Consider the following 57671-nt stretch of genomic DNA (forward strand, 5'->3'; position numbering starts at 1 on the left):
CTCTCGTCAGCGAGGGCATCCTGGAGCTTTACGAGGGACCACTGACAGGGAACGGCGCGGTGAAGACACAATGATCCACCAACGAAAAAGGCCCCGAGCAAATAGTGCTCGGGGCCTTTTTCTGGAATCTGGTAGGACCAGGCGGATTTGAACCGCCGACCTCCACGATGTCAACGTGGCGCTCTAACCAACTGAGCTATGGTCCTGCTGTATAACGCTAACTGCGGCTACTGACTGGTAGGACCAGGCGGATTTGAACCGCCGACCTCCACGATGTCAACGTGGCGCTCTAACCAACTGAGCTATGGTCCTGCAAAGATCAGCCTTGCTATTACTGCATGTGCCACTACTACCTGTACCACTACAACAGGCACCGGCACGAAATGTGGCAGAACTGCATAATGGTAGGACCAGGCGGATTTGAACCGCCGACCTCCACGATGTCAACGTGGCGCTCTAACCAACTGAGCTATGGTCCTACACTGTCCAGAGGAACGAATTACCCTTGAGCAACCTTCCTTTACTGGACCGGTCTGGGCGACACCTTGAAGGGCCTCATCCCCGACAACGGATGCGAATTCTACGGGATCGTCAGAATAATGCAAGCCCTTGAGTTCACCGAATGATTTTTTCTGATGGAGCGTGCTCGGCCATGCGCTTTGCCCTCCCCCAACATGAACCACGAGCACCGGGTGAAGACCATCGCCAACCGCTGTCGAGTTCGTTTACGATCACCAGATATCGCTTAGGGAACGCCTGAGATGAATCAGCAACAGCGTCAGGATGCCATCATCGACCTGGTCAGCCGCCAGGGGTACGCCAGCATCGAGCAGTTGACCGACCACTTTGGCGTGACACCGCAGACGATCCGGCGCGATCTCAATGCACTGGCTGAAACGGGACGCATCAGGCGTGTTCATGGTGGCGCCGGCCTGGAATCCAGCACCGTCAACACCGCCTACGCCACCCGCAAGACGCTTAACCTGGATGCCAAGCGACGGATCGCCGCCAGCGTCGCCCGCCAGGTACCTCATCACGCCTCGCTGTTCATCAACATCGGAACCAGCAACGAACTGATCGCTGAAGCGCTGCTGGAGCATCAGGGACTGGAAGTCATCACCAACAACCTGAACGTGGCGTCCATCCTCCACCACAAGGAAGATTTCAAGGTAATCGTGGCTGGCGGCCAGGTTCGCCCGCGGGATGGGGGAATCATCGGCGAAGCCACCATCGACTTCATCCATCAGTTCAAGGTCGACATCGGCCTCATCGGTATCAGCGGGATAGACGAGGATGGCTCACTGCTGGAGTTCGACTATCAGGAAGTGCGCGTCGCCCAGGCCATTATCCAGAATTCACGTCAGGTATTTCTTGCCGCTGACCACTCGAAATTCCGCCGCAACCCCGTGGTGCGGCAAGGCAACGTCGCACAACTCGATGCGTTGTTCACCGACCGTCAGCCACCAGAGCCCATTGCCCGCCTTCTCAGGACACATGACGTGGCCCTGCACATCGCGTGACTCGCCTGTCTCCGCGGCCTGAGGCGAGCCTCCATGGTCGTTTTTCGCGCATGCATTTGTTCGTTAGCCAACATCTGTCTATGCTTATTTTCGAATCCGAAACCCTCTGAACCGTTACCGCCTCTGGCCAAGCGTACGTTCATCCACCACGCTGAAGTCGTCATTCGCGTTTCAGGAAACCTTGCCCATGCAACGCCCCTACATTCTTGCCTTCGACCAAGGGACCACCAGCTGTCGCGCGATCCTGTTCGACCAGGCGACCCGTATCGTTGGCATCGCCCAGAAAGAGTTCACCCAACACTACCCACAGGCGGGCCGTGTTGAGCACGACGCGATGGAAATCTGGGGCTGCCAGATGGGGGTGGCCCGGGAGGTGCTGGAAACCCAAGGGGTCAAACCCAGTGAGGTCGCGGCTATCGGCATCACCAACCAGCGTGAGACTACCCTGGTCTGGGACCGACACACCGGCAAGCCGATCCATAACGCCATTGTGTGGCAGGACCGGCGCACCGCTCCCTTGTGCGATGCGCTCAAGGACAAGGGGCTTGAACAACATATTCGTGACACCACCGGGCTGGTGGTGGACGCCTACTTCTCCGGCACCAAGATCCGCTGGATACTCGATCAGGTCGACGGTGCCCAGCAGCGAGCAGAAGCCGGCGACCTCCTGTTCGGCACCATGGACAGCTGGCTTTTGTGGAATCTCACCCGTGGCGAACAGCATGTCACCGATGTCTCCAACGCATCACGCACCATGCTGTTCAATATTCACTCCCTGGAATGGGATGCTCGCCTGCTGGAGGCTCTCGATATTCCGCTGGCCATGCTGCCGCAGGTCAGATCATCCAGCGAGGTCTATGGCACCACCGCCAAGGAAATGTTCGGCGGGGCGCAGATCCCCATCGCCGGTATTGCCGGGGATCAGCAAGCGGCGCTGTTCGGTCAGGCCTGCTTCGAAAAAGGCATGGTCAAGAACACCTACGGCACCGGCTGCTTTTTGCTGATGAATACCGGCGATACCCCCGTACCGTCGCCGTCAGGCCTGCTGACCACTGTGGCCTGGAGCCTGGACGGTAAGGTCACCTATGCCCTGGAGGGCTCGATTTTCATCGCCGGCGCCGCCATTCAGTGGCTGCGGGACGAACTCAAGATGATCGACGCGGCAGAAGACTCCGAATACTACGCCAGCAAGGTCGAGGATGCCGACGGCGTCTATGTGGTACCGGCCTTCGCGGGTCTCGGCGCCCCCTACTGGGACATGTACGCCCGAGGCGCCATCTTCGGCCTGACCAGAGGCTCGAGCAAGGAACATATCACTCGCGCCACCCTCGATGCGCTGGCCTACCAGACCCGCGACATCATCGATGCCATGCAGGCCGACTCGGGCATCACCCTGAAGGCACTCAGGGTCGACGGAGGCGCGGTGGCCAATAACGTCATGATGCAGTTCCAGGCGGACATGCTCGCGGTCAACGTGGAGCGTCCCCAGGTCATCGAGAGCACGGCGCTCGGCGCCGCTTATCTGGCCGGCATTGCGGTCGGGCACTGGAGCCTGGAGCAGCTGGCCCACAGTGGCGATATCGAACGCACCTTCTGCCCGGCGATGGCCGAAGAGGAACGCGAGCGGCGCTACAAGGGTTGGAAGAAGGCCGTGCGGCGGACCATGAACTGGGAGCGCGACGACACCTGACACCTCCAGGGAGGCGGACTCATGCAGCTGCGTGATACCCATGTGCAACGACTCAAGACCAAGCACTTCGATGTAGTGATCGTCGGGGGCGGCATCAATGGTGCCGCCAGCGCGGCCGCCCTGGCAGGCAAGGGCGTCAAGGTCGCCCTTATCGACCGGGGCGACTTCTCCGGCGAAACCAGCCAGCATTCCTCCAATCTGGTCTGGGGCGGCATCAAGTACATGGAAAGCTATGACTTTGCCCTGGTCAGAAAACTCTGCAAGAGCCGCAACCATCTGATTCGCAGCTTTCCCTCGACAGTGCAGGAGATTCGCTTTCTGACCACCGTCGACAAGGGCTTCCGGCATCACCCACGCACACTATGGCTCGGCACCTGGCTGTACTGGCTGATGGGCAATGCCTTCACCCGGCTACCGCGCTATCTCAACCCCAAAGGCATCAAGGCCAGGGAGCCGATCGTCGATACCGGCAATGCCGTGGGTGGATTCGAGTACTCTGACGCCTATCTACACGACAATGACGCCCGCTTTGTCTTCAACTTCGTGCGCACCGCCCTGGACTATGGTGCTGCCGCTGCCAATTATGTCGAGTCCAGGGGTGCCAGCCGCCAGGGCGGGCACTGGGTGGTCGATGGCTGGGACCATCAGGCGCAGACCTCACTGCGCATCAATGCCAGCGTGTTGATCAACGCCTCGGGCCCCTGGGTGGATGACCACAACCAACGCAGTGGCCAGGTCACCGAGCACCACCACGCCTACTCAAAGGGCATCCACCTGATCGTGCCGCGGCTGACCGATCACCATCGAGTGCTGGCCTTCTTCGCCGACGATGGCCGGCTATTCTTCGCTATTCCCATGGGCCCCCGTACCTGCATTGGTACCACCGATACTCGAGAGCAACGCCCGGAAGTCGCCGTCACTGACCAGGACGTCAGCTTCGTTCTCGACAACATCAACAAGCGTCTGACGCTGGAGCGTCCACTGACGCGCAGCGACGTCATTGCCAGCCGTTGTGGCGTGCGCCCGCTGGCGGTGAAGGCCAGTGCCGACGGCCAACGGGATTTTCTGCAAATGTCACGCAAGCACGCCATCGACACCTCAGGCGAGGATCGTCATATCAGTATCTTTGGCGGAAAACTCACCGACTGTGTGAACGTCGGCGAAGACATCGTCGCGGAAGTCGCCGCCCTGGGCGTCACCATCCCTGACCCGGATGCACGCTGGTATGGAGAACCCCACGCGGATGATCGACGGGAGTTCATGCACCAGGCACGCCTGCTCGAACTGGACACGATGACGCCGGCCTCATCCAGCGAGGCACTGAGCACGCGACTGTGGCGCCGCTACGGCCTGAGCGCCTTTGGCATGCTTGATCAGATCCGCAGAGATCGCCGACAAGGGGAACTGCTGATAGCGGGCACCGAGTACCTTCGCTGCGAGCTGGAACATGCCGCCAGCAAGGAGATGATCACCCGGATGGACGATTTCCTGCGCCGTCGCTCGAAGATTGCGCTAGTGGTGGACCACGAAAGCCTGCGCGACGCCCCCGGCCTTGAAGAGGCCGCGCGCATTCTTTTCGGCGACGACGCCGAGCAGCAGCTACAGGAATACTTCCACACCCACCGCCCTGCCCCCCGCAAGCTCGCCTGAGCCCACGATGGCGTCAACTCGCGGTGAGGGCTCAGCCCGAAAGCTGGTGGTCCCGGCCACTGACCCTGCCGCTATCCACGCTGCGCTGTCGAAGCCCTGTCGAAGCCCTAGCGAAAAGACGGCTCTCGTGGCCCTATCGTCCAGCGCTACATCTCGTTAGTCTGATCAACGATCTCCCGTTTACCACCACGTCGAAGGACCGCCGAATGGTTGAGTTGATCGCTGATGTCATACTGGTGTCTGTCGTGACGGTGCTCGCAGCTGCGACCCTGATCGCCAGAATCCCCACCCACTGGTGGTGGCTTAGAGCCTGCGAATTTCCGCGCCTGCAGCTAGGCCTCGCCGCTCTGCTGTGCGCCCTGGCAAGCCCCCTGGCCAGCCCGCTATTGACGCCTTGGTTGATGATCGTCGCCTTGGTGGTGGCGATCATACAGGCGGGATACGTGCTGCCCTGGACACCGCTCTGGCCGGTACAAGTGAAATCGGCGGAAGACGATGTCGCTGACCGCTGCCTGACGCTGATGGTCGCCAACGTGCTGACACCCAATCGCAACAGTGATGGGCTGCTCAAGCTGGTCAGGGACCACGAGCCGGACATGCTGCTGACGCTAGAATCGGATGACTGGTGGGGCAGCCAACTGGATGAGGGGCTCGCTGACAGCTACCCCCACGCTGTTCGCGTCCCCCTGGACAACCTCTACGGCATGCACCTGTACTCTCGCCGCCCGTTGCACGACACCAAGGTCAAATGGCTGATACAGGATGACATCCCCTCCATCCACTGTGGCGTCGAGCTGCCCAGTGGCGAGCAGATACGCTTCCACGCGCTGCATCCGCGCCCCCCGGCCCCCAGCGAGAGCGAAGAGTCGCTATGGAGAGACGCCGAACTGATGCTGGTGGCCAAGCTGATCCATCAGGACCCCGTTCCGACACTGGTCGCCGGTGACCTTAACGATGTTGCCTGGTCCCGCAGCACGCGACTGTTTTGCCGCGTCAGTGGGATGCTGGACCCCCGCCGCGGGCGCGGGCTGTTCGCCAGTTTCCATGCCAACATACCGCTGCTGCGCTGGCCGCTGGACCATGTCTTCGTCAGCGAGCATTTCACCCTGGCGCATATGGAGCGACTTCCCGCCTTCGGCTCGGACCATTTTCCGATTCTTGCTCGGCTCTGCTACCGACCGGCCAGGGCAGACGAACACGACACCCCCGAAGCGGCACCGGCGGAGTTTCGTGATGCCCGGGATACCGTGGAAGAAGCCAAGGAGCGGGACGAGCCTAGCTGACGTCAGCGACCAACGCGGCGAAGCCCTGACCGTGCAGGGCTTCGCCAAAGGCATCAACGGGTCTCGTCGCCGCCACTCGACAACGCTATTCGGGAATGCCCCCTTGGGTAAGGGCGACCGGATCAAGCAGGCGCTGCAGCTCCTCACGTCCCAGCTCGGTTTCTTCCTCGGCGACGTCAATGATCGGGCGCCCGGCCTGGTACGCCTTCTTGGCAATCGCCGCCGCGGCGTTATAGCCGATCACCGAATTCAATGCCGTCACCAGGATGGGATTGCGCGCCAGCGGCTCGCTCAGGTTGTCTTCGCGCACCTTGAAGCTGGCAATCGCCTTGTCTGCCAGCAGTACCGAGGTTTGGGTCATCAGGGTAATGGCCGTCAGCAGGTTGTTGGCGACCAGCGGAAGCATCACGTTCAACTGGAAGTTTCCGCTCTGCCCGGCCACGGTCACCGCCGCATCAAGCCCAATCACCTGGGCTGCCGCCTGGGCCGCCGACTCGGGAATCACTGGATTGACCTTGCCTGGCATGATCGAACTGCCCGGCTGCAGGGCCTCAAGCTCGATCTCGCCAAGCCCAGCAAGCGGTCCAGAATTCATCCAACGCAGATCATTGGCTATCTTCATCACCACGCAGGCCAACCCCTTGAGCTGTCCTGACAGTTCGACGGCAGCATCCTGTGACCCCAGACTGGCAAAGAAGCTGTCGTTGGGACTCAGCGTCAGTCCGGTCAGGCGTGACAACTCTTCCGCCATGCGCTGTGCAAATTCGGGATGGGCATTGATGCCCGTGCCCACGGCGGTCCCCCCTTGGGCAAGGCGACATAGCCGAATCAGGGCACTGTCGAGGCGTTCGATGGCCTGGCCTACCTGACTGGACCAGCCCCCCAGCTCCTGACTCAGGCGCAGCGGCATGGCGTCCATCAAGTGGGTGCGCCCGGTCTTGACCACACCGTCGAGCTCGTTGGCACGCCGATCAATCGTGTCACGCAAGTGCACCAGTGCCGGGCGCAAGCGGCCCGTGACCTCAAGGGCAGCCGATAGATGCAGCGCCGTCGGGATGACATCGTTGCTCGACTGGCCCATGTTGACGTGATCGTTGGGCCCCACTTGAAGGTCATCACGACTGGCCAGGTGGGCGATGACCTCATTGACGTTCATATTGCTGGAGGTGCCAGAGCCGGTCTGAAACACATCGATCGGAAACTGGTCGTCGTGGCGTCCCTCGATGATCTCATCGGCCGCCTCGATAATGGCCTGCCCTCGCGCATCATCCAGCAGGCCGAGGGCCACATTGACCACGGCGGCGGATCGCTTGATCCGTGCAATGGCATGAATGAAGGCGACGGGCATGGCCTGCCCGGATACGGGAAAGTTATTGACCGCACGCTGGGTCTGGGCGCCGTAGAGAGCACCGGCGGGAACCTCCAGTTCCCCCATGCTGTCGCGTTCGATACGTGTCTGCGTCATGGATCACTCCTGATCGATAGTGGCAAGGGTCACGGTCTTCTCCCCCTTCCTTCACCATGGTGGCGCCAAGGCCTGCTTGCAAGCGTCATCTCGCTGTCACTGTGCCCTGTCATCGTTGTGCCCATGCGCTGGCGGCAAAATGCCCGGTCCGGTCGGCTTAAAACACATGCACTGTGCCACTTCACGTTTTCCCGCACCTATCGCCAGACTCAGCCCACACACATGTTGCGATGCACAAAACGCTCTGCTATTGTGCACTGCAACAGAAGACACCCAGGCAGCGACCTACAGGGCAACTCCCACGGTCCGGCCTAGCGTGAGTTCGATAACCCAGGAGGTTCTGATGATGCGCACTTTTGACGCCAAAGCACTGTTCAACAACGAGCAAGTCGAGACTCTGTTCTTCGGTCCGGCTCGCGCCTACGCCAACCTGACTGTCGACTTCGCCGAGAAGCTCGCCAGCGCTCAGCTGGACGCTGCCAAGGCTTACGCCGAGACCGGTCTGGCCCAGGCACGCGCCTTCACTTCCGTCAAGGATGCAGAAGGCCTGCGTTCCTACATGGAAGGCCAGCAGAAGGTCGCCAAGGACCTGACCGAGCGCATGAAAGGCGACGCCGAGAAGGTCGTGGCCCTGCAGCAGGACTTCGTTTCCAAGAGCCAGAAGCTGGCCGAAGACAACGTCAAGGCAGCCACTGACACTGCTACCAAGGCGACCGCCAACGCCAAGTAATTCGGCAACGGCACTCGCCTGAACGACGCCAGTCGTTCATCAGCGGCCCCCGATCTCCATCGGGGGCCGTCTTGTATCTGCTGGATCTGCAGGAAGCGTCAAGGCGCTGTCTACCGACACTGCTACCAAGGCGACCGCCAACGCCAAGTAATTCGGCAACGGCACTCGCCTGAACGACGCCAGTCATTCATCAGCGGCCCCCAATCTCCATCGGGGCCGTCTTGTATCTGCAGGATCTGCAGGATCTGCAGGAAGCGTCAAGGCGCTGTCTACCGACACTGCTACCAAGGCGACCGCCAACGCCAAGTAATTCGGCAACGGCACTCGCCTGAACGACGCCAGTCGTTCATCAGCGGCCCCCGATCTCCATCGGGGGCCGCTTTGCGTTAAGCTGATGGGGCACAGGGCCTACTGACATGAAAAGGAGACCTCGCCATGAAGGCATTCCCCCTGCTGTCACGCGCAACCCCACTGTGGGCCGTCATGCTGCTGGCCGCCCTGCTGACCGGGTGCCAGGGCATCAGTACGACGGGCACGACTCGCGCCCCAGACGTGATCGAGATCGGCGAGCCGGATGTGACAGTGGAGCAGCCAGGCCCGAGGGATGACCAGCCCACCGCCGACCAGGCTCGGGTCCCGCGTGAGATTCCTTTCCCTGCGGACGTCTACGCCAAGCTTCCCAAGAGCGGCAGTGCGGTGCTGTCGGGTCGCCTCACGCTCAACACCGACGCCGGACCGGTGATCGGTGCCAACGAGACCGTCTCGCTCGCTCCCATCACCAAGTATTCCGCCGAAGCGGCGGCCCAGGCGCTGGCAGGCCGTGCGGTGGAACGCGCAGATCCGCGGGCGCGGGAGTACACCCACACCACGCGCACTGACGGCAATGGCTACTTTCAGCTGCGAGACCTTCCCCCTGGCGACTTCTACGCCTCCGGGACGGTGGTGGACCCCGCCACCGGCATGCGCCAGATCGTGATCAAGGAAGTCTCGCTAAGCAACGGCGGGCACAGTGAAGTGCAGTTGAGTCGGTAAGTCGACGGCGGCAACCCGGTTGCCGCCTCTACCAATCCAGAGCGCGCTTGACGAAAGGGATCGTCAGCTTGCGTTGCGCCGATAAAGAGGCGCTATCCAGCACGTCAAGACAGCGAAACAACTCGCCAAGCTCGCGGGGACCACGGTGCAGAATATAGCGCGCGACTTCGCCGGGCATTTCCATGCCCCTCACCCGGGCTCGCAATGTCAGAGCGCTCATGCGGTCCTCGTCGGACAAGGGTCGCAGGTGGAAGGTCATGCCCCAGGTCAGCCGTGACGCAAGATCCGGCAGCTGGACATCAAGCTGCCGGGGGGGCCTGTCCGCCGCAATCACCAGCCGCTTGCCGCTGTCACGCAGGCGATTGAAGGCATGAAATAACGCCTCTTCCCAGCGCTTGCGCCCGACCACTCTGTCCAGATCGTCGATGGCCAGCAGGTCGAGCCGCTCGATATCCTCCAGCATCAATGGAGGAAAGTGCCCGAGTTCTTCCAGGGGCAGATACAGCGTCCTGAAATCCCGGCCCGAAGCCTCATGGCACGCCGCCTGGAGCAAGTGGCTGCGCCCGACCCCCTCGCCGCCCCACAGATACAGAAACGACTCCCCATCGTCCTCGAACTGCTGACGCAGGCATTCGACCACGGGGCTGTTACCCCCCGCGTGATAGTTCTCGAAGGTGGCATCATCACGCAGCCCAAGCCCCAGGGGCAGCTGTGCAGGAGACCGGCTCATCGCACGTCCTCGTCGGCATTGGCTGCGGGCTGGCGAGCGCCGTCACGTCCCTGCTGATGGGCATCGTACAACGACGAGTTCTTGTAGGTTTCATGCAGGTAGCGCAGCACGACCATCACCATGGCGGCCACCGGCAAGGCCAGCAGCACCCCGGTAAAGCCAAACAGCTGGCCACCGGCAAGCACCGCGAAGATGACCGCCACAGGATGTAGACCGATCTTGTCGCCCAACAGCTTTGGCTGCAGCAGCGTACTCTCTACCAGCTGCCCGAAACCGAACACCAGCGCCACCCCCAACAGAATCAACCAGTCGCCGAACTGGAAAAATGCCACCACGCCAGCCACCGTGATGCCGACGATGACGCCCAGGTACGGAACGATACTGGCCAGCCCCGACAACAGGCCGATCAACAGGCCAAAACGCACACCCAGAAGGGTCAGGCCTACCGCGTAGATCACCCCCAGGCACAGCATGACGATCAACTGCCCGCGCAGAAACGCCGCCAGCACCTCGTCACACTCCTTGGCCAAGCGCACGGCGGTGGGCTCCCACTGTCGCGGAAGCAGGCGCCGCACCTTGCCTACCAGCACGTCCCAGTCCAACAGCAGGTAGAAGGTCACCACCGGTATCAAGGCCAGGTTGGCCAGCCACCCGGCCAACACCAAGCCGGAGCGAGACACCTGTGCCAGCACACTGGCGGCCAGGGTGCCGGTTTCTTTCCAATTGGCCAGCAGCGCCTGGCGCAGCTGATCGAAGTCGGTGCTCAGGTCGAGACCGGTCCAGGATTGGAGCTGAGGCAGTACCGTGCTCTGAACCCAGTTCAGGATCGCCGGCAGAGCCTCGGCCAACTGACCAATCTGCCGCCCGAGCAGCGGCACTACCAGCAGCAGGGTCAATCCCACCAGCAGGGTCAGCAGCACAAACACGACCGCCACCGACCACTGCCGCGACAACCCGCGATCTTCCAGGCGATCGGCAATCGGGTCCCCCAGATAGGCCAGCACCATGCTGACAAAGAACGGCGCCAGCACCGGTTCGATACTCACAAAAAACCACAGTACGGCAGCTGCGACGGCGACGACGATCCACCACTGCTTGTTCATTCGCTGTTCCCCAAGAGACCACGTTTCCATGTGATGACGGGCCGGCCATGCATCATGGCTGCGACGGACGGTGCACAGTGCTACAATCCTCGCCCCCAACGTGCCCATTGTCTCACGTTCGCCCGGTGGTGCGCACCACGCCCGCGGGTCGACCGACTCCACAGGATCTGTCATGACCGACTCCTCCTCTTCCAAGAAAGCCTCGCTCAGCTACAAGGATGCCGGCGTAGATATCGACGCTGGCAACGCTCTGGTTGACCGCATCAAGGGTGTGGCCAAACGCACCACTCGCCCCGAGGTGATGGGCGGTCTCGGTGGCTTCGGCGCACTGTGCCAGCTGCCCACCGGCTACCGCGAGCCTGTTCTTGTGTCCGGCACCGACGGCGTCGGCACCAAGCTGAGACTGGCCATGGACCTCGGTCGCCACGACACCATCGGCATTGACCTGGTCGCCATGTGTGTCAACGACCTGGTGGTGGCGGGAGCAGAACCCCTGCTGTTTCTCGACTATTACGCCACCGGCAAGCTTGACGTCGACATTGCTGCCGACGTGGTGACGGGCATCGGCGCCGGCTGTGAGCAGGCGGGCTGTGCCCTGGTGGGTGGTGAAACCGCCGAGATGCCAGGCATGTATGAAGGCAGCGACTACGACCTGGCCGGCTTCTGCGTGGGCGTCGTGGAGAAGGACGAGATCATCGACGGCTCCAAGGTCGGCGCGGGTGATGTCCTGCTTGGCTTGACCTCCTCTGGCCCGCACTCCAACGGTTACTCACTGATCCGCAAGATTCTGGAAGTGTCTGGAGCCAAGCTCGACACCGACATCGACGGTCAGCCGCTGGGTGATGCCCTGATGGCCCCCACCCGGATCTACGTCAAGCCGCTGCTGGAGCTGCTGCGTCATGACGACTATCAGGTCCATGCGCTGTCGCATGTTACCGGCGGTGGCCTGCTCGAGAACTTGCCCCGCGTGCTGCCGGAGCACCTGACGGCCCATGTCGACACCAGCCGCTGGCAGCGCCCCGCCGTGTTTGACTGGCTGCAGCAGCAGGGCAACGTCGACGAACATGAAATGCACCGCGTGTTGAACTGCGGCATTGGCATGGTTCTGGTGGTGCCTGAGGCACAGGCCGACCAGATCAGAGCCCATCTGCAGGCCCAGGGTGAAGGCGTGCACCGTATCGGTGTCATCGCCGAGCGCCAGGGTGATGAGGAGCAGGTACAGCTGGAGCAGTCCGGGTCATGAGTCACGGCGTCAACGATGGAGAGCTGAACGGTTTCACTCCCGAGCAGGCCTCCCTGCCCAGAGTCGTCGTGCTGATTTCTGGCGGCGGCAGCAATCTTCAGGCACTGATCGATGCGCAGACCCACGATGAGCTGGGCGGCGAGATCGTCGCAGTCGTCTCCAATGTTGCCGATGCCCATGGTCTCAAGCGGGCTCGGGACGCAGGCATCGACGCCGTCGCGCTGCCCCATCGCGAGTACGAAAGCCGCGATGCCTTTGATGGTGCGCTGATCAAGGTGATCGAGCGGCATGAGCCTGACCTGGTGGTACTGGCAGGCTTCATGCGAATCCTGACGCCGCGCTTTGTGCAGCGCTTCCTGGGCCGGATGCTCAATATCCATCCCTCCCTGCTGCCTGCCTATCAGGGACTGCACACCCATGCTCGCGCGCTGGCCGACGGCGTTGCCGAGCACGGCTGCAGCGTGCACTTCGTGACCGAAGAGCTGGACGGTGGACCGGTGGCTATCCAGGCGGCGGTCAAGGTGCAGGCCGATGATGATGAAGCCAGGCTGAAAGAGCGTGTGCTCAGCCGTGAACACCTGATCTTCCCAATCGCGGTACGCTGGTTCCTGGAGGGGCGGCTACGCCTCGAGGGCGACATTGCCACCATCGACGGCCAGCCTCTGCCGCCAGGGGGCATGCGCCTGTCTCATGAGGATGCCGCCGAAGAGCTGGATGAGGATGAGTAACAGCGCCACGCCATAAGCTTGCCGGACGCCAACTCCGTCAGCACCCACGCTGTCTGGCGCCACGAGCTGCAGTCGAAAAAGCCCGCTGACATGGTCAGCGGGCTTTTTTCGCTACTCAGCGCTGATACGGGCCAGCGCTCTTCAGCCATCAGGTACGCGGCAGGGTGACGCCGCGCTGTCCCATGTACTTGCCGCCACGATCCGCGTAGGAGGTGGCACACACCTCGTCGGACTCGAGGAACAGCATCTGCGCCACGCCTTCGTTGGCGTAGATCTTGGCCGGCAGGTTGGTGGTGTTGGAGAATTCCAGGGTCACGTGGCCTTCCCACTCGGGCTCCAGCGGGGTCACGTTGACGATAATGCCACAGCGGGCGTAGGTCGACTTGCCCAGGCAGATGGTCAACACGCTGCGCGGGATGCGGAAGTATTCAACGGTGCGCGCCAGCGCGAAGGAGTTCGGCGGAATCACGCAGACGTCACCCTTGACGTCGACAAAGCTCTTTTCGTCAAAAGCCTTGGGATCGACCACCGCCGAGTGAATATTGGTGAACACCTTGAATTCATCGGCGCAGCGAACGTCATAGCCGTAGCTCGAGGTCCCATAGGAGATGACCCGCCGTTCGTTGACGTAGCGAACCTGGTCGGCCTCGAAGGGCTCGATCATGCCCTCGTTTTCGGCCATGCGGCGGATCCATTTGTCGGACTTGATGCTCATGGGACTTCCTGCTGGGTGCTCAAAGAGTGGACGCGTTCGGTGGGGCCACATGATAGCGGCCCCCCGATGCCACGTCACGATGCAATAGTCACGCCTGCCCTGTGAGTGCTTGACCCGGGTCAGCGCCACCAGGCTACGTTCGTGTCGCTGGGACTGATGCTCTAGTCGCTGAAGCTGATGCTCGGGCCATCATCACCGCCCTGGGCACCAACCTGCTCTGCCACCTGGCGAGCCATCTCACGGAAGGACGTCGCGACCTCGCCTTCAGGCTCTGCCACCACGCTCGGCCGCCCACTGTCCACCTGCTCGCGAATCGTCAGGGAAAGTGGCAGCCGGCCCAGCACTCGGGTGTCGTACTCTGCGGCGATCCGTTCGCCACCGCCTTCACCAAAGACCGGCTCGCTATGGCCACACTGACTGCAGGTATGCAGGCTCATGTTCTCGACAACGCCTAGCACCGGCACCTTGACCTTGCGGAACATCTCGATGCCCTTGCGCGCGTCGAGCAGGGCAATGTCCTGGGGCGTGGTGACGATCACGGCGCCATCGACGGGCACCTTCTGCGCCAGTGTCAGCTGGATGTCGCCGGTGCCCGGGGGCATGTCGATGAACAGGTAATCCAGTTCGTTCCAGCGGGTCTGGTTGAGCATCTGCTGAAAGGCGCCAGCCACCATAGGTCCGCGCCAGACCATCGGCTCGCGCACATCCACCATAAAGGCCATGGACATCGCCTGGAGCCCGTGAGCTTCGAGGGGCAGGAACTGGTTTTCCCCACTCGCCTGTGGCCGCACACCCTCACCGACACCCAGCATCTGGGCCTGGCTCGGTCCATAGATGTCGGCATCGAGAACGCCGACACGATAGCCCTCGGCGGCCATGGCCAGCGCCAGATTGACGGTCACTGTCGACTTGCCGACGCCACCCTTGCCGGATGCCACGGCGACGATATGCTTGACCCCTTCGATCACGTCTCGCTCCTGTTACCAGATGGGTGCGGATAGCCCGCCGGGCCAGTATAGAGGCAGCGACGGGTGAGGTTAAGCCGGATCACGCATGAATGGCGTCCACTACGCAACGAGCGAGCCCGTAGGCTCGCTCGTTGCGGGTACTGCGCTCCATCGTTGTTACTGACGGCTATCCTCGGCGGCGTCATCTCCTGTTACCGCGGAAGCGGCGTCACGCACCTTCTCGGCGGCCTGGCGGGCGACATCCTTTACGGTTTCCACTGCACCGGCGGCGCCTGCCGCGACTTCATCCGTCCACCCGTTGGTGGACGCTTCATCCGTTTCGGAGGTCTGCTCGCTCGCGGCGGTGCTGTCTCCTGCATCCGAGTCCGTGCTCTCTTCAGCGCCCGAAGCCGCGCTCTCTTCAGCGCCCGAAGCCGCGCTCTCTTCAGCGCCCGAAGCCGCGCTCTCCTCACCACCCGAGGCCGTGCTCTCCTCAGCACCCGAGGCCGTGCCTTCTTCACCAGCACCGGCACCAGCGCTCTGCTGCGAGGACTGCTCCTCGTCGCTGGAGGGCTTGCCCGTGGCTTCAGCCGACGCCACATCCTCGTCGTCCGCCGCGCTTTCATTAGAGCCTTGCTCGCTGGCGGCTGCCGCGCTCTCACCGGACGACTCGGTGTCGCTCTGGCTGGCCGGATCGGCAGCCGAGCCGGTGGATGAGGCGCTATCGTCGCCATTGACCGAGGCCCCATCAGCGACGGAAGTCGGACGCTGGCCATCCCCCTGGCCGCTGCGGATGACCTCGACCGACCCAGTGCTACCTCCGTTCTGCGCGGCGGAGCTGGAGTGACCGGCCGCCTCAGCGGTAGCACGATCCAGGTTTTCCAGCTCGATGCGCCAAGTATCCAGCTGTCCATTGAGGCGCGCCAAGCGCTGGCGGCGCTCTTCGGCTCGCGCTTCGAGCTCCTTGACCTTGGCAAACAGTTCGTCGCGACGGGCCACCGCCTCTTCAGCGCGGGCCTCGGCCTGACGTACGCGGGCCTCGGACTGCTCGCGCTCTTCGGCGTTCTCGGCAAGAATCTGTTCGAGGCGGGACTGAGCCTGCTCGGCTTGCTGCTGAGCCTCCTGCTGCTCGGTCTCCAGCCGTGCCACCTGCTGCTCGAGATCGCCCACAGACGTCTGTTTTTCCTCGATGCTGCTGCTCAGGTCGGCAAGCCGCTTTTCGGCGTCATCGATGTCACTGGTCAGCGACTCTGACTCGGCCTTGAGGGTATCTCGCTGTTCGATCAGTGACTGCTGCTCGCTCTGGGCTTCTTCCAGCCGGTTGCGAGCGGCCACCAGGTCGGATTCCAATGCGGCTTGGGTGGCTTCCAATTCCTTGAGGTCCGCTTCCACCTGGGCGGCCTGTTCCTCGGCGCTGGCGCGAGCAGAGCGGGCGGCCTGCTCCTGTTCCTTCAGCGTCGCCAGCTGTCCGCGCAACTCCTCAAGCGAGGTCTCCGCTTCCTGCCACTGCGCCACCTGGCTTTCCAGCTCGTCACGCTGAGCGGACAGGGTCTCTTGGCTCTCTTCCAAGCCTGCTACCTGCTCGCGCAGGGTCTGAACGCGAGACTCGCTCGCTTCTAGCTCCTTGGAGAGCGCGGTGCGAGCCTCATTATTGGAGCTGGCACTCAACTGGGCACCGATGGCCCAGATCAAGCTCACACCCGCTACCGCTGCAATGCCCTTCACCCGATGATCCGAGAACAAGCCAGAGCCACCTGAAGAGGCGGGTGCAGGCTGAGTCTCGCTACCACGGCCATGTTGCTCGGTATTATTGTCCTTGTCGGGGTTGATCTCTTCCATTCGGGGTCTCCCTGGGGGTGCAATGATTCGCGTCCGTTATCTCTTATCGCGCCACGCCACACGCCTGCGCCGTGGCAGCGATCCATTCTTGTGCCGTTACTCTTGCGTCGCGCTGTCCTTCGCAATGCCCTTCGCCATATTCTTCAACAGGCCCTTCGCGATGCCCGCCGGGACCCTGGTCCAGCTAGTCACAGCATACTGCCAGTGGGCTACAACGTCAGGGGCAGCCATTGGCGAAAGTAGGCCTTAGCAAGCATTATCAAACACTACTCCTGGGCCTGCCTCCTGCGGGCTGTGACCGCCACCGCCTGTCTCGGCTTTGACTGCTGGCCGGCCCTGCGGTTCCCCCTGTTGCGTCCTCTAGCGATGGCTCGCCCAAGCATGGCGACTAGCCATCCGGTCTGGCACGCAGGGCCTTGACCTTGCCGCGTTGCTTCTTGCCCTCGAGCCGACGTCGTTTGGCCGCCTTGCTCGGCTTGGTCGGCCGCCTCGCCTTGGGCACTACCAGACCTTGCTGCAACAGCGACTGCAGGCGTGCCAGTGCCGCCGCTCGATTGGCTTCCTGGGTGCGTTCGGACTGCGCCTTGATGATGACCACACCGTCCTGGGTGATGCGGTGGTCGTTAAGCGCCAGCAGTCGCTCCTTGACGTCGTCAGGTAGCGTCGAACTGGCGATGTCGAATCTCAGATGGATCGCTGACGCTACCTTGTTGACGTTCTGACCACCGGCGCCCTGGGCACGTATCGCGGTCATCACGATATCGCTGTAGGGGATCGACAGGCGTCGACTCAATTGCATGCTCTGCACCTCCTTCGTCCATGCCGGTGCCGTCGTGGCGGTGGGTTCACCGCGCGTTTGACGCTAATGGTGCGTCCGAGCGTATCATGCCTTATCCCTCAAGGACGATTTGGGCCCATGACCGCACCACGCTGGTATCAACACGCCATGTTCACCCTGCTGCCCCGACTGGCTTTGTTCATGTGGCGGGTCTTGAGCCAATTCCTGCATAACCGGGGGATGCTGCTGGCAGGCGGTGTTGGCTTCAATATCCTGCTGTCGACCATTCCACTGTTTGCCCTGATGGTGGTCGCCATGGCCCAGGTGGTGGACGAAGATCAGCTGATCAATGTCATCACCCTGCAGGCGCGCCACATTGCCCCGACCCACGCCGAGGTCATGCTGGAGTCCGTGCGTGCGCTGCTCGACTCGCGGGATGCGATCGGGATCTACGGTATCCCGGTGCTGCTGCTGTTCAGTTCCTTTGCCTTTCGCATGCTGGAAGACGCGTTGGCACTGATCTTCCGCAAACCCGACGTCAAGGACAGCCGCAGCCTGTGGGTCTCCTTTCTGCTGCCCTATGCGTTCATGCTGGTACTCAGCGCTGCGCTGCTGGCGTTGGCCATGGCAGTCAGCCTGGCCAACACCTTGAACGGTCTCTGGATGGCGATCAATGGCAAGGAACTGCCGCTGGCATCTCTGTCGGACACCGCCCTCAACCTGACCAGCTTTCTCGGGGTTTTCCTGCTGTTCAGCGCCATCTACAAGGTTCTGCCGGTGGTGCGAATATCGCTCAGGCGGGCGCTGGCGGGCGGGTTTGCCGCCGCCTTGATGTGGGAAGGCGTCAGGATCGCGCTGGTCTACTATTTCGCTAACCTGTCGCTGGTCAGTGCCGTTTATGGCCCGCTGGCCACGCTGATCGTGGTCCTCTTGAGCCTGGAGATAGGCGCCGTCATTCTCCTTTTAGGCGCCCAGGTCATCGCCGAACTCGAACACAACTGCCGGCTCGGACTGGCATGGCACCAGGATCCACGCCGGCGTCTGGCCACCGCGTCAGCGGTCAATGCCGATGGGTCTCCTTGCCCTTCAGGCGACGAATCAGCCCCATCAGACCCCGGCCGCTGACCATGCCCAGCAGATAGATCACCACGACCAGCAAGGCCATCGGCATCGCGATCGTCCAGCCAAGCAGATTCACCTGCACCATGTCGATGTTCTGCACCACAACAATGGCCACCAGGGCCAGAATCACCACCTTCACCACCAGCCAAACCTTGTCCATTGCTTGAGCACTCCTTGTGCCAATTTTCACTCAATGACATCGTCGCCACGCCGGCCGGACGCGGCAGACAGCCTCCAGGGGGAACGCGGCCCAAGGCACAGGCGACATACCGGGCCAACCGTGCAAAACATGGGCACGCTGGTCGAAACTGTCAAGTTGCGGCGCCAACACGCCTCATCCCGCCCACGTTAGCCCGCCAAGCTCCCTGCTCCGCGCCGCTCAGAAGGTCGACAGGCCGGTGGCTTCCATCACACGATAGCGCCACGCTGCCAGCCGACCACTGGCGTCCCGCTCGCTCCAGGCGCGGCTTGCCCGGTGATGGGGAGGCGACTCCCAGCGCAGGTCGAACCATTGCCCCAGGGCATCGATCACCGGCAGCTCCCGACCTGTTACCTCGACACTGCTTTCGAGATTAAGGTTATCCAGGTTGCGCCGGGTCAGATTGGCGGAGCCAAGGATGACCGCATCGCGTGCAGACGGATCAGCCGTCGCCTCCTTGCGTAGCAGCACGACCTTGCTGTGACATTGTTCTCCCGACGTCAGACACCAACGCACCTGAACCCCCGAGGCCAGCAGTTCCTCGGCAACGGGCTGGTTGGGCAACCCACCCTTGCTGAAACCGAATGCCTCGCGGTTGGGGTCCAGCAGCACCCTCACCGTGGCGCCCCGTGACGCGGCGCGTTTCAGTCCCGCGATCACCTCACGATGGGCCAGGTAGAAGGCGGCAAGATCGAGCCTGTCGCCTGGGGAAGCCTCTTCGATACGCGCCAGCACGGCGTCACGGATGGCTCCCTCAGTCAGCAGTCTTGCCTCGGCGCCTGACGACTGGCGACGGTCAGCGTTGCCTGGTCCTGTCTCTCGACTATCGGGCAAGGCCACCTCAACGCCGGACCATGACGCCACCTCAGCCTCCGAGGCGATCACATCCCCGGCCAATGCACCATCGATACGTAGCGCTACATTGGAATGCAGGCTACTGGCGTCATGGGGATTTGCCGTGGAAATCAGCGTCGACCAGCCTCGGGGCGTATCGACCGTCAGTGTCTTGCGATGGTTGGCACGGAAGTTGAGCAGCGCCAGATAGCTTCGTAGCGTCACCGGCTCGCCGCCAAACGCATTGGGCAACCAGCCTCCTTCACTATCGTTGCCGAGACGATGCAGGCCGAGATGCCAGAGTCCGGACCACAGCGGGTTGGAGGCGCGCAGTCTATCGAGCCGAGTCATGACCAGCTCTACCCCGGCGTCTTCCAGGCGCTGGTAGAGCGCCACCTGCTGCCCCCCGTAAAGGGTATTGAGAGGATCGGTGATCACCACGATACGCGGCGCGGGATCACGCTGTCGTGCCGCTATCAACGCGTCCGTCAGACGTTCGGCGATAGGCCTGAAACGTGCGCTTCTCGCCCCCGCCTGGCCCTCCAGGCGATTGAACAGGAACATGTCCATCACGATCAGGCGGCGGGCCTCGCCGATCATCGACACCGCCTCGTCGAAGATCTGCTGATCCAGCTGCTGTTGTCCCCGCCGGTCGTACCAGGTGCGATCGGCAAGCAACGACACCCGCTCGACCGAGCGCATCGGCCACGCCTTGCCCACGTCGCTGGGCAGCGGCTTGACGCTTTGCCAGATGGCCATGCCTAGCCATGCCAGCAACACCACCAGCAGGCTTCCTTTCAGTGCTTTACCCAGCCATCCCATGGCGCTTCCTTTTCGTTGGTCGAGTGGCGCCGATGATAGCGTAAAACCCCGCGCAACAACGGAAGCGCCCGGCACGAAGCCGGGCGCGGTCCCTGAGTCACACCAGCGGGCGTACCCCGCGGCGGCCTCAACTCATGGCCAGGATCCCACCGCACAGGGCAATGACGGCACCCAGCGCGCGCAGCAGGCGCTGTTCGCGCGCGGCCAGCCAGCCACCCAGCGAGCGTGCCAGCAAGGTAATCGCCAACGTCGAGATCGAGAATCCAATGACATAGCCCACCACAGACGCGGCGGCCGGCATCTCGGCGCCGTGGGCGATGCCGTGCAGCGCCATCACCGCCACCACCAGCACACCGCCTAACGCTGTCGGTAAACGCAGCAGCGCCGCTGTCATCACACCAGCCACCAGCACCGACATGGCGATGCCGCTCTCGACACCCGGAAGCAGCGACGGAGAGACCCAGCCCGCCAGGGCGATACCAGCACCCACCAGCATACCCACCAGCGCCAGCAGCGGCGTCAGTCGACGCATGCTGGCGCCCTGCCCAAGACTCCACAGGCCGATGGCTGCCATGGCCAGCAAGTGGTCAAGCCCAAGCCAGGGATGCATCAAACCGCTGGCAAGACCACCGTGCTCTACCCCATGACCGGGATGTGCAAACACCACCGGCGCGGCCAGGCTCAAACCCAGGGCGGCCACCGCCGGAACAACATGAGACGCAGTGATGCGCTGTGTCATGACAAACTCCTTGCAGACAAAAGACGCCACGCCAGGCGCGGCCTTATTCCCTTGCGGAACGCTCAGGCTTGGACCGCCTCGGTACGACGATCGGGCAGCATGCCCCGCTCGAGTATAAAACTGATAATGGTCTCTAGACCGACCCCGTCGTACAGGTTGGCAAAGACAAATGGTCGATCTCCTCGCATCTTGCGTGAATCACGCTCCATAACGTCCAGAGAAGCATGCACCTGCTCAGCGATGTCGATCTTGTTGATGATCAAGAGATCGGACTTGGTAATCCCGGGACCACCCTTGCGCGGAATCTTGTCCCCCGCCGACACATCGATGACGTACAGCGTGAGGTCAGACAGCTCCGGGCTGAAGGTCGCCGAGAGGTTATCGCCTCCGGACTCCACCAGTACCAGCTCGAGCCCCGGATGACGCTGATGGAGATCATCGATGGCCGCCAGATTCATCGAGGCATCCTCACGTATCGCGGTATGCGGACAGCCACCGGTCTCGACCCCGAGAATGCGATCGGGCGACAGCGCCTCATTGCGGGTCAGGAAGTCCGCATCTTCCTTGGTGTAGATATCATTGGTCACCACGGCGATATCGTAATGATCTCGTAGCGCTCGACAGAGTTGCCTGAGCAACGCGGTCTTGCCGGACCCCACTGGACCGCCGACACCGACGCGTAGACATTGGGAGGGAGTCGTAGTGCTGATCATGGCCTTCTCCTGGCGGTCGTGTCTGGCCCACGCTCGGGGCCAGGATGATGGTAAGGACGACGTTCGGTCATGACGTCGATACCTTGTCTTTCATGTCGTCAAGCCATAGCGCTGGGCAAGGGCTTGCTTAGCTGCGAAACAGGCGCGAGTACTGGGTCTCGTGCAGGCTGCTGGCAAGCGCGACGCCAGGCAATGCCGGACCGAGCTCGTCATCTCGCAGCGCCTCGGCGCGCTCCACCGCGTGGACCAGCGCCGGACGCAGCCGTTCTACTATTCGCTGTGCTGCGGTATGCCCCAGGGGCAGTGCCTTGCAGGCCGCTGCCAGCTGGTTCTCAAGCCAGGCCCAGGCAAACCCCAGCATGGCGCTGTGCGGCAGCACCTGGCGCTGCACCGACAGCGCCGCAAAGGCGGTCACATAGCCTGGCGCAGCAGGCAACGCTGTCGCGGGCAGCAGGCCAAGATTGCCCATCAGGCGTGTCAAGGAAGCCCCCAGCTGGCGATCTTCCTCCAACAGCTCACGGGTCTCGCGGACTGCGGCGAGCCAGCGGTCCCACTCTGCAACGAGGGACGCGTCGCCTGCCTGCCAGGCCGTCATCTGGCGCATCAGCACCGGCAGTTCACACATCGCCAGGCCATCCTCCAGCACCCCCTCCAACCAGTCACCCAGGCTGGACTCGTCGGTGACCCAACCCAGCTCAAACGCGCTTTCCAGTCCCTGGGACCAGGCGAAGGCCCCAATCGGTAAGGCTGGGCTGACGAGCTGCAACAGGCCCAGCAGCGCCAAGTCGCCTAGCGCAAGGTCCGGTGAGGAAGCCGTCGCCATTGCGGACATCAGACCGGCTCCCTGGACGGGTCCTGAGACTGGCCGGAAGGCGCCTGCGAGTGCGCATGGGAGTGATCGTGCGAGTGATCGTGCGAATGCTGGTGCGAGTGCCCGTGCGAGTGCCCGTGCGAATGCCCATGGGAATGCTGGTGCGAGTGCCCGTGCGAGTGCCCATGGGAATGTCCGCCCATGGTGTAGGCGCCCGGCTCCGGATCGAAGGGGGCCTGGTGTCGCTCGAGGATGGCGCCCAGCCGCTCGGCGAGCTCTTCCAGCACATGATCGGGGGCAATCCGCACGTAGCGGCACTCCTGCCCCTGGAAAACGCCGCATCCGATGCCCAGCGTCACATGCCGGTTTCCCAGGTGATAGCACAGTCGCGCCAGGGCCAGGTCCGATTGCGGTCCAGGCAGAATCCAGGCACTCACTACCGGTTCTGGGGCCGCCACTACCCTCACGCACACGCCATCGTCGCTGGACAGTCCGTCACCATGGCGCAGCACCGGTCCGCGCTCCAGGAACAGTCCAGCTCCGCGCCCGCTATCCAAGGTGACCCTCAGGCGTCCCTTGATACGATCGTCATAGGCCAGGGTCAGCGTGTCTTCGGCTTGGTCCTCCGCCAGCGGGCCAAGACGCTGTGTCAATGACAGCAACGTGCTCATCGATATCTCCTAAAATGTAGTGCGGCCGCGACTTGCGGTTCTCCCTATTTCCACCACCTCACCCCACGGGCAGCCCTAGGGTTTGTGCGAAAAGTCGACGAGCGCAGGCACTTTTCTGACACGCCCTAGAACAGGTGGTAGCGCTGTGCAAGGGGCAGTACGTCCAGCGGCTCGCAGGTCAAAAGCTCGCCATCACAGGTCACCTCATAGGTCTGGGCGTCAACCTTGAGGTCGGGGCAGCGATCATTCAGTTTCATGTCGCGCTTGCGGATGCCGCGCACGTTGCGACATGCCACCAGCCGGCTGGCCAAACCCAGTGACTCCTTGAGTCCTGAGTCCAGCGCTGCCTGGGACACAAAGCTCACCCGCGTCGCCGCAGCCGCTTGCCCCAGCGCACCGAACATCGGCCGATAGTGCACCGGCTGTGGCGTCGGAATCGAAGCGTTGGGGTCCCCCATGGGCGCCATGGCGATCATTCCGCCCTTGAGAACCAGAGCAGGCTTGACCCCGAAGAACGCCGGATCCCAGAGCACCAGATCCGCCAGCTTGCCCACCTCGACCGACCCGATTTCTTCGGCCATACCATGGGTGATTGCCGGATTGATGGTGTATTTGGCGATGTAGCGCCGAGCGCGAAGATTGTCTGCACCGCACGCCTCATCCTCGGGCAGCAACCCGCGCTGGACCTTCATCTTGTGGGCGGTCTGCCAGGTACGGCATACCACCTCGCCTACACGCCCCATGGCCTGTGAGTCAGAGGCGATCATCGAGATCACCCCCATGTCCTGCAGGATGTCTTCGGCGGCGATGGTCTCCCGACGAATACGCGAATCAGCAAAGGCCACGTCTTCGGGAATATTCGGGTCCAGATGGTGGCACACCATCAACATGTCCAGGTGCTCATCGACGGTATTCACCGTGTAGGGCCTGGTGGGATTGGTCGAGGATGGCAGCACGTACTCTTTCGAGCAGGCGGTGATGATATCCGGCGCGTGCCCGCCACCCGCTCCCTCGGTGTGATAGGTGTGGATGCCCCGTTCCTTGAAGGCGGCCAGCGTATCCTCGACAAACCCCGACTCGTTGAGGGTGTCGGTGTGGATCGCGATCTGCACGTCATAGCGCTCGGCAACGCTTAGACAGGTGTCGATGGACGCAGGCGTGGTCCCCCAGTCTTCGTGCAGCTTGAGCCCCATGGCGCCTGCCTCGATCTGAGCTTCAAGCGCCTCGGGCAGGCTGGCGTTGCCCTTGCCCAGCAGGCCGATGTTCATCGGCAGGCTGTCGCAGGCCTTGAGCATGTGATGAATGTGCCAGGCGCCAGGCGTGCAGGTGGTGGCATTGGAGCCGGTTGCAGGCCCGGTGCCGCCTCCCAGCATGGTGGTGATGCCGCTGGCCAGGGCCTCATCCACCAATTGAGGACAAATGAAATGCACGTGGGCATCGATGGCACCCGCCGTAAGGATCTTGCCTTCCCCTGCGATGACCTCTGTCCCCGGCCCGATGACGATGGTGACATCCGGTTGGGTATCCGGATTACCGGCCTTGCCGATGGCAGCGATTCTGCCCGCCTGCAGCCCGACGTCGGCCTTGACGATGCCCCACCAGTCGAGAATCAGCGCGTTGGTGATCACCGTATCCATCACCGCGTCATCGACACGCTGGCTTTGCCCCATGCCATCACGGATCACCTTGCCACCGCCGAACTTGACCTCATCACCGTAGTGGGTCGCATCCTGCTCGACCTCGATCCACAGCTCGGTATCCCCCAGGCGCACCCGGTCGCCCACGGTGGGCCCGTAGATGTCGGCGTAGGCTTGACGACTGATCTTCATGACGGGTCTCCCTGAACATCCGATGCAGTACCCAAAGGCCCCATGACCTCGCCACGAAAGCCATAGATGTGACGAGTGCCAGCAAAGCTGACCAGGGTGACCTCACGGGTCTGGCCCGGCTCGAAACGCACGGCGCTGCCGGCAGCAACATCCAGCCTGAAGCCACGCGCCTTGACGCGGTCAAACAAGAGCGCGGGATTGGTCTCGGCGAAATGGTAGTGCGAGCCGACCTGGATCGGCCGGTCGCCACGGTTGGCCACCTCGATGGTCACCCGCTCGCGCCCTTCACACAGTGCGATCTCGCCGTCCTTGAGTTGGTATTCTCCGGGTATCATGCCTCGCCCTCTGATGGTCCGTTGGCAACGGTCTACTCCCATGTCGCTGCTGCAAGCCGCTGCGGCAGACGACACTGAGCAGGCATCCGTTCAGGTAATCGGATGATGGACGGTCACCAGCTTCGTGCCGTCAGGAAAGGTGGCTTCGACCTGAACTTCGTCGACCATGTCGGCAACGCCCTCCATGACATCGTCACGGCCCAGGATCTGTTTGCCGTAGCTCATCATCTCGGCGACGCTGCGACCCTCACGGGCCCCCTCCATGATCTCGCAGCTGATCAACGCGACCGCCTCGGGATAGTTGAGCTTCAGGCCCTTGGCCCTTCGCCGTTCTGCTACTAACCCCGCGGTAAACAGCAGCAGCTTGTCCTTGTCTCTCGGTGTCAGCTCCATCGTTACTTCCTCAAGGTCAGACGACACGACGCTCGCTAGACGACGGTCGGCGTGGAGTCAGGTGAACCAGATGCGCGGCGGACAGGCCGTGCGCTCCAGCAACATCGGTCTTAGCAGTTTCCAGGCAGCCTCACACAGCGTCCAAGCTTCATGCCGCGAGTGCCCGAGATAGCGCAGCAGCAATACGCCGTCACGCAGAGTGACCGCCCATGGCTGTTGCATCATCGAGGGTGAAGACAGATCGACGACATCGTCGGTGCGTCCCCGTCGGCCCGCCAGCTGTTCACGCAGCACCTCCACCGCTGCCGCGCCATCGTCCAAGCCTACGGCCCAAAGGGTGGCCTGAACGCTGCAGCCACGCTGGCCCCAGGCGCCGCTGAAGCGGCGGTGAAGCGGATCAAGCGGCTGACGCTCGATCCACAGCGGCTGGCCATCTCGGGCTAACCTGAAGCTCTGTTCCAGGTAGCCGCTGGCAAACGGCAGGTCACTGGCAGGCCGGCCCAGGGCGAGCACCTCCCAACCCAGGCAGCGCGCGTCCCCGTGCAACTCGATCTCGGTAGATTGGCGCCCACGAGAGCCATCGAAGGCAATGGTTTCCTGAGGCAACCACTCGAGGCTGGCGCCGGGCTCGACCACCAGCCGGGTGCGCTGGGACCAGCTCACCTCGTTGCTGTCCGCCCGATACAGCTTGTTAGCGGCAGGGGTCGTGAGTAGTGCGCTGGCACCCCTTGCCACCCGTGCTTGAATGTCCAGCGCATCACCGCTGACCAGCCCGCCCGGTGGATGCAACAGGTAGACGTGGCAGGTGCCGTCGCGTCCTTCGGGGTAAAAGGGCCGCTGCACCCTCAAGGGGCCACGGTGGTCCACTCGGTGCAATCGAGTCGCTGCACCATCATGGCGAAAGCCCAGTGACAGCCTCGCCTCCCAGCGCCGTCCCGCGTCAAAGCGATGGCCGTGCCGATCGGTCACATCCTGTATTGTCTGCGCGCTCATGGCTCTCCCGGACGATGGTTCGTGGTGACGCCGTCTGGCCACGCCACACAATACTGCCCGATGACGGTGCAATGGTCGTACCACCTCACCTTTAAATCCTGTTTTTTACTTTATTATCAACGATATATAGTGCACCGAAAGTGCACCATGAAGCCCCCTTAGCTATCTAAGGCACCAACTCGGTGCACCGCTAAGCGCATCCGGCATCATTTTGGTGCGCATGTCGCTATTGCTGTGGACCTCGTCGCCAGGACTGTGCAGCGTGGTCACTTGTCTGCCTGAGACCTCACCCGCCCTTCCTGCCGCCCTTCTTCTATCTCCCCTTCACCGTCCTTCCATCGCCTTCCTGTCACGCCGCTTGCTACTGCCGTTAACCCTGCCTTAACCCCCCGCTTGGCTATGCTGCGCGCCTTTGAGAACCCAGGAGACCCATTCTCATGGTTCGGGCCCCTTTCCCTGCCTTGCTGGCGGGCGTCCTGCTGTTGACGCTGGCTGGCTGCTCCATGATCGACGAGCCAACCTCCTACCCTGACAGGACCGACGCCTTGATCGCCCAGGTGCCGGACTGGTCGGCAGCTGTCGGCGGTAGCGACGTCGGCTCACTCAACGACCTAATCGCGTCCGATGCGCTCGATCAGCTCGTTGAAAGGGCGCTGCAGGCCAACCCCGGCCTGCAACAGACCCTGTTGACGCTGCGTATCCGCCAGACACAGCTGCGCCAGACCGGTGCTGACCGCCTGCCCGAGGTCGAAGCCGGCTTCAGCGCCAGTGACAGCGAAGACAGTGCCAGCACCTACAGCGGCTCAGTCACGGTCAGTTGGGAAGCCGATCTGTGGCAGAAGATTGCCGATCGCACCGCCGCCGCCGATCAGGACGTCGCACAACAGGCGGCCCTGTATCAGGCCGCCCGGGACACCTTGGCGGCCGACGTGATGACCAGCTGGCTTGCGCTGATCGCGCAGCGTCATGCCATCACCATCCAGCAGCAGCGCCTGTCCACCCTTGAAAGCAACGAGTCCCTGATCCTTGAGCGCTATCGCAGCGGGCTCGGCAGCCTCGAGGATCTGGACAGCGCGCGAAGCTCCACGGCCAGTGCCCGTGCCAGCCTGGTGGAGTATCAAGAAAGCCTGGCGCAACAGCAGCGTGCACTGCAGACCCTGCTGGGCGAGATTCCCGATAGCGGCGAGGAGGTGGCCGACGACTATCCCGCGGTACTGACACCGCTGGCAGAGCTGCCAAGCCAGTCGCTGCGTCGCCGACCGGACCTGATCGCGGCCTACCACGCCATTCAGGCGGCCGACTATCGCACCCAGGCCGCCTACAAGGACCTGCTGCCAAGCACCAGCCTGCAGGCCGCCATCGAGGACGTGGCCGACTCGCCATCCCAGGCGCTGCTGACCGATCCGGTGTGGTCGCTGCTGGGTCAACTGACGGCTCCGCTGTTCCAGGGAGGCGAGCTTCGCGCAGCCGCCGAAGAAGCCGAACTGGAGACCGCTCAGAGCTACCAGGCGTACCGCGAGACCCTGCTCGAGGCGGTTGGCGAGGTGGAAGATGCCCTCGGGCTCGAGCGCTCTCTCGCCCTGCAACAGCAGCACATCGCCAATGCCCTGGACCGCCAGCAATCTACCCTGGCCCAGTACCAGTCGAGCTACCGCTCGGGGCTGGTCGACATCCTCGACCTGCTTTCGGTGCAACAACAGACCTACGACCTCGAGGCGCAACTCGATGACCTCAACTATCAGCGCCTGGCCAATCGCATCGACCTCGGCCTGGCACTCGGCCTGGGAGTGACCCCATGACACGTCGCTGGAGCAAAGCGCTGCCCCTGAGTCTGGCCCTCGCGGTACTGGCGGCGGTGGTGGTTCATGTCGTCACGCCAGGTCAGGCACGAGGCCAGCACTCACCACCCAGGCCTGGTGGCCAGCCGGAGGCCGATTCAGGCCAGGTGCAGGCGCGTCAGTCAGACCGCCAGCAGGCCCCCCAGCGCACCGAGGTAACGGTGGTCACCGCAGAGACCGCGGCCCACGCTGCCCGCATCAACGCCTACGGAGAAGCCAGCGCGCATTTCGAGCTGACCCTGAGCGCCGAGGTGTCCGGGCGCGTCGACGGCCTTGCCGACAACTTCGAGGGAGGTCTTCGTATCGGTAAGGGCGAACTGCTGGCCACCCTGGAGGACAGTGGTTACCAGGAGGCCCTGGCCGTCGCCCAATCGACGCTGGCCACTGCCGAGGTGAGCCTGCTGGAGGAACAACGCCAGGGAGAACAGTCCAGAATCGAGTGGCGCTCGTCGGGGCTCTCGGGCGAGCCTGACTCGCCGCTGGTACTTCGCGCCCCCCAGCTCGCCGCCGCGCAGGCGGCGGTCGATGAGGCCAAGGCGTCGCTGGCCGCCGCTCGACAGGACCTCGACCAGACCCGCATCACTGCCCCCTTCGATGCCCTGATCACCGATCGCCACATCGCCCCGGGCAGTTTCGTGCAGTCTGGCACCGAGATCGCCACCCTGGTCAGCACCGACCGCATCGAGATCACCGTGAGTCTGTCCGCCGCGGAATGGTCGCAACTGCCGGACTCGGCCACGCTTACCGCGGGTGACTGGCCCGTCACGCTGACCGATATCGAGAGCGGAGAGCAATGGACCGGACAGGTCATCCGGGCGCATCAGCACCTGGACGCCACCAGCCGCCAGCGCTCTCTGGTGATCGGGGTTCAGGCCCCGTTCGACCAGCCCCCCGCCCTGCTGCCCGGCACTTTCCTCGAGGCGAGCCTCAAAGGACGTACGCTCGATGGGTTGTGGCAGCTCCCCGCCACCGCCCTCGGCCAGTCCGGGCAGCTCTGGTACGTCACCGACGATGACGCTCTGGCCAGCGTCTCGACCGAGGCCGTCTTCAGCGACGGTGCCACGATATACGTAAGACCGCCCGAGGCGATCGCTGATCAGCCGACCCGGGTGGTCGTGCAACCCCTGAGCAGCTACGTCCAGGGCATGCTGGTGACCACCGTGGAGGCCCGTCAGGATGTCTGACACGAGCCATCGCCAAGGCGTGATCGCCTGGTTTGCCCGCAACCCGGTCGCTGCCAATCTCTTGATGTTGCTGGTGATCGCGCTGGGCGTCAGCGCCCTTGGCACCCTCCAGAAGGAGGCCTTCCCGAGCACAGAACCCGACAGCCTGAGCATCTCGGTCAGCTACGACAGTGGCTCGGCAAGGCAGTCAGAAGAAGGACTCGCGATCAAGATCGAGGATGCGCTGGAAGGGGTCATCGGTATCGATTCGATCGTCAGCACCTCCACCACCAGTGGCACCACCGTGACCGTGGAGAAGACCTCCGACTACGACCTGGATACCCTGCTTAGAGACGTCAAGACCCAGGTGGACGCCATCTCCAACTTTCCGGCCGACGCTGACAATCCGGTCATCAGCAAGGCCGAGCGCGAGGAGCACTCGCTGTGGATTCAGCTCTATGGCGACGCTGACCGAGCCACCCTGCAGCAGTTGGCCGACGACCTCAAGGCAGACCTGCTGGCCCACCAGGACGTCAGTCGTGTCTCGATCAGTGGCTGGCTCGATCCAATGATGGCCATCGAGATCGACGAGGGTCGCCTGGAAGCCTACGGCCTTTCGCTCAGCGACGTGGAGGAAGCGGTCAATGCGAGCTCGACCAGCACCTCCAGCGCCGTATTGCGCAATGCCGATCTCTACCTGCAGCTCAAGGCGTCGCGCCAGGCGTACCTCAAGGATGAGTTCGCCGCCATTCCACTGATCACCACCACCCAGGGCGATCAGATCCGCCTCGGTGATGTGGCCAGGATCCGCGACACCTTCGACGACACCACCTCCAGCCTGTCGCGCTTTGATGGCGAGGACAGCATCGCGTTACAGATCGTCACCACCGGCACCGATGACATTTCAGACTCGGTCATTGGCGCCCGCGAAGTGATTCAGCAGTGGCGTGACGATGGGCTTTTGCCCCAGAACGTGCAGCTGGCCACCTGGTACGATCGCAGCACCTCGATCAACGAACGCCTGGCTCTGCTGATCGACAATGCGCTGTACGGTATTCTGCTGGTGTTTACCCTGCTGGCGCTGTTTCTCAACCTGAGGGTCGCGCTGTGGGTGGCCATGGGCCTCCCCTTTGTGTTCTGCGGTACGCTCTACTTCATGGGCGAGCCCTTGCTTGGGCTTACCCTCAACGAATTCACCACCTTTGGCTTCATCATGGCGCTGGGCATCGTGGTCGATGATGCCGTGGTCGTGGGCGAAAGCGTCTACGCCGAGCGCCGCGCCCATGGTGACACCCTGGACAGCACCATTCGTGGCACCCTGCGCGTCGCGGTGCCCACCCTGTTTGGCGTGTTTACCACGGTGGTGGCCTTCTTTGCGCTCTCGCAGATAGAGGGCAGACTGGGCAAGCTCTACGCCCAATTCGCCGCCGTGGTCGGCCTGTGTCTGGTGCTGTCGATCATCGAGTCGAAGCTGATTCTGCCGGCCCACCTGGCGCACCTGAATACCCGCTCCTCGACTTCCCGTCATTGTCTTGGCCGGCTGTGGGGGCGGCTACAGGACGCCGCCTCTGGCGCGATGGAACGCTTCACCCAGGCCGTCTATCGTCCGCTGGTCAAGCTCGCTCTGGTGCATCGAGCAAGCGTCACAGTGCTGTTCACGGCGCTGTTGATCCTGGTCCTGGCCATGCCGTTCAACGGCAGCATTCGCATGAGTTTCTTCCCCGATATTGCAGGCGATACGGCGCGCGCCAACATCACGCTGGAAAACGATGCGAGTTACGGCTTGACCCACCGGGCGCTGGACCGCCTGCAGGACAGTGCCATCGAGGCCGACGCCACGCTGCGCCAGGGCAAAGGCGTCAGCGCCATCGAGCACCTGCAGATCACCTCGAGTGATGACCAGTCAGGGACCGTCACGGTCAAGCTTGCCGATGATTCGCCCTACGACCTCGACCAGTTCGCACACCAGTGGACGGCCCTTGCCGGGCTCCCGGAAGGCACCCGCACGCTGAGTGTTCAGAGCCGGCGCAGTGACTTCTCTGCGCTTCGCGTCGAGCTTCGCGCCAGCGACGATACCCTGCTGAGCGCGGCCGGCGACGAGTTCCGCGCGCGTCTTGAAGCCATTGATGCCGTCAGCGGCCTGGAAGACAACCTCCGCCCGGGCCAACCTCAGCTTCAGCTCGACCTCACCGCCCAGGGGCGCGCGCTTGGCATGAGCACCGACGAGCTGGCCGAACAGGTCATGCAGGGCTTCAATGGTCAGGTGGTGCAGCGCTATCAGCGCGGCAACGACGAGATAGAGGTGAAGGTGCGCTTTCCCGAGAGCGAGCGCCAGTCGCTGGTCGACGTGCTGTCGTCGCGGGTACGTGCAGCGGACGGTACCGTGCTGCCGCTGTCCAGCGTCGCTACAGCGAGTCTCGGCTACACCCGCGACACCATCACCCGGATCGATAACCAGCGGGCCATCTATATTTCCGGCGACGTGGACAAGGAGCTGATCTCGGCCACCGAACTGGTGACCCTGCTCGAACAGGAGGTCGTCCCGGATATCCGCAGCGCCTACCCCGGCGTCGACATCCACTTCGCTGGCGAGGCCGAGCAGCAGCAGGAAACCCAGTCCTCGATGGTCACGGTCTTCGCCTTCGCCATACTGCTGATCTACATGCTGCTGGCGGTCCCCCTGAAATCCTACGTTCAGCCTCTGCTGATCATGACCGCGATCCCCTTCGGCGTGGTCGGGGCGCTGCTCGGTCACTGGCTCAATGACCTGTCCCTCGGGATCCTGTCCCTCAATGGCATCATTGCCCTGTCCGGCGTGGTGGTAAACGACAGCCTTTTGCTGGTGTCCCGTTTCAACGAGCTGCGAGACGAAGGCCTGGCCATCCCGGACGCCATCGTCGCCTCCGCCACCAGTCGCATGCGTGCCGTCGTGCTGACCTCGGCCACCACCTTTGCCGGGCTCTATCCCCTGCTGGGAGAAACGTCCCATCAGGCCCAGTTTCTGATTCCGGCCGCAGTGTCGCTGGCATACGGTATCCTGTTCGCCACCCTGATCACGCTAATCCTGATACCGGTGCTGCTGAGCCTGCAGACCAGCCTCGAGCAATGGCTCACACGCTGGAGGCGACGCACGCCCGGTGAAGACGAGGCCGAAACTCCATGCTGAACGTGCTGCTGGTGGAAGATGACCTGGATCTGGCCATGACCATCGTGCAATACCTGGAGATCCAGCAAATCCGGTGCGATCACGCCAGCAATGGCCAGCGCGGGCTCACGCTCATCCGCGACAATCGCTATGACGTCATCCTGCTGGATCTCAATCTGCCGCGACTGGATGGCCTGAGCGTCTGCCGCGAGGTTCGCCACGCGGGCGATGACACCAGCATCCTGATGTTGACCGCCCGCGACCGCCTCGACGACAAGGTCGATGGCTTCGAGGCGGGCGCCGATGACTACCTGGTCAAGCCGTTCGAACTGAAGGAGTTGGCGCTGCGCATTCGCGCCCTGGGCCAGCGACGCAGCGGGCAGATCAAGCGGCTGCACTACGCTGGCCTGGTGATGGATCTGGTCTCCCTGACGGTGCTTAGAGACGGTCAGCCGCTGCACCTGTCACCTACCGGCTGGCGACTGCTGGAACCCCTGCTGCGCGCATCGCCCGGGGTCGTCAGCCGCCGCGCTCTGGAGGAGGCGGTGTGGGGCGAGGAACCTCCCTACAGCAATAGCCTCAAGGTACATATGCACCATCTGCGCAAGGCCGTGGATCGAGACTTCGATCCGCCGCTGATACACACGATCCCCGGACGCGGGTTCGCCTTGAGGGAGGCACGGGATGATCCGTCAGATACGCCTTAAGCGACAGCTCGCGGGGATCCTGCTCACCTTGGGTGCGCTGCTGGTGGGAGGCTACTCGCTGCTGGCGGCCCACTACTTCAAGCTGGGGATGGACAGCACCATGGTGGGGGCCATGGAACAGGCGGTGCATCAGCACATTCGCCAGCGGGCCAAAGGCACGGCAGAACCCGACCTGGGCGCCTTCACCGTCACCTCGACCTGGCAGCAACAGCCCAGGCAGATCCGCAGCTTGTTGCCACAGCCGCCGCAGCAGGAGACGCGCCTGGTCACGTCGCGTGAGACGAAGCCGAATGGTCGCCGCGGCAGGCTGGTCTTCGCCATGCGCTTTCCCACCGACGAGGGGACGCTGTTTGTCAGCCACACTCTGACACGCCAGCAGATGTCGAGCCTGGTACATCGCACCATCCGTGACAACCTCACGAGCCTTCTGCTTATCAGCCTCAGTACCGCCGTCGCCCTGGCACTGGCGATCTGGCTACTGCTGCGTCAGCTAAGCAAGCCGGTGGCGCGCCTCGGGCGATGGGCGCGTGATCTGGAAAGCGCCAACCTGCAGGACCCTCTGCCGGACTTCCGCTACCCCGAGCTCAACGAACTGGCCTCGCTGGTACGCGACAGCCTGTCCTCCCAGCAAGACAGTCTCGAACGGGAACATCGCTTCCTGCGCCACTCAAGCCATGAATTGCGCACGCCGATCAGTGTGATGCGAAGCGGCATCGAACTGATCCGCTCGCTACCGCCGGAGCAGGCGCCTGTGGCCCGATCCGTGCTGGCGTCGATCATCGATCGCCTGGATCGCGCCAGCCTGAACATGAAGCATCTGACGGAAACCCTCCTGTGGCTAAGCCGCGACGAGCCCATCGATCTGCCCACCCGTCCCATCGCACTCGATCAACTGGTACAGGACATCGTCGAAGAACACCGCTACCTGCTACGCGACAAGGACGTCGTCCTCAGCGTGACCACAAGCCCGGCCACCCTGGAACAGTCCGAGGTGGCGCTTCGCATGGTCCTTGGCAATCTCATCCGCAACGCCTTCCAGCACACCTGGGCGGGTGACGTCACCCTGCGTCAGCAGGGTAAGACGATCTTTATCGACAACCTGCAGCGCGCCGACGGGCAGGAAGACGGAAGCGGTGACAGCCAAGATGCCGACAACGATGCCCCCGCAGGACACCCAGACACTGTCGACGACCTGGGCTTCGGCCTTGGCCTGGAGCTGACAGCTCAGCTCACCGAGCGGCTCGGCTGGCACTATCACAACCAGCCGGTGCCAGGGGGACACTACGTCCAGCTCACCCTGGTCGATGCCGCCGAGCCACACGGCTAAAGGCTCCCGTTTCACTCGAGCCCGAGCAAGGCTGGTGCTGCGAGCTGTCGACCGCCACTTTCGCCCTAGACGGTCAGGTAGCGCTTCACCACGTCATCACTCAATGCTGCTATGTCGCCCTCCGCTACGCGCCGGCCACGATCAAGGATGGCAAAACGATCTGCAAAACGGCGAGCAAAGGGGAGCTTCTGCTCCACCAGCAGTACGGTCAGCCCATCATCGGCGATCAGACGGCGAATGACCTCGCCAATCTGGGCGACGATGTTCGGCTGGATGCCCTCCCCCGGCTCATCGAGGATCAGTAGCTTGGGCTCGAGTACCAACGCACGCCCGATGGCCAGCTGCTGCTGCTGGCCGCCCGAAAGATCCCCGCCACGACGCTGGCGCATTTCCTTGAGCACGGGAAACAGCTCGTAGATGCGCTCGGGTACCTGGCGCAGGCCATCCCCGCGCGCTGCCAGACCGGTACGCAGGTTCTCTTCCACCGTCAGCAGTGGAAAAATCTGGCGTCCCTGAGGCACGTAACCGATGCCAAGGCGCGAGCGATCTTCCAGCCGACGGCGCTCCAGAGCCACGCCATCCGCGTATTCCAGCGCTCCTCCACGGATCGGCACTTCGCCCATGATGGCTTTCATCAACGTCGTCTTGCCGACACCATTGCGCCCCAGCACGCAGGTGCAGGCCGCTTTGGGCACCTGCAGATCCAGGTCCCACAGCGTATGGCTTTCGCCATAGAACTGGTTGAGCCCACGAATGTTCAGCATTGGCGGGCCCTCCGCTGTGCCAGCGCAGCGAGCCAGCGCGGATATCGCCGTCTTTTCATGCGGGCTCCCCTGACGCGATCCCATGCGACGACATAGGCACTTCGTACACCGGGATCCAGTGGAAAGCGTTCCAGTCCCATCATGCAGCCTCCTCATCGCCACCCAGATAGACCTCGACCACCCTGGGGTCGCTGGCCACCTTGTCCATGCTGCCTTCCGCCAGCACGGAGCCTTGATGCAGCACCGTGACGGTGCGTGCGATGGACCTGACAAAGCCCATATCGTGCTCAACCACCACCACGGAATGCTTGCCGGCCAGTCCCTTCAAGAGCTCGGCAGTACGCTCCATTTCCTGTTCGGTCATACCGGCAACGGGTTCGTCCACCAGCAGCAACCGCGGGCGCTGCATCAACAACATGCCGATCTCGAGCCACTGCTTCTGACCGTGGGACAGGATGCCTGCCTGGCGACGGCTCAAGGCTGACAGGCCGACGGTTTCCATGACCTCTTCGATACGATTGCGCAGGTCAGCATTCCGTCGAGCGACCAGGGTGGGCCACAGACTCTTGTCGGTGGCCATGGCTAGCTCCAGGTTCTCGAACACACTGAGCGCCTCGAACACCGTGGGTTTCTGGAATTTCCTTCCAATACCCAGGCGTGCGATCTCCGGCTCGTTCTTGGTCAGCAGGTTATGACGACTGCCAAACCAGACGCTGCCCGTATCAGGGCGGGTCTTGCCGGTGATGATGTCCATCATGGTGGTCTTGCCGGCACCGTTGGGGCCGATGATGCAGCGTAGTTCGCCGTCGTCGATGGTCAGGTTGAGATCATTGATGGCCTTGAACCCATCAAAACTGACGGAGACATCCTCCAGATAGAGGATGGGGCCATGGCGGACATCGACCGGGGACGCCTGCGGCACCAGAAAGTCGAAGACACGATCGCGATCGGCCAGACCATGCAGAAAACTCATGGGGTCGCCTCCTGTTTTACCGCCATATTGTTAGGTGCATCATCGTGCTGACGGCGACGCGACAATAGCCCGGCGATACCCTGAGGCAGCAGCACGGTAACCAGCACGAACAGCGCCCCCAGGGCAAACAGCCAGGCCTCGGGCATGATCCCGGTGAACACGCTCTTGGCATAGTTCACCGCCAGCGCGCCTATGACCGCGCCATACAGCGTCGCCCGCCCACCAAGGGCCACCCACACCACGATCTCGATGGAAAACAGCGGGGAGAATTCGCTGGGATTGATGATCCCTACCTGGGGCACATACAGGGCGCCAGCGACCCCGGCCAGCATCGCCGAGACGACGAACACGAAGAGCTGGTAGCGCTCTACCCGGTAGCCGAGAAAGCGAGTGCGCGACTCAGCGTCACGTACTGCCACGCAGACGCGGCCAAGCTTGCTCACGACAATGGCTCGGCACAGCAGAAACCCTAGTGCCAGGGCGACGCCTGAGGCGATGAACAAGCCCAGGCGCGTGCTGTCGGCGGACAAGTCGAAGCCCAGCAGCTCCTTGAAGTCGGTCAGGCCATTGTTGCCGCCAAAGCCCATCTCGTTGCGGAAGAACGCCAGCATCAGCGCGAAGGTCAGGGCCTGGGTGATGATCGACAGGTAAACCCCGGTGACCCGTGAACGGAACGCCAGAAAGCCGAACACCAGCGCCAGCAGGCCCGGCGCCAACAGCACCATCGCAAAGGCCACGCCCGGCATGTCGAACCCCAGCCAGTACCAGGGAAGGCTATCCCAGTCGAGGAAGACCATGAAATCGGGCAGCAACGGGTCGCCATAGACGCCGCGGTCGCCGATCTGGCGCATCAGGTACATGCCCATGGCGTAGCCGCCCAGGGCGAAGAAAGCACCGTGGCCAAGGCTGAGAATGCCTAGATACCCCCAGACCAGGTCCACAGCGACCGCCAGCAAGGCATAACACAGATACTTGCCAAGCAAGGTAACGGTATAAGTAGAGACGTGAAGCGGGTGATCGGCGGGCAACAGGTTGGCCAGCACGACCAGAGCCATGGCGCCACACAGCACCGCCAGGAAGGTCAGCGTTGAGCGCTCGCTAAAGGGGCGAGCAAGCCAGTGTCGGGATGTCATCATGCTCAGCCCTCCGCCGCGCGGCCTTTCTGCGGGAACAGTCCCCGCGGCCGCTTTTGAATGAACAGAATGATGAACACCAGCACCAGAATCTTGGCCAGCACTGCCCCGGCCCAGGGCTCAAGTACCTGATTGATCACGCCAAGCGAGAGCCCGGCGACCAGGGTGCCCCACAGGTTACCGACGCCACCGAACACCACCACCATGAACGAGTCGATGATGTAGTTCTGACCCAGGTTGGGACCCACGTTGGTGAGCTGGGACAGCGCCACGCCAGCAAGGCCTGCCACGCCGGAGCCCAACGCAAACGTCAAGATATCGACACGGGTCGCCCGAATCCCCATGGAACGCGCCATGGCACGATTCTGGGTGACAGCTCTCACCTCCAGGCCCAATCGCGTCCTGCGCATGACCAGCATCAGCGCGGCAAAGACCAGCACCGCAAACCCGAGCACGTACAGCCGGTTGAGGGTCAGCGACAGTGCATCGTTGATGATCAGCGAGCCGCTCATCCACTCCGGCGTCACCACGGTACGATTCAGGGGAGAAATCAGCGTACGTACCAGCTGCTGCAAGATCAGGCTGACACCAAAGGTGGCCAGCAGGGTTTCCAGCGGACGCCCCTTCAGAAACTGGATGACGCCCCGCTCGATCGCGACACCTACCAGTGCCGCCACCAGAAAGCCTGCCGGTATCGCCAGCAGCAGCGCCAGCCCCGGCTGCCCCGGCAACAGCTGCTGCATCGCCCAGGTGGTGTAGGCTCCCAGCATGATCAGTTCGCCGTGAGCCATGTTGATCACACCCATCACGCCGAAGGTGATCGCCAGACCAATAGCGGCCAGGACCAGGACAGAGCCCAGCGAAAGGCCGAAGTAGAGCGTCTCGGCGGCGCGATTGAGCTTCAGCGACTGCTCAATGTCAGCCAGCGCTGCGGACGCCGCGTCGGCCACCATGGCGTCTTCGCTGCGGCTGGCCTGCATCAATGCCGCCCTGACCTGTCCATTCAGACTGCCGGCGAGGTCCGCGACAGCGGCGCTGTCGCCCTGCTCCAGTCGGTGGATGGCAATCGCCTGGGTCAGGGCCGCCGCCACCTCCGGGTCACTCTCGTTCTGGGCAAGTTCCGACAGGGACTCCACCACCTCGGTATCGACGTCCCCCAGCAGCGCTTTCGCTGCAATCAGCCGCTGTGCGGGATCATCGACGCGCAGATCCAGCAGGGCCAGGGTGCTGTCCAGGTGGCCACGCAAACGATTGTTGATGGCGACCCGGTCAAGCTCGCGCCGCGACACCTCCCCCGCCTCTTCCATGGTGAGGGCGTCTGCCACCGGCCATTGCCGGCCTCGGTTGGCCAAAATCACGACAATGTCGCCGCTGTCCTTGACCTGGGCCAGCTTGCCCTCGGCGAAACTCTCGAGCCATCCGCGTGCGCGCGTGTCACCACTCGCGGCAATGGCATCGATAGCCGCCTCCTTTTCGCGAAAGTTGGCCTCAGCGAGTGCCTGCAGCAGCTCGCGACCAGCGTCTTCCTCTAGAGTTGCACTGGTGTCCTGCTCTGCGGCGTTGTCCTGTCCAAGAGCACATGGCCCAAGAGCGACCAGGCTGACCAGCAGCAGCGCCTTCAACCAGTATCGCCATGCTGTTGTGTTCATAGCGGAATTCCGTGAGCGCCCTTGTCAGATCGTCAAGGGCATCATGATGGGCGTGGTCCTGGCCGGGACGTCATGGCGCCCCGGCCGTGTTTTTGGTAGCGAATGTCACTCCGTGGCAGCAACGTCGGCGCCGCCGCCGCAGCTACCCTGCACCACGTTGTAGTTGCCGCACTCGAGCGGTGCACGCCAGTCGCTGATCAGATCGCGGGAGCCTTCCAGGTAGTCTGACCAGGCATCCCCAGCGACGGTGGAGGGCGTTTCCCACACGACCGAGAATTGGCCGTTGTCCTGGATTTCACCGATCAGCACGGGCTTGGTGATGTGGTGGTTGGGCATCATGGTGGCGTAACCACCGGTGAGGTTGGGCACCGACACCCCAATAATGGCTTCCTTGACGGCGTCCACCTCGGTGGTACCGGCCTTGCGCACCGCTTCTGTCCACATGTTGAAGCCAATGTAGTGAGCTTCCATGGGGTCGTTGGTCACGGCGTTGTCGTCCCCTGTGTAGTCGTACCAGGCGTCGATAAAGTCGTAGTTGGCGTCTTCGTCGACGCTCATGAAGTAGTTCCAGGCTGCCAGGTGGCCTACCAAGGGAGCCGTATCCAGGCCGGACAGCTCCTGCTCACCTACGGAGAAGGCGACGACTGGAATATCAGCGGCATCAACGCCCTGATTGGCCAGCTCACGATAGAAGGGAACATTGGCGTCGCCGTTGATCGTGGAGACCACGGCGGTTTTCTTGCCCGCTCCGCCAAACTGCTTGATCTCGGAGACGATGTTCTGCCAATCCGAGTGACCGAAAGGGGTGTAGTTGACCATGATGTCCTCGTCGGCCACCCCCTGGGACTTCAGGTAGGCCTCGAGGATCTTGTTGGTGGTGCGCGGATAGACGTAGTCGGTACCCGCCAGCACCCAGCGCTCCACGCCGACATCGTTCATCAGGTAGTCGACGGCCGGAATGGCCTGCTGATTCGGTGCAGCGCCGGTGTAGAAGACGTTCTCGGAGGACTCTTCCCCCTCATACTGAACCGGGTAGAACAGCAGCCCATTAAGCTCTTCCACCACCGGCAACACGGACTTGCGAGAGACCGAGGTCCAGTTGCCGAAGATCACGTCGACCTCATCCTGGGCCAACAGCTCACGCGCTTTCTCGGCAAACAGCGGCCAGTTGGATGCCGGGTCAACCACCACCGGCTCCAGCTCGCGACCCAGCAATCCCCCCGCTTCATTCTGCTGCTCGATCAGCATCAGCATGGTGTCCTTAAGCGTCGACTCGCTGATCGCCATGGTGCCGGACAGGGAATGCAGGATGCCGACCTTGATCGGGTCCTCGTCGGCAACGGCGGGAGCCGCCATCGCCACAGACAGTGCTGACAGCGCAAAGGCAGAAAGCGCCAAGGAACGGCGGGCAGGATTGAGCACAGCAGAGGCCGAAGCTAAGGACATGGGAAATTCTCCAGGGTGACGTTGTCGTTATCGGAGTCGTGGCGACAGGTCGCGGTGCACGATCGTCGCCTCACTCTGACAAAGCAAGTTCCATGCCACTTATGTTTTCACGGGCCCCGGTGTTATCTCCCGGTTCTCTTCGGACTGGCAAAGGCACCCTCTTGGTGCAGCCACCCTTGCCGACTTGCACCAAAAGCAGACGTTGACGTCTGCCATCCCAAAGCCTTAGTAACGTTCTTCAAGACGTTCCGCGCCATCCCGCTAAGAGCCGCCTTACGACTCACCCCCGAGCAGGCACAGGGTGATGACCTTCCCCGCTTCAATATGGAAGGCCACAGGCCACTCGATATGCTCGTGACAAGGCGCCCTCCCGTGGGCTGGTCCAGCAGATTGCCATGCGCACGACGGACGAAAGACAAGAAGGCCAGGCAGCGCACGATGCAGACAGACCTCCGCGAAGTCCACGTAGCGCTTTACGCCCGGAAAGATGGCCTTGTAGATCGCCTCCTTTGCACTGAAAAGAAGCGTCACCGCCATAGGCCTCGATAGCCACCCAGGAAGGTGCAGAAGGTCAGCACCACTAGCGACCACCTCTGCCACGCTATCGGCCTCATCAGCGTCCAGACATTGCTCCACGTCAATGCCCACCCCTGCATATACATCAGAGGGTGCCACGGCGGATAACGCCAGATCGCTGCAGTGAGAGATGCTGCCAAGCACGCCAGGGGGCCACCGCGGAAGACGGTCAGCCCCCCTGCCCGGCACCCCGCTGTCGATACCCAACAGACCAAGCGCATAGACCGCGCAGAGTCGCCCGGCCCGGTACTCATCGCGCCGTTTCGGCACAGCGCCCTCCAGTTCGGACGGCAGCGGCACCCTGGCCAGCGCTTGTCGCACGTGCTCCTTGCTGCCCGCCCACGACGTTTGACCCGCCCCACTGCTAGCGAGCCAGAAGCCAGCGATAGCGAGCCCAGGCCGTTGCAGTGCCCTCAGCTGGAAGGGCTGGCCGTAGGCCTGTCGGTCGCCCGTGAGCGGAGTGCCAGCCCCGCCGATCGAGATGAAGCTCATTCCCCTGCTCGACCGACGGGGGCTAAACGGCTCAGGCAGTCACATTTCACATACTGCATCACCTTCGCCGATACGCTTACGTCTTCAAGGGGTCGGTCAGGTCGTTGACCAGCACCTCGGCGATCCAGTCAACGGCATCCAGCATTCCCATATGGGTCACTCCCGGGCATGGAATGAGGGCGGGTACCGAACGTGAGAACTCGGCAACGTTGTTGTCAAAGACCGAGCTCAGCACCAGATCATCGGGGACACCACCAGGTCTGCCCTCAACGGGCGCCACCTCTTCCAGCGCCTTGAACAGCACGACCTGAGTGCTCGTCAGCGCTCGCTCATGGGCGGAGCGCAGCATGTCACGGTTGACCTCGTACAGCTCCTCCCAGCGGTTCAACAGAAATTCATCCGGCGGGATACCCTTGTTGACCAACTCCTTCTCGAAGTCATCGCGCACGTCCTTGGCATTGCCAAGAAAGTCCGCATCCCCCATGTTGAAGTAGGTGTCCAGCAGGTACAGACGAACCTTGGTGAAGCCTCGCTGCTCCAGCTGCCAGGCCATCTCGGTGGCGATATTGCCGCCCAGTGACCAACCCAGCAGGCGCACCTCCTCATCCACCGCCAGATGCTCCTCCATGACCTTGAGGTAGAGCGCCGCAATATTGATCAAAGAGGCTTCCGGTTGGACCACGGTGTGGTTGTAGTTGTCGATGCCGTAACAGGCGTAGTGCTCGCCCATGGCGTCGACCAACGTCCTGTAAACATCACTGTTGCCGTAGCCTGCATGAACCATGAACAGCTTACTGCCGCTCTCCCTGCCGCCGCCGAGGAAGCGCATCAGCATGCTGAGCTCCTCGCCTTCCCCGCTGGCGATGAACTCGGCCAGCTGGGACACCGTGGTGTAGCGATAGAACGCCGATACGGACACCGTGTGCCCTGCCTGGGCCCGCATCAGGGAAGTCAACTTGATCAGCTTGATCGAGTCTCCTCCCAGCAGGAAGAAGTCATCCTCGACGCCGACCCGCTCATGGCCCAGCACCTCTTGCCACTGCTGGCACAGCTGAGCCTCGAGTGACGTCCTGGGCGCCACGTAGGCTTGGGCGGAGCCCTCCAGGGTCGGTGCAGGAAGCGCCTTGCGGTTGAGCTTGCCGTTGATGGTCAACGGAATCGCGTCAATGAACTGGCAGCTGGCTGGCACCATATAGGACGGCAGCCGCTCCGACAGACGCTGCTTCAAGGTGGCGACCTCGATCTGCTGTTCCTCCGCGGACACCACATAGGCGGCAAGACTTTGCTGACCGGCGTCGCCATAAGCCACCACTACCGCCTGGCGTACCTCCGGCTGAGCCGTCAATGCCGCTTCGATCTCACCCAGTTCAATACGATTGCCCCTGATTTTCACCTGAGCATCATTACGCCCCAGGTAGAGCAGGCCACCATCCGGTAGCCAGCGGACCAGGTCACCCGTGCGGTAGAGACGATGGCTACCGGAACAACGTGCATCCGGCTCCGGCGCCAGCGGGTTTTCGAGGAAGCGCTCCTGGGTCAGGCTGTCACGGTTCAGATAGCCCCGTCCTACGCCGGCTCCACCAATGTAGAGTTCTCCTGTGGCGCCCACCGGGACAGGCCGCATGCCTTGATCAAGAACGTACACCTGGGTGTTCAACAGCGGCGTACCGATCTGCTGGGCGGCGTCTCCAGGGTGATAGCGATGGGCCGTCGCACAGACCGCGGCTTCGGTGGGACCATAGGCATTGTAGAGACGCAGATCGTCCCGATAGAAGCCGTCAAGCAGCTCGGTGACAGGCGCCTCTCCACCCACCACCAGCGTCTTGAGCGAGCGCCAGTGACTCGGGTCAAGCTGCCCCAGCATGACCGGGGGCAGGATGGCCAGTTCGATTTTCTGCTCTTTGGCCACTCGGTCAAGCTCGAGCACATCTCGCCTGACCTCGTGAGAACACACGACACAGCGAAGACCACAGGCAAGGCTGACAAACAGCTCAAACACGCTGGCGTCAAAGATGACGTCGGCGAACAGCAGGCTGGTGGCACACTCTTCCACCCCAAACCGCTGCCGCTGGGCCGCCACCAGATTGACCGCATGACGGTGCTCGATCATCGCCCCTTTCGGCACCCCCGTGGTGCCTGAGGTGTAGATGACATACGCCAGACTGTCCGGCGTTGCGCCCCCTGTCGCGTCGTCTTCCGAGCCCAGCCAAGCGGCGTCATCGGTCAGCGTCACCAGCCCGGGCATCTGCGCCATGTCGGACCACCATTCCTGTAGCCTTGAACGGTACTGCTCATGACACAGCACCAAGCCGAGGCCAGCATCCTCCACGATAAAACGGGAACGCTCGTTCGGATGCTCCGGCGACATCGGTACGTAGGCGGCCCCCGCCTTGAGAATCCCGAGGATGGCCACCACCAGGTCGACATCGCGATCCAGGTAGAGGCCAATCAACGTATCCGCGGTGATCGGTCGCTGGAACAGCTCGGCGTGCTGCTTACGCAGACCATGCGCGACGCGATTGGCTCTGCTGTTCAGCTGCGCATAGCTTAGCTGGACCGCGTCATCGACAAGGGCAATGGCGTCTGGGGTCCTTGCCACCTGGTCCTCAAACAGACCATGCAGGGTCATGGCGGAGGTCAGCGGCTGATGAGTGCTGTTCCACTGGTCCAGCAGTTGCTCTTTCTCCTCCTTAAGCAACAGCTCGATCTCCGAGTGGCGACCGCCCGTCGCCGCGATATGCACCATCTGCCCCACCACATGGGTCAGCCGCTCGAGCAAACGCTGAGCGTTGTCTTCATTCAACCAGCTGGCGTCAGACTCCAGCTTGAACGACAGCCGCCCCTGGTCCATGAAGACGATCAGCGACAGCGGGTAGTTGACCTTTTCCTGGGCGCCGCGCACATGACGCTTGGCGTCTCCGCTTTCACCATCCGCCTTGGCCACCGGGTAATTCTCGAACACCACCAGGCTGTGAAACAGCCGCTGCGCCCCAGGCTGCAGCTCGGCCAAGGGAATTCCACAGTGGGTGTTCATCTCCAGGGTGGTAGCCTGAACAGTGGCGAGCACATCACGTACTCTGCCATCGGCAGGCCAGTCGATGACCAGCGGCAGCGTATTGATGAACAGACCCGCGCTCTGCTCGATCCCCTGCACCGCGATATCGCGCCCGGAAAGCGTCATGCCGGTGATGGTCTGGGAGGCTCCGCTGTAGACCTGCAAGAGCTTGTGCCAAGCCGTCTGCACGATGGTGTTCAGGGTGACACCCAGCTCGTGACACAGAGACTGCATGCCGTCCTGCACCCGCTCCTCCAGCACCAGACCTGCCGCTACCGGGCTCCGTATGACCCGAGTATCACGCCACTCGCGACCCTCGAGCAGCCCCTCCAGACTGGTCTCACCTTCCCAGGTCACCTTCTTGGCGGCCCAATAGGAGCGGGTAGCATCTGCCTGTCGCAGCTGATAGCGCTGAGCCTCGGCGTAGGCATCATCGCGCCCCGGACGAGGATGCTCCCCCCGCTCGATGGCATCGAAGTAGCCATGCAGGCTTTGCCACAACAGGGCGGTCGACCATCCGTCGGTCACCGCATGATGGGTGTTGACCAGCACGGTCACTCCGTGAGTGCCGCGCTGAATCAGCGTGACGCGGAACAGTCCCGGGCGCGACAGGTCGAAACTCTCCAAACGATCCTGCGCCTGAATCTCCTCAATGGTTCGATCATGCTCCTCGAGCGGTACGTCGCTGATATCCCGAAGACGGAAGCAGTGTTCATCCAGGGTCAGTGATCTCGCCACCACCTGCAGGATATCGCCCTCCTCCCAGTCAAAGCCGATACGCAGGCTCGGATAGTGCTCCACCAACAGCTCCCATGCGCGGCGATAGTGGTCGATGCGCAGGCCCTCTGAATAGTCCACCAGCAGCTGCACGCGGTAGGCATCGTCCTCGGGATGATTCAAGGCATGGAAGATCATCCCCACCTGCAGACTGTTGGCGGCATACAGCGCCTCGACATCGTAGCGCTGCTCCAGAGAACTCAGACGAGACAGGGTCAACCCTGTGACATCGAAGTCCGAAGGTGTGCGCACGCCACCAGAGCGCGCCGCACCCATGGCCGTGGCGGCCACCTCTTGAAGTCGCTCCTGCAGACGATCCCTTACCTCGATGGAAACGCTTTCTCCCAGCTGGGTGGTGACGTCGAAGAACAGTTGATCGTCGAGCACGGCGCCGTTGATGTTGATGACAAAACGATCGCGATTGTCCGGCGACATGGCCCGTCCGCAGGGCTCCACCACCAGTCCATAGGTCGCCTGCTGCGGCGCGGAAAACTGGCCAAGATAGTTGAAGCTGATCCGCGGCATCGAGGCTTCCGGCAACCACCCGGCCTGCTTCAGCGCACCGAAGCCAAGACCGCCGTCGGGAATGCCACGAAGCCCTTCCTTGGTCCTGATGATCACCTCTTCAGTGTCACCCTCGGTATTGACCCGCACCGGGTACTGGACCGTGAACCAGCCCAGGGTAGACGACAGGTCGATTCGATCGTCCAGGGGCTGACGACCATGGCCTTCCAGCAGCAGGGTCACGTCTGACTGCTTCAGCACATCTGCCAGCGCCAGGGACACGGCACTCACCAGCAGGTCATTGATCTGGGTGTGATAGCCGGCAGGGGCCTGATGCAGCAGTGCATCGGTGTCCTCTCGAGAAAATTCCAGCGTCGCCGAGGCAGGTGCTTGCAATGCCTGCTGCTGGCACCTTTCCTCGAGCCACTGCTCCCCGCCATCCGCGGCCACGACATGCCGCCAGTAACTGGCCTGCTCGGTGTGCTCCTGGGCGTAGCGATGGACCGCCGCCACCCACTGACGATAGCTGGTGGTCTTGGACGGCAGGCTGCCGCCTTCCAGCAACTGCACCAGATCCCGTGCCAGAATCCGCCAGGACACTGCGTCCACCACCAGATGATGCAGGGCAAAACAGAGGCGCGAGCGGCCATCGTCATAGCCGCTGAGGTGGATCACCTGCCACAGCGGTCCACGCTCGATATCAAACTGGCTCTGATGCCGCGTCAATTCCTGCTGGAGCCACTCATCATCACCCTCCGTCACCGACAGGGTGATCACCGGGGCGGGCATCATGTCCGGTGCATAGCACTGCCGATACCCCGATTTCTCACGCACGAATCGGCAACAGAGCATGTCGTGCTGGTGGCTCAGTGCCACCAGGGCCTCTTGCAGCTCGGGCACGGTCACTCGCTCGGGTATGGCCACCATGAAGGCCTGATTCCAATGCCCCGGCTGGGCAAACTCCTGCTCGAAAAACCACGATTGAATCGGCAACAGCGAGAACGTGCCGGCAAGCCGGCCCTGCTCGGCATCGATGTCGGCCCCATCCTGACGCTGGGCCAGGCGGGCCGCCAGCGACGAGATGCGAGGCGCGTCAAAGATGTCCCGACCCTGCAAGGCAATCCCCGCCTGCCTCAGTCTGGCGACCAGCTGAATACTGATGATGGAGTCGCCACCAATCTGGAAGAAGTCGTCCTCGATGCCGACCCTTTCACGTCCCAGCACCCGCGCCCAATGCTCGCAGAGTGTTGCTTCCAGGGTGGTGCGAGGCGCCACATAGGACTGCTGGCGATCCTCTTCCTCGGGTTCGGGAAGCGCCTGACGATCCAGCTTGCCATTGATCGTCAGGGGAATCGCGTCGATGCAGGTGCAGCTTGCCGGCATCATGTAGGACGGCAGCCGCTCCGCCAGCCGATGGCGCAGCTCCGCCATGCTGATGGTTCGCTCTGGCGCCAGGATCACATAGGCCGCCAGACTCTGCTGCCCTGGCTGACCGTGGGCCACGACCACCGCCTGGCTGATCTCCGGCTGCGACGTCAATGCGGTCTCGACCTCACCCAGCTCGATGCGGTACCCGCGTATCTTCACCTGGTCATCGTTACGTCCGAGATAGATCAGGCTGCCATCCTGCAGCCACCTCACCATATCGCCCGTGCGATACAGACGTGCCCCTTGCTCACCGTGAGTGCTTGCCCCTGCGAAGGGATCCGCCACGAAGCGCTCCCGGGTCAACGCATCGCGATGCAGATATCCGCGGCCCACCCCAGCACCGCCGATATACAGCTCTCCAACGGCACCGACGGGCACCGGCGCCATCTGCTCATCAAGCACATGCACCTGCACGTTGGTCAGTGGCTTGCCGATCTTGGCCGATGGATCCCCAGGCTGATAGCGGTGAGCCGTAGCACAGACGGTGCCCTCGGTAGGTCCGTAGGCGTTGAAAAGCCTCAGGTCCTCGCGATGGAAGCGGTCGAGAAAGTCCCTGACCGGTGCCTCCCCTCCCACCACCAGCGTCTTCAAGGATCGCCAACAGACCGGATCCAACTGCCCGAGCATGACCGGCGGCAGAATGGTCAGCTCGATCTGGTGGGTCTCGGCCAGGTCATTCAACAAGGCCACATCTCGTCTGGCCTCCTGCGAACACAGCACGCAGCGAAGTCCCGACGCCAGACTGACGAACAGCTCGAACACGCTGGCATCGAAGATAATGTCCGCATAGAGCAGGCTGGTAGTGCAATCCAGTACGCCAAAGCGCTCTTGCTGGGCCGCGACCAGGTGGACGGCGTGACGATGCTCGATCATCACGCCCTTGGGGGTCCCCGTCGTGCCCGAGGTGTAGATCACATAAGCCAGGTGATCTTCCTGGGCCATCGGTGCCACGGGCTCAGACGCCCCCAGCCAGTAGGCATCGGCCGCCATCGTCAGCAATACAGGCTTCGATGCCACTTCCTCCATGCATTCGCTCCAGCGGGCCTGATACTCCTGCTGGCAAAGCAGCACTCCCAGCTTGGCGTCGTCGGCCATGAACACGGACCGGTCCCGCGGATGCTCGGGCGACAGGGGGACGTAGGCGCCTCCTGCCTTGAGAATGCCGAGGATCGCCACGATCATGTCGACACGACGGTCCAGGTACAGGCCTACCCGAGTATCGGGTGCCATCGGCTGCCCGGCATGGGCGCTGGCGTACTCGTGGCGCAGCCCGTGAGCGACCTGATTGGCCCGTGCGTCCAGCTCTCGATAGGTCAGCGAGGTGTGCTCATCCACCAGCGCCGTGGCCTCCGGAGTGCGCGCCACCTGGGCCTCGAACAGTCCATGCAGGGTGGCACCAGAACGACGGGGAGCGCTGGTTGCGTTCCAGTGCTGGATCAACTCCCGCTCGCCCTTCAGCAGAAGCGACAGGTCTACATGGTGCGCATCCGGGGCCTCCACGACTTGCCCAATGACCCTCACTAGCCGCTGCAGCAACGCCATCGCATCGGCATCACTCAACCAGCGGCTGTCCGAGTCCAGGCGGAAAATCAGTTTCCCGCCCATCTCTCTGGCGACAAGGGCGAGCGGGTAGTCCAGTTTTTCCTGAATTGCCCGCACTGAGCGCGTCTGCTCCAGGGCGCCGCCCTCTGCCGGGGCTGGATAGTTCTCGAATACCACCAGGCTATGGAACAGCCGCTGCCCACCCTCCTGCAGCTCCGCCAGAGACACTTCGGTGTAGGTGTTCATATCGACGGTTGCACGCTGCACGGCGTTGAGCACATCGCGCACCGTCGCCTTGGCATCCCAGTCGATGACGAGGGGCAAGGTATTGATGTAGAGACCGATACTGTTCTCGATCCCTTCTACGGGCAGATCGCGGCCCGACAGCGTCATCCCGGTAATCGTCTGGGTGGCGCCACTGAACCCTTGCAGCAGCTTGTGCCAGGCCATCTGAACCAGCGTATTGAAGGTCAGACCGGAGGCGTGACACAGGGCCTGCATGCGACGATAAAGGTCCTCATCCACGGTCAAGGCCGACGATAGCGGCTGCTGAACCACCCGCGCCTCACGCCATCCGCGGCCCGCGAGCAATCCGTCGAGCGTTGTGGGGCCCTGCCAGGTATTCCGTTTTTGTTGCCACCAGGCCGCGGAACGTCTGCGATGATTGAGATAATGACGCTGAGCCGCACCATAGGCACGGTCGCGACACACCGTGGGGCAGCGTCCTTGAGCCAGAGCATCGTAGAAGCCATGTAGGCTCTGCCACAGTAGCGAGGTCGACCACCCATCGCTGATGGCGTGGTGAACGGTAATCAGCACCGTGGCGTTGCTTTCTCCTCGACTGAACACGGTAACCCGGAAAAGTCCAGGCAACGACAGGTCAAAACCTTCGTCGCGATCAGCCTGGCGGGCCTCCTCGACGATGTGTTCATGATCTTCCGGGCGAACGGACGAAAGGTCTCGAACCCTGAAATGGCGATCAGACAAGACAATCTGACGTTCTGCCAACTGCAGAATCTCGTCGCCGTCCCAATCGAAGCCAATCCTGAGGCTCTCGTACTGAGCCACCAACAGCTCCCAGGCTCGCCGATACTGATCGAGGTTGACACCCGCCGTGTAGTCCACCAGCACCTGAACACGATACGCATCATCTTCGGGATAGTTCAGCGCATGGGAGATCATGCCCTTCTGCAAGCTCGTCGCAACGTAGACCGCCTCCACATCGCGGCGATCTGTCAGGCGCAGCCACCTCTCCATCGAGATGCCTTGAATAGCAAAATCAGATGGCGTGTGCCTGCCGCTACCACGGGAGGCTTCCAACGCCAATTGCACGACTTCAGCCAGTCTCGTCAGAAAGGACTCGGCCAGCGTGCAGGCGGTCTCAGCCCCTAGGCAGGTCACCAGGTCCACCTGTAGCTCACCCCCGACCACCCGACTGACGACCTGCACTTGTACCCTCGCCATCGACTCGCCAGCAGGACCTGGATCCACCGTGCCGCTCAACTCGGCGTCGAGCAGGTGCTGAGTGTCCTCCGCCACGTCACCCAGGAAGCAAAAGCTGGCCAGGGACTGTGCTCCGCCCTGTAATGCAGAGAGTGACGAAGTGTCTGGCAAAGGGGCTGGCGAAGGTCGCAATAAGGGGGCTGACGAGCCGCCCTGTACCATCGGGGCGAGCGCGCAGTTCAGGTGTGCTCGCACCGCCTCCTTGACCCCCATGACCAAGGTATCCAGCTCCCCCGTCGCCGACACGGAAAGCATGTAGGGGAAGGTAAATTGCCCGACCGTCGCGTCAAGGTCGAGCGAGGCGCTGCCGCCATGACGCCCACCATGATGGCTAGCATGGCGATAGTCTCCCTCCAGCAGCAGCATGATCTCCGGCTGCTCAAGAGTGTCAGCGAGGGCCTGGCTCAGTGCACTGATCAACAGTTCGTCCACGCGGCTATGAAAGCCGGCAGGCGCTTCCTTCAGCAGCACCAGGGTGTCTTCCGTCGACAGTGACCGAGTGACACGCTGCCACTCCTGGCTTGCCCCCGCGACAAGCGCGTCTGCCTCAACAGCATGCCTTTCACCGTCCAACGCAGCAGGTAACGTCTGGCCATCAAGCGTAGAGGCGCTTCCTGACGACTCCACCCACTGGCGAAAACTGCTGGTCTTGGCGGGTAGGGGCTCGCCCGCCAGCAGCCTTTGCAGATCCCGCCGCAGAATCTGCAGGGATGTACGATCTGCCAGCAAGGGATGAACGAACAGCATCAGCGCCCCAGGCTTTCCCGCTCTTGCCGTCAGCGCGGACTGCCACAAGGGGTCCACCGCCACGTCACAAGCCATCCATTGGCGGGCCAAGGCCAGCGCCTGGGTCGTCACGTCATGGTCACACCCCTCGAGGGTCGCTAGCGCAGGCAAAGGGGCGTCGGCGATATAGTGCTGTTGCCATTCACCGTCAACCAGCAAGGGGCGACTACGCAGCATGTCGTGCTGATCTGCAAGCCGCCCCAGGGCGACCTTGATCTCCTGTTCACCGACGCCCTCTGGCGTTTCTACCAACACGAGCTGCCCCGAGTCACGTGCCAGCTTGAAAGCGTCGGTCAGCATACTGGTGGCGGCGCCAGCCTGGTAGGCGCCCGAAGACGCCTCCGCCACCGCCGCTGTGTCATGGTCCTGTGGCAACACGGTTAGCTGCTGCGCGTCCGGCTCCACCTGAGTTGCACTGTCTCCCTGACACCTGCCGGCACCGCTCGAAAGCCAGTGACGTTGGGTCGACGCCAAGGCGAAGGCTCCGGACAGCGTTCCCTGTTCCGCTTCATCGACGCTGATGCGTTGCTGCAGCAGTGCTGCGAGTGACGCGATGCGAGAGGCTTCGAAGAGATCGCGACCCTGCAGGCGAATGCCCGCCTGACGCAGACGCCCCACCAGCTGAATGGCAATGATGGAATCACCGCCAATCTGGAAAAAGTCATCCTCGATACCCACCCGCTCCAGGCCAAGTGCACTGGCCCAGTGTTCACACAGCGATTGCTCCAACGCGGTGCGAGGGGCCACGTACTGATCCTGGCCTATCGCCGTCTGGCTCGGGGCCGGCAACGCGCCCTTGTCCACCTTGCCGTTGATGGTCAACGGAATCGCGTCGATTCCCTGGATGCTTGTCGGCAGCATGTAGGGAGGAAGTCGCTCGGCCAGACGCTGCCTCAGGCTCGCCAGCTCGAGGCTCTGGCCGTCTACCATCACAACATAAGCCGCCAGCGCGTAATGCGGCGACTCCCCCCAGGCAATAACGGCCGCCTGGTGTACGTCAGGCTGGGCCACCAAGGCGGCTTCGATCTCGCCGAGCTCAATGCGGTAACCCCGCACCTTGACCTGGGTATCGTTACGTCCGAGGTATAGCAGGTGACCACTAGGCAACCAGCGCACCAGGTCTCCGGTGCGGTAAAGTCGCGTATGCCCGAGGGCGCGCTGTTCATCCGTGGCAAAGGGGTTGTCGACGAAGCGCTCCCGGGTCAGCTCGTCCCGACCAAGATACCCCCGGGCAACACCAGCCCCACCTATGTAGAGCTCACCAATGGCGCCTATCGGCACCTCAGCCATGTGCTTGTCCAGTACATGCGCCTGAACATTGACCAATGGCTTGCCAATCAGTGCCGCCGGATCACCGGGATGGTACTGGTGCTCGGTGGCACACACGGTGCCTTCGGTGGGTCCGTACCCATTGAACAGGCGCCGCCCCTCTATAAAGAAACGATCCATCAACTTGGCGGTCGGCGCCTCCCCCGCGACCACCAGTGCCTTCAACGACGACCAACGCTTAGGATCGAGCTGGCCAAGCAGTACTGGCGGCAAGGTGGCCAGTTCTATCGCCTGCTGCTCGGCCAAGTGATCCAGCAATGCAGGATCGTGTCGTGCGGCCTGGGAGCAGATCACACTCTTCGCCCCCATCAGCATGCCGACGAACAACTCGGACACGCTGGCATCAAAAATGGTATCGGCATATAGCAGGCTGGAAGCGCAGGAAAGGCCATTGAGAGGTGCCTGCTGCGCAAGTACAAGATGCACTGCATGGCGGTGCTCCACCATTACACCTTTAGGCTGCCCAGTGGTACCCGAGGTGTAGATGACATAGGCGAGATGGTGATCGCTGGCCACCTTAGGGGGGCGTGTCTCTTCACCTAACCAGGCGGCGTCCGGTGTCATCGTCAACACGATGGGGCTATCGGTCACGCCGCTCAGGCCATCGCGCAGTCGCTCCTGATATTGCGCATGACACAAGATGAACGCAGGAGCGGCATCTGCCGCGATAAAACCCAGGCGCTCGCCAGGGTGCTCTGGCGACAGTGGGAGATAACCGGCGCCTGCCTTCAGCGCACCGAGTATCGCGACCACGAGATCCACGGTGCGATCCAGATAGAGTCCTACCAAGGAATCTGGCGCCAGCGCGCTTCCGCGCTGCTGCTCACTCTGGAGCCGCAGTCCATGCGCCACACGGTTGGAGAGCACATCGAGTTCCGCAAAGCTCAGGGTCACCTGGCCGTCGGTCAACGCTGGCGCCTGTGGCGTCTGACGTACCTGGGCCTCGAACATATCGGTCAGGGTCGTGCCCACGGGCAAGGGAGCCGTAGCCGAGTTCCACTGACGCATTGCGGCGAGATCATCTGCACTGGGAAGACACAGACTGGCGACCGTACGGTCCGCTGCCCGCACGCCTCGCGCCATGAGATCGATCATGGCACTCATCATCTGCTCGGCATCCGACTCACTGAAGTAGTGATCGGAATAGATCAAACGAATCTGCAGGCTCCTGCCACTACCGTAGTCCAGCAGCTTGATCTGCAGTGGAAGGATCACATCCGTGGGATTGAGCTCTTCTGTATAGGACGCCACCTGATCGTCAAAATTGTTGTACATCATGACGATGTCGCAGTGATCCTGAGTGCTGTCCTGCTGCATTCGCCGCACTTCGGCGGCCGGATAGCAGCCGTGTCTGAATGCCTTGAGGGTGTTTCGCCCCGCTCTCGCCACCAGGTCGGAGAACGACGCCTCTCGCATCTCTGTGACTGGACAGTGCACCAAGGCCGCATTCGCCTGCATCCCGATGGTCTGCTCTGCACTCTTGCCGCGACGCCCATGGAGAGCCAGACCAAAGACCAGGCTATCTCCCGCCGTCTGTGTCGCAAAATGACAGCCACAGGCAGCTATCAAGACGCTCAGGGGGCTGGCACCCGTGCTTTCACAATATTCTTTGATCGAGCGGTTCACCGCTTCAGGTAGATCTCGGTTCAGCCACTTTCCTTGCTGCTTGGTAGAGCTTCGGTACCAGGCATTCAGACGCGTCACCTCGTGGGATGACAGAAAGTCACGCCAATACGCCTCGTCCTTGCGATACCTGGAAGAGCTCAAATACTCGCGAGCCGAATAGACTTGTGGCAGATAGGCGGGAGACGCCTTCAACCACTCGACACTGGCGTCATCGAGAAGACATTGATACGCCTTTCTCAATGATTCTCGCAGCACCGCCAGGCCAACACCATCGACAAAAACGTGGTGAGTCATCAAGCACAGAAAGTAGGAATTATCACCCAACCCTAGCAAGCTTAAAGACACAGGACCTGTGGATCTATCCGTAAAGTCTGGCGCCCCACCAATCTGCTGTTTCATCCATTCCCTGGCGGCTGACCGGGGATCTTCTGCCTGAGAAAAGTCCAGGCATTCCAGTGATGTCTTCAGTTCACCAAACGGCAGCACCTGCTGGCCTACGCTCCCGTCAGGAGCGATCTCCAGCACCAGCCGCAGGCAATCGTGCTGCTTGACCAACAGCGTCCAGGCGTCAGCCAGGCGTTCCACTTCGCTCTGAGAACCCAAGCGAACTTCATCGTACCACCCCAGTCGAAACTTCGAACTCTTCGGCTCGATCATCTGGGAGACATAGACGCCTTCCTGGACAGGATGTAGAGGATGGATAGCGGATTCTCTTGATGCATCTGAGAGCAATGAAGCAGACATGATCTTGGGCACTCAATTAACGGACTTATTCCGCCATAGATAACCCAACACCACCCACAAAAACACCCTGAACGACATCCAGAGTCAATCACTGACAAAAAAAGGTACGACAAAGCACAGGCCAGGCTAAAAGTGCATAAATATCGCACGGACATCCCACGCAAAAAAGCCAATATAAACGCAAACAAGAGCCACAACAACCACACAAGAAACAGCGCAAAAAGTCCAAAAAAACGCAGAAATGTATGAAACATCATCTACTGAATGATGAATTTTCTCACACCACAAAAGACATTAACTGCTTCAATAGAATCTGTTATATCGGTTTATCTTTATTAGGTATGACCAAGTCAATATGCACACACATCACTAACATTGATGGGAACAGCAAGAACAACACATAGCTGCCCTGACCTTTCCCCTCATCAGCCGCTCGTTGAAAAGGATCTTACTCGCACCCAGCGCCGAGCCCAGTGCCGAGCCCAGTGCCTTAGAACAGCCGCTCGTCTCGGGAGTGACGAGAGCTACCGACAAAGAAAACCGCCAGACCATTGGTCTGGCGGTTTCGCCGTTGATTCAGCCGAACGCTATACCGAGCCTCCAAATCATCAAGCCCCAATATCACCAAGCCCCTGTATCAAGCCCTATGTGCGCCCCAACTGATCCAGCACCGCTTCGGTGAAGACTCGACATCCCGCCTGTCCGCCAAACTCGCGGGGGCGGTGCAGGCCAGCTTCCAGCACCTTATCAATCGCCAGGCGAAAACGCTCCGCCGCCAGCGACAGTCGCTCATCATGGTGGCCCGAGGCCAACCATTCGAGCATCATGGCCCCGGACAGCAGTGTCGCGATCGGGTTGGCGGCATCCTGCCCGGCAATATCCGGTGCGCTGCCGTGGGCTCCCTGGAACAGGCCATGTCGGTCACCAAGTTCCGCCGATGGCGATACGCCCATACCGCCCACGGTGGCAGCACCAAGATCGGAAATGATATCGCCGAAAAGGTTCTCTGCGACGATGACATCATAGAAGTCGGGACGTTTGACCAGGTGGACCGTCATGGCGTCCACGTAAGCGTAGTCCCGCTCAATGTCATCGAAGTCGACGCTGACCTGGTCACAGACCCGTCGAAAGAAGGCGTAGCTTCTCAAGATATTGGCCTTGTCGCAGACGGTCACGCGGTGCTTTCCATCGCGAGGGGCACCTTGACGTCGGCGCGACAACTCACAGGCGAAGCGCGCTACCCGTTCGGTCCCCTTGCGAGTGATCACCAGACTATCGCTGGCCATCTCGTCTCTGAGCACCACCCCCGCTCCGCGGCTGGCATACAGCCCTTCAGTGTTCTCACGCACGATCACGTAGTCGATGGTGCCGGGCTGGTGATGCCTCAGCGGCGACTCCACCCCAGGCAGCAGCCGAATGGGCCGCACGTTGGCATACAGGTCAAGGCCAAAGCGCAGCTTCAAGTGAAGGTCGTTGCCCACTTCGGTGCCATCGTCATAGGTCACCCCAGGAAGCCCCGCAGCCCCGTGCAGAATGGCATGGCTGTCTCGGCATGCCGCCAGCGTCTCTGCAGGTAACACCTCTCCGGTCTTTTGATAGTGACCTGCACCACCATCCAACCACTCAAACGTCAGTACATCCGGCCCCAGCAGGGCGTCCAGCACCCTTACCGTAGCCTCAGTGACCTCTGGGCCAATGCCATCACCGGCAATGGTTGCGATGCGATAGCTCACGTGGCGTCCTCTTATGGTTATTGTGTTCAAGAGAACGATCATAACGCATGATTCGGGCATGCTCGGAGAGCATCTTTCCAACGACGGGTAGACAACGGTTCGCACCGACATCGTGTTTGCTTGCCGATCGCTAGGGTTTGTACGAAAAGTCGACGAGCGAAGGTTAGACAAGGAAAAAATCGGTGAGAAAGCGCAGTTTACAGGGTGTAAATGAGCATTTTGATCCGATTTTTAACGCCGTATTACCGAGCGCAGGCACTTTTCAGACAAGCCCTAAGACAATCCACTCAGCAGCACGGCCGTCCCCCCACTTCGGCCTTGTGCCTCAAGCCCCGCGCGAATCCCCGCCCGCTCTTCGTCGCTCTTGTTCTGGCTGGCCTTGTGCTTGCCGCTCAATGACTCCACCACCAACTCTACCCCTACGATGCCTCGCTGCATTTTTTGCAGGTAGTCATGTGGCGCATCGTCGATGCTCCACGGGTCGTCCCTGGGCTGTTCAAAACGATCCACCAGGTCA

The 57671-nt window shown here is 62.2% G+C and carries 40 protein-coding genes and 3 tRNA genes (1 of these 43 only partly in view); 14 read left to right on the top strand and 29 right to left on the bottom strand.

Features of this window, described 5'->3' with window-relative positions:
• Positions 1-129: 129 nt before the first annotated feature.
• From JF545_RS18795 to JF545_RS18805, 3 genes are all read right to left on the bottom strand, one after another.
• A tRNA-Val gene (locus tag JF545_RS18795) sits at positions 130-206 on the bottom strand.
• Between the two features lie 29 nt (positions 207-235).
• A tRNA-Val gene (locus JF545_RS18800) sits at positions 236-312 on the bottom strand.
• A 90-nt stretch (positions 313-402) separates the two neighbouring features.
• Positions 403-479, bottom strand: a tRNA-Val gene (locus JF545_RS18805).
• A gap of 282 nt (positions 480-761) precedes the next feature.
• Here JF545_RS18805 and JF545_RS18810 point away from each other — a divergent pair.
• From JF545_RS18810 to JF545_RS18825, 4 genes are all read left to right on the top strand, one after another.
• A complete protein-coding gene (locus JF545_RS18810) occupies positions 762-1520 on the top strand; it encodes a DeoR/GlpR family transcriptional regulator (RefSeq protein WP_206944602.1) in 759 nt (252 codons plus the stop codon).
• Positions 1521-1707: 187 nt separating this feature from the next.
• Entirely contained in the window at positions 1708-3210 is a 1503-nt protein-coding gene (gene glpK, locus JF545_RS18815; RefSeq protein ID WP_206944604.1) for a glycerol kinase GlpK, read from the top strand.
• Positions 3211-3231: 21 nt separating this feature from the next.
• Entirely contained in the window at positions 3232-4860 is a 1629-nt protein-coding gene (locus JF545_RS18820; RefSeq protein ID WP_206944606.1) for a glycerol-3-phosphate dehydrogenase/oxidase, read from the top strand.
• A gap of 206 nt (positions 4861-5066) precedes the next feature.
• Positions 5067-6143 carry an endonuclease/exonuclease/phosphatase family protein gene (locus JF545_RS18825; RefSeq protein WP_206944608.1) on the top strand — a complete coding sequence of 359 codons (1077 nt, stop codon included), beginning with the start codon at positions 5067-5069 and terminating at the stop codon, positions 6141-6143.
• An 85-nt stretch (positions 6144-6228) separates the two neighbouring features.
• Here the strand turns inward: JF545_RS18825 and JF545_RS18830 are convergent, their stop codons facing one another.
• Entirely contained in the window at positions 6229-7608 is a 1380-nt protein-coding gene (locus JF545_RS18830; RefSeq protein ID WP_206944609.1) for a class II fumarate hydratase, read from the bottom strand.
• 346 nt (positions 7609-7954) lie between these two features.
• Here JF545_RS18830 and JF545_RS18835 point away from each other — a divergent pair, with 346 nt between their 5' ends.
• Together JF545_RS18835 and JF545_RS18840 are read left to right on the top strand one after the other, a co-directional pair.
• Positions 7955-8338: a phasin family protein gene (locus tag JF545_RS18835; protein WP_206944765.1), complete on the top strand. Its 384-nt coding sequence runs from the start codon at positions 7955-7957 to the stop codon at positions 8336-8338.
• 435 nt (positions 8339-8773) lie between these two features.
• Entirely contained in the window at positions 8774-9370 is a 597-nt protein-coding gene (locus tag JF545_RS18840; RefSeq protein ID WP_224907534.1) for a carboxypeptidase-like regulatory domain-containing protein, read from the top strand.
• A 28-nt stretch (positions 9371-9398) separates the two neighbouring features.
• On the opposite strand, the gene hda is transcribed toward JF545_RS18840, so the two are convergent.
• A complete protein-coding gene (hda, locus tag JF545_RS18845; protein WP_206944611.1) occupies positions 9399-10100 on the bottom strand; it encodes a DnaA regulatory inactivator Hda in 702 nt (233 codons plus the stop codon).
• The gene (locus tag JF545_RS18850) at positions 10097-11203 is read right to left on the bottom strand and encodes an AI-2E family transporter (RefSeq protein WP_206944613.1); all 1107 of its coding nucleotides are present in this window, start codon (positions 11201-11203) and stop codon (positions 10097-10099) included. Before JF545_RS18850 ends, hda begins: the two co-directional genes overlap by 4 nt.
• Positions 11204-11375: 172 nt before the next feature.
• Here JF545_RS18850 and purM point away from each other — a divergent pair, with 172 nt between their 5' ends.
• Positions 11376-12446, top strand: a complete 1071-nt coding sequence (gene purM / locus JF545_RS18855; protein WP_206944615.1) for a phosphoribosylformylglycinamidine cyclo-ligase — start codon at positions 11376-11378, stop codon at positions 12444-12446.
• Positions 12443-13174, top strand: a complete 732-nt coding sequence (purN, locus tag JF545_RS18860) for a phosphoribosylglycinamide formyltransferase (RefSeq protein ID WP_206944617.1) — start codon at positions 12443-12445, stop codon at positions 13172-13174. The genes purM and purN overlap by 4 nt, the downstream gene beginning before the upstream one ends.
• A 148-nt stretch (positions 13175-13322) precedes the next feature.
• Here the strand turns inward: purN and dcd are convergent, their stop codons facing one another.
• The 4 genes from dcd to arfB form a co-directional block, all read right to left on the bottom strand.
• Positions 13323-13889, bottom strand: coding sequence for a dCTP deaminase (gene dcd, locus JF545_RS18865; protein ID WP_206944619.1), 567 nt, complete (start codon positions 13887-13889; stop codon positions 13323-13325).
• Positions 13890-14050: 161 nt separating this feature from the next.
• Positions 14051-14854 (bottom strand): iron-sulfur cluster carrier protein ApbC, encoded by an 804-nt coding sequence (apbC, locus tag JF545_RS18870; RefSeq protein ID WP_206944767.1) that lies wholly within the window; start codon positions 14852-14854, stop codon positions 14051-14053.
• A gap of 159 nt (positions 14855-15013) precedes the next feature.
• Positions 15014-16675, bottom strand: a complete 1662-nt coding sequence (locus JF545_RS18875; protein ID WP_206944621.1) for a hypothetical protein — start codon at positions 16673-16675, stop codon at positions 15014-15016.
• Positions 16676-17063: 388 nt separating this feature from the next.
• The gene (arfB, locus tag JF545_RS18880) at positions 17064-17474 is read right to left on the bottom strand and encodes an alternative ribosome rescue aminoacyl-tRNA hydrolase ArfB (protein ID WP_206944623.1); all 411 of its coding nucleotides are present in this window, start codon (positions 17472-17474) and stop codon (positions 17064-17066) included.
• A gap of 117 nt (positions 17475-17591) precedes the next feature.
• Here arfB and JF545_RS18885 point away from each other — a divergent pair, with 117 nt between their 5' ends.
• Complete coding sequence (locus JF545_RS18885; RefSeq protein ID WP_206944625.1) at positions 17592-18578, top strand: YihY/virulence factor BrkB family protein; 987 nt, start codon at positions 17592-17594, stop codon at positions 18576-18578.
• Here JF545_RS18885 and JF545_RS18890 read toward each other — a convergent pair.
• The 10 genes from JF545_RS18890 to JF545_RS18935 form a co-directional block, all read right to left on the bottom strand.
• Entirely contained in the window at positions 18514-18735 is a 222-nt protein-coding gene (locus tag JF545_RS18890; protein WP_206944627.1) for a LapA family protein, read from the bottom strand. The genes JF545_RS18885 and JF545_RS18890 overlap by 65 nt on opposite strands.
• 219 nt (positions 18736-18954) lie before the next feature.
• Positions 18955-20430 carry a phospholipase D-like domain-containing protein gene (locus JF545_RS18895; RefSeq protein ID WP_206944629.1) on the bottom strand — a complete coding sequence of 492 codons (1476 nt, stop codon included), beginning with the start codon at positions 20428-20430 and terminating at the stop codon, positions 18955-18957.
• 127 nt (positions 20431-20557) lie between these two features.
• The gene (locus JF545_RS18900; protein ID WP_206944631.1) at positions 20558-21169 is read right to left on the bottom strand and encodes a HupE/UreJ family protein; all 612 of its coding nucleotides are present in this window, start codon (positions 21167-21169) and stop codon (positions 20558-20560) included.
• Between the two features lie 62 nt (positions 21170-21231).
• Positions 21232-21882, bottom strand: a complete 651-nt coding sequence (gene ureG / locus JF545_RS18905) for an urease accessory protein UreG (protein ID WP_206944634.1) — start codon at positions 21880-21882, stop codon at positions 21232-21234.
• A 127-nt stretch (positions 21883-22009) separates the two neighbouring features.
• Positions 22010-22705: an urease accessory UreF family protein gene (locus JF545_RS18910; RefSeq protein WP_206944768.1), complete on the bottom strand. Its 696-nt coding sequence runs from the start codon at positions 22703-22705 to the stop codon at positions 22010-22012.
• An 8-nt stretch (positions 22706-22713) separates the two neighbouring features.
• Complete coding sequence (locus JF545_RS18915; RefSeq protein ID WP_347401345.1) at positions 22714-23364, bottom strand: urease accessory protein UreE; 651 nt, start codon at positions 23362-23364, stop codon at positions 22714-22716.
• A gap of 125 nt (positions 23365-23489) precedes the next feature.
• Positions 23490-25193, bottom strand: coding sequence for an urease subunit alpha (gene ureC, locus JF545_RS18920; protein WP_206944636.1), 1704 nt, complete (start codon positions 25191-25193; stop codon positions 23490-23492).
• Positions 25190-25528, bottom strand: a complete 339-nt coding sequence (locus tag JF545_RS18925; protein ID WP_206944645.1) for an urease subunit beta — start codon at positions 25526-25528, stop codon at positions 25190-25192. The genes ureC and JF545_RS18925 overlap by 4 nt, the downstream gene beginning before the upstream one ends.
• A gap of 90 nt (positions 25529-25618) precedes the next feature.
• Positions 25619-25921 (bottom strand): urease subunit gamma, encoded by a 303-nt coding sequence (gene ureA / locus JF545_RS18930; RefSeq protein ID WP_206944647.1) that lies wholly within the window; start codon positions 25919-25921, stop codon positions 25619-25621.
• A gap of 57 nt (positions 25922-25978) precedes the next feature.
• Positions 25979-26914: an urease accessory protein UreD gene (locus JF545_RS18935; protein WP_206944649.1), complete on the bottom strand. Its 936-nt coding sequence runs from the start codon at positions 26912-26914 to the stop codon at positions 25979-25981.
• A 437-nt stretch (positions 26915-27351) separates the two neighbouring features.
• Here JF545_RS18935 and JF545_RS18940 point away from each other — a divergent pair, with 437 nt between their 5' ends.
• From JF545_RS18940 to JF545_RS18960, 5 genes are read left to right on the top strand one after another with little or no spacing between them, the layout of a single operon-like run.
• A complete protein-coding gene (locus JF545_RS18940; protein WP_206944651.1) occupies positions 27352-28713 on the top strand; it encodes a TolC family protein in 1362 nt (453 codons plus the stop codon).
• Entirely contained in the window at positions 28710-29936 is a 1227-nt protein-coding gene (locus tag JF545_RS18945) for an efflux RND transporter periplasmic adaptor subunit (RefSeq protein ID WP_206944653.1), read from the top strand. The genes JF545_RS18940 and JF545_RS18945 overlap by 4 nt, the downstream gene beginning before the upstream one ends.
• A complete protein-coding gene (locus JF545_RS18950) occupies positions 29929-33081 on the top strand; it encodes an efflux RND transporter permease subunit (protein ID WP_206944655.1) in 3153 nt (1050 codons plus the stop codon). The genes JF545_RS18945 and JF545_RS18950 overlap by 8 nt, the downstream gene beginning before the upstream one ends.
• A complete protein-coding gene (locus JF545_RS18955; RefSeq protein ID WP_206944657.1) occupies positions 33075-33767 on the top strand; it encodes a response regulator transcription factor in 693 nt (230 codons plus the stop codon). Before JF545_RS18950 ends, JF545_RS18955 begins: the two co-directional genes overlap by 7 nt.
• Positions 33745-35094: a sensor histidine kinase gene (locus tag JF545_RS18960; protein WP_206944659.1), complete on the top strand. Its 1350-nt coding sequence runs from the start codon at positions 33745-33747 to the stop codon at positions 35092-35094. The genes JF545_RS18955 and JF545_RS18960 overlap by 23 nt, the downstream gene beginning before the upstream one ends.
• A 65-nt stretch (positions 35095-35159) precedes the next feature.
• Here JF545_RS18960 and urtE read toward each other — a convergent pair whose 3' ends face one another.
• The 9 genes from urtE to JF545_RS19005 all read right to left on the bottom strand — a co-directional run.
• Positions 35160-35858: an urea ABC transporter ATP-binding subunit UrtE gene (urtE, locus tag JF545_RS18965; RefSeq protein ID WP_206944661.1), complete on the bottom strand. Its 699-nt coding sequence runs from the start codon at positions 35856-35858 to the stop codon at positions 35160-35162.
• A gap of 139 nt (positions 35859-35997) precedes the next feature.
• On the bottom strand, positions 35998-36831 hold the full coding sequence (urtD, locus tag JF545_RS18970; protein ID WP_206944663.1) for an urea ABC transporter ATP-binding protein UrtD: 834 nt from the start codon (positions 36829-36831) through the stop codon (positions 35998-36000).
• On the bottom strand, positions 36828-37967 hold the full coding sequence (gene urtC, locus JF545_RS18975) for an urea ABC transporter permease subunit UrtC (protein ID WP_206944665.1): 1140 nt from the start codon (positions 37965-37967) through the stop codon (positions 36828-36830). Before urtC ends, urtD begins: the two co-directional genes overlap by 4 nt.
• A 2-nt stretch (positions 37968-37969) precedes the next feature.
• On the bottom strand, positions 37970-39613 hold the full coding sequence (gene urtB / locus JF545_RS18980; RefSeq protein WP_206944667.1) for an urea ABC transporter permease subunit UrtB: 1644 nt from the start codon (positions 39611-39613) through the stop codon (positions 37970-37972).
• 105 nt (positions 39614-39718) lie between these two features.
• Positions 39719-40969 carry an urea ABC transporter substrate-binding protein gene (urtA, locus tag JF545_RS18985; protein WP_224852092.1) on the bottom strand — a complete coding sequence of 417 codons (1251 nt, stop codon included), beginning with the start codon at positions 40967-40969 and terminating at the stop codon, positions 39719-39721.
• 363 nt (positions 40970-41332) lie between these two features.
• Positions 41333-42127, bottom strand: a complete 795-nt coding sequence (locus tag JF545_RS18990; RefSeq protein WP_206944671.1) for a 4'-phosphopantetheinyl transferase family protein — start codon at positions 42125-42127, stop codon at positions 41333-41335.
• Positions 42128-42203: 76 nt separating this feature from the next.
• Positions 42204-55421 carry a non-ribosomal peptide synthetase gene (locus tag JF545_RS18995; RefSeq protein ID WP_206944673.1) on the bottom strand — a complete coding sequence of 4406 codons (13218 nt, stop codon included), beginning with the start codon at positions 55419-55421 and terminating at the stop codon, positions 42204-42206.
• Between the two features lie 644 nt (positions 55422-56065).
• The gene (locus JF545_RS19000) at positions 56066-57154 is read right to left on the bottom strand and encodes an isocitrate/isopropylmalate family dehydrogenase (protein WP_206944675.1); all 1089 of its coding nucleotides are present in this window, start codon (positions 57152-57154) and stop codon (positions 56066-56068) included.
• 273 nt (positions 57155-57427) lie between these two features.
• Positions 57428-57671, bottom strand: partial view of an FMN-binding negative transcriptional regulator gene (locus tag JF545_RS19005; protein WP_206944677.1) — the end only. Its footprint extends 374 nt past the window's final position; the window shows 244 of its 618 coding nt (coding positions 375-618); the start codon falls outside the window, past its right edge; the stop codon is at positions 57428-57430.

The organism is Halomonas litopenaei (assembly GCF_017303055.1).
Taxonomy (GTDB): domain Bacteria; phylum Pseudomonadota; class Gammaproteobacteria; order Pseudomonadales; family Halomonadaceae; genus Halomonas; species Halomonas litopenaei_A.

Excerpts from the sequence above, each read along its gene's own strand:
- glpK (WP_206944604.1), top strand. The coding sequence starts at position 1,708 with ATGCAACGCCCCTACATTCTTGCCTTCGACCAAGGGACCACCAGCTGT.
- urtB (WP_206944667.1), bottom strand. The coding sequence starts at position 39,613 with ATGAACACAACAGCATGGCGATACTGGTTGAAGGCGCTGCTGCTGGTC.
- JF545_RS18925 (WP_206944645.1), bottom strand. The coding sequence starts at position 25,528 with ATGATACCCGGAGAATACCAACTCAAGGACGGCGAGATCGCACTGTGT.
- ureA (WP_206944647.1), bottom strand. The coding sequence starts at position 25,921 with ATGGAGCTGACACCGAGAGACAAGGACAAGCTGCTGCTGTTTACCGCG.
- JF545_RS18825 (WP_206944608.1), top strand. The coding sequence starts at position 5,067 with ATGGTTGAGTTGATCGCTGATGTCATACTGGTGTCTGTCGTGACGGTG.
- urtE (WP_206944661.1), bottom strand. The coding sequence starts at position 35,858 with ATGCTGAACATTCGTGGGCTCAACCAGTTCTATGGCGAAAGCCATACG.
- urtC (WP_206944665.1), bottom strand. The coding sequence starts at position 37,967 with ATGATGACATCCCGACACTGGCTTGCTCGCCCCTTTAGCGAGCGCTCA.
- JF545_RS18900 (WP_206944631.1), bottom strand. The coding sequence starts at position 21,169 with ATGACACAGCGCATCACTGCGTCTCATGTTGTTCCGGCGGTGGCCGCC.
- JF545_RS18840 (WP_224907534.1), top strand. The coding sequence starts at position 8,774 with ATGAAGGCATTCCCCCTGCTGTCACGCGCAACCCCACTGTGGGCCGTC.
- JF545_RS18950 (WP_206944655.1), top strand. The coding sequence starts at position 29,929 with ATGTCTGACACGAGCCATCGCCAAGGCGTGATCGCCTGGTTTGCCCGC.
- JF545_RS18835 (WP_206944765.1), top strand. The coding sequence starts at position 7,955 with ATGCGCACTTTTGACGCCAAAGCACTGTTCAACAACGAGCAAGTCGAG.
- JF545_RS18810 (WP_206944602.1), top strand. The coding sequence starts at position 762 with ATGAATCAGCAACAGCGTCAGGATGCCATCATCGACCTGGTCAGCCGC.
- JF545_RS18955 (WP_206944657.1), top strand. The coding sequence starts at position 33,075 with ATGCTGAACGTGCTGCTGGTGGAAGATGACCTGGATCTGGCCATGACC.
- dcd (WP_206944619.1), bottom strand. The coding sequence starts at position 13,889 with ATGAGCATCAAGTCCGACAAATGGATCCGCCGCATGGCCGAAAACGAG.
- JF545_RS18995 (WP_206944673.1), bottom strand. The coding sequence starts at position 55,421 with ATGTCTGCTTCATTGCTCTCAGATGCATCAAGAGAATCCGCTATCCAT.
- JF545_RS18940 (WP_206944651.1), top strand. The coding sequence starts at position 27,352 with ATGGTTCGGGCCCCTTTCCCTGCCTTGCTGGCGGGCGTCCTGCTGTTG.
- JF545_RS18960 (WP_206944659.1), top strand. The coding sequence starts at position 33,745 with ATGATCCGTCAGATACGCCTTAAGCGACAGCTCGCGGGGATCCTGCTC.
- JF545_RS18885 (WP_206944625.1), top strand. The coding sequence starts at position 17,592 with ATGACCGCACCACGCTGGTATCAACACGCCATGTTCACCCTGCTGCCC.
- arfB (WP_206944623.1), bottom strand. The coding sequence starts at position 17,474 with ATGCAATTGAGTCGACGCCTGTCGATCCCCTACAGCGATATCGTGATG.
- JF545_RS18915 (WP_347401345.1), bottom strand. The coding sequence starts at position 23,364 with ATGAGCACGTTGCTGTCATTGACACAGCGTCTTGGCCCGCTGGCGGAG.
- JF545_RS18830 (WP_206944609.1), bottom strand. The coding sequence starts at position 7,608 with ATGACGCAGACACGTATCGAACGCGACAGCATGGGGGAACTGGAGGTT.
- JF545_RS18875 (WP_206944621.1), bottom strand. The coding sequence starts at position 16,675 with ATGGAAGAGATCAACCCCGACAAGGACAATAATACCGAGCAACATGGC.
- urtD (WP_206944663.1), bottom strand. The coding sequence starts at position 36,831 with ATGAGTTTTCTGCATGGTCTGGCCGATCGCGATCGTGTCTTCGACTTT.
- JF545_RS18850 (WP_206944613.1), bottom strand. The coding sequence starts at position 11,203 with ATGAACAAGCAGTGGTGGATCGTCGTCGCCGTCGCAGCTGCCGTACTG.
- purM (WP_206944615.1), top strand. The coding sequence starts at position 11,376 with ATGACCGACTCCTCCTCTTCCAAGAAAGCCTCGCTCAGCTACAAGGAT.
- JF545_RS18990 (WP_206944671.1), bottom strand. The coding sequence starts at position 42,127 with ATGAGCTTCATCTCGATCGGCGGGGCTGGCACTCCGCTCACGGGCGAC.
- urtA (WP_224852092.1), bottom strand. The coding sequence starts at position 40,969 with ATGGCGGCTCCCGCCGTTGCCGACGAGGACCCGATCAAGGTCGGCATC.
- JF545_RS18910 (WP_206944768.1), bottom strand. The coding sequence starts at position 22,705 with ATGGCGACGGCTTCCTCACCGGACCTTGCGCTAGGCGACTTGGCGCTG.
- JF545_RS18945 (WP_206944653.1), top strand. The coding sequence starts at position 28,710 with ATGACACGTCGCTGGAGCAAAGCGCTGCCCCTGAGTCTGGCCCTCGCG.
- ureC (WP_206944636.1), bottom strand. The coding sequence starts at position 25,193 with ATGAAGATCAGTCGTCAAGCCTACGCCGACATCTACGGGCCCACCGTG.
- ureG (WP_206944634.1), bottom strand. The coding sequence starts at position 21,882 with ATGATCAGCACTACGACTCCCTCCCAATGTCTACGCGTCGGTGTCGGC.
- JF545_RS18820 (WP_206944606.1), top strand. The coding sequence starts at position 3,232 with ATGCAGCTGCGTGATACCCATGTGCAACGACTCAAGACCAAGCACTTC.
- JF545_RS18890 (WP_206944627.1), bottom strand. The coding sequence starts at position 18,735 with ATGGACAAGGTTTGGCTGGTGGTGAAGGTGGTGATTCTGGCCCTGGTG.
- purN (WP_206944617.1), top strand. The coding sequence starts at position 12,443 with ATGAGTCACGGCGTCAACGATGGAGAGCTGAACGGTTTCACTCCCGAG.
- JF545_RS18895 (WP_206944629.1), bottom strand. The coding sequence starts at position 20,430 with ATGGGATGGCTGGGTAAAGCACTGAAAGGAAGCCTGCTGGTGGTGTTG.
- JF545_RS18935 (WP_206944649.1), bottom strand. The coding sequence starts at position 26,914 with ATGAGCGCGCAGACAATACAGGATGTGACCGATCGGCACGGCCATCGC.
- hda (WP_206944611.1), bottom strand. The coding sequence starts at position 10,100 with ATGAGCCGGTCTCCTGCACAGCTGCCCCTGGGGCTTGGGCTGCGTGAT.